Here is a 57,671-nt window from a genome sequence, read left to right as displayed (position 1 = left end):
GCCAGAACCCGTTCCACCACCCCGGGTCACGAGCGCCGAAAGGGGGCGGTGCTCAGGCGTCGCTCTGACCATCGCCCTCCGGGGAATACGACGGAGCACCGCGGGTCTCGAAGCCGTTTCCCTTCGCCACCGGCGCACGCCCCGGACCAACCAACCGCCAACGGCCAGGACTCCAGCAGCGGCGAGCGACCCGATCGTCTCGCTCAGCACATTCTGACTGATGGCCTCCCAGGGCATAGCGAATGCCCACACAGCAACCTCCATCTGAACGTCAACAGGTGCTCAATCAAGGTGCGTTGACGCAGAACGACACGGACGCGGGCGGACGACAGACAGTATCGTCGGACAACATCAGACAGAATCGGACGGGGAAGGGGGAGGCTGTGCCGGGGTTGAAACGACCGCAGCTGAGCGAAGGCCCGAAGAAGGATCTGAACAGTGCGCTCCATGATTTGCACCTGAGGGCGGGCCATCCATCCGTGCGTGACCTTGAGTATCGGATCGGCGCCGGCATCGCCGGTAAAAGCCGGATTCACGACGCCTTCTCGAACCACCGCCTACCCAAGTGGGATCTGCTTTCCGTGCTGGTACCAGCCCTGGCGCAGACCGTTCCAGGAGCTGACTCGGCGGTGGAGGAGGCCCGCGTATACCGCCTGTGGCTGGCCGCATCAGGGTCCGAGGTGACCGAAGGGCCCATGAATGCTTTGCCGTCCGAGAATCCGACGCCATCACGGACCGCCGAGGTGTCGACGACGCCCGTTGACCGGAAGCCTCCAGGGTCGACGAATCAGCTGACGAATCGCCGCCCGGTCCTCGCCATGCGTATCGAGTGGTTCAATCCTTCGGGTATCGATATCAGCACTCGACGCAGCCTGCGTGCCTGGGTGGACAGTGCCCTCGATGACATCGGCTGGCCCAGTTACGGTGACCATCGGAGAAACCACAGCGCCGGTGTGACCATCGTCCTGGACGATCCCGATGAGAGCCCGAACCTGACGATCGGGACCTTCCTGTCATCGCTCGACGCTGAAGCTGAAACCCTCAACAAAAGAGTCTCGTACCACTCCACTACCCCGCTCAGCCTCGGGTTTCTAGCCTCTTCAACGGCGAGCGTGTCCGGGCCCGAAGAGGCCGTGAAGGACTTGAGCACCATGTGGTCAGGCGACCTGACGCATCTCTGGCAGCGGTCGGGTGGAGACATATCGGCAGTGGTCTACGGTATCGACCTCCAAGACGGCCGGCTCCCGGGCTCCTGGGCGGGGGACTACATGCGCCCCGGCGCTGAGTGGGCTGGTCTGACGATGCCGTGCCACGTCCGGATTGCGCCAGACGACCCGTGGGCATCCGTTCCGTTCTGACGTACGACCACGCCTGGCACGAATCTCGGGAGCCGGCCCAGCCCCCGGGGAGCCTACGGCCGGTGGCACCCACCTGCACACGACAAGGCCCACTCAGCAAGCACGCTGACGGCGGGGTCTTTAGACGTCGTTTCCTATACTTCAGGTGTCAGCTGAGTGGCCTGGGGAAAACCCAGTTGGTCGAGTAGCGCACTGAAGAGGTCTTCTGTGAAGGTCTCGTGTGAGCGAAGCAGGGCCTCAATCCTGGGCATCTCCGGCGTGACGGGGATGCCAGCGGCTGCGGCCCAGGCAACGGCGCCCTCGGCGTCGAGGGCGGCGCGCTCGTGTCTGACGGCTTCGAGGAACTCTGGCGTGTCCAGTCACAGGAGTTGATCTTCGAGGTCTTCGGGCTCTTCGACCAGAAGCCCGTCGGCAATGTCCAGGTTGAGCCATGCCTGCTCTAGCGCTGCCCGGTGGTGTCCAGCCCGGTCACGAGAGCGAGGGAGCTGTCGGAGACGTCGGCCACGCAGGCAGGTGCACTGCTCCACTCAACCAGGGCGGGCAGGTCCGCGTCGTCCCATGTCCCGAAATCGATTTGGGGCGTCTGCCAGCCGCCCGACGGTGACTCCCATGTGTGCATGACCGCCTTGAGTTCTCCGTCGAGGCTGTCGAACACGGGAGCTTCCGACGGAGGGCGGTTGCTGCGAGCGAAGACCAGGCGACCCGAGAATCCTGCGGCAGTTCCTCGTTCGAGATGGTGAGCGCACTTTATGGGCTGCTGCTGACAACGCAGGCGTGGTCAACATCTGCGTGGTCGGCCCGGCTTATCTGCTGAGACGGCGATAGCCGATGAGGGCTGCGGCGATGGCAACGAACGTAAGAAGGTGCTCGGCGCATCGAGGATCTGTTGCGCGAGTACGAGTGAGCTCAATATACGTGCCCGAGGCCCCTGGGGTTGTCCAGGGGCCTCACTGTCATGCGTTGTGCGCGGGGCAATGGACGAAATGCCCTCAGGAGCGCGCGGTGAAAGTCGCGGGGCTTGGTCTCTTCGGCTACTTGCGGACCTTCGCCAGAGCCAGCTGCACGAGCTTCAGTGCTGTCTCAACAGAATCATCGTCGCGAAGTGGGCAGTTCACGACATACTGATGCCCCGGTCGGACATCGCGGTAGCTGACGTGCGGCTCGTTGAGATCGGTCACGTCCTCCTTCGTCAAGCGCAACGTCAGGCCACCGTTCCGGGGTTTGACGTATGCCACAGCCCCGTAGCGGCGGATGCCTGCGTCGCGCACCATCACGTAGTCAGTGAGGCCGTCCTGAGTGCGCTCGGACGCGCCTGGACCAATCTCGACATTGCCGAGGTCTACCACCCCCCGCAAGAAGTCCAGAACTCGCTTGGCGACATCTGCGCTGCGAGCTCGACCGTTGACCAGAGCGCTGATCTGGGTCCACTCCAACGCGTCGACAGGTGCGTCGGTGGCGACCTCGGCGGGAGCCCCCGAGTCGCTGTCCTCGTCCGTGCCAGTGAGCCGAAGGAACTCGGCGATCTCCTGCGGTGTGCCATCAATTAGGCGCATTGATCCCTCTCCCTTGCGAACACATCAGGTTGTGCTCGCTGACACAAGCTTACTCATACATGCTCACGCGTACACAAGCACTCGCGTGCAGCTGTGTATGCGCCGCTGGGGTGAGTCCGCATCCCGAATCGAGGCGGGCTCCGCCCGCTGCGGGCAAGGAAATGGGGCCCGACTCGGTCGAGTTGTTGCGCAGTGGGCGTGGTGAGAGCTGCTGGCAGACACGGCGAGCTTCAGGCCATCGCTGCCAGGCGCTTCGACGAGCGCATAGGCAGATGCCGATCGGCAGGGAGTGTGGTTCGTGAGGGCGGACGGCGCCTTTATCCGCGTTGGACGATGGCCTGTAGGCCCCGCTTTCGCTGGCGGTCACCTGCGACGAAGCTTCAAGATCCCGTCCACGCCTCGTCCACAGACCCCGACATACGCCCGCTGCGAGCGGCATACGGCTGCACATACGCGAAGACCCCGGCCTCAGCGTTTCCGCTGGTGACGGGGTCTTGGGCACACTTACACAGTGTGCCCCCGGCAGGATTCGAACCTGCGCACACGGCTCCGGAGGCCGGACAGTTCCTAGATGTTTTTGCAGGTCAGCGGGATGCCTGACGCTGCGTTAGCGGCGCGATCCCGCGTATGTCCCGTGAAAATGAAATGCCTCGTATGGCCCGATTTTACCTGTGTGTGATTTGCGCCCTGTCACTCACTGCGAGGCTCTTGAGCTTTCTGTTTGTAGGCGTGGTGGAGGTACGTCCTGCGCTTGGCGCCTCGGTCCCGAATGCGGGCTTGCCGGGCTCGGACCGACTCCTCGCTCGATTCCGTGGCCATCACGACGCTGTGGCCGGCGGTCACGCGTTGTTTGACCAGTGCGTGCAGCTGCTCCCTTGTGGTGCCGACGGTTCCGGCAAGGCCGTGCTTGACGAGGTCGATGAATTGGGTACTCGTAAGATGTCGTTCGACTTGGCCGTAGCCGAGAATCCGGGCCGTGCTGTTCGCTCGCTTGCCGCGAGTGCAGTCGTCTTCGAGTAGGAGCCGTACATACGAGACGGGCAGATACATGCCCGGCGCGAGATCCTGCATCGGACGCTTATCGGCATTCTTTGGCCAATAGGCAAGCTTCAGGAAGCATGGATCATTGCCGAGCCGCCATTCGCTCGGCTGCGTCGGAGTTCTGCTCAACCTGGCAGTTTCTTCGAGCCGATCAAGCTGACGTCTCAGCCGCTCGTCCACGTAGATCGAACGAGTGTCAGGATCGAGCCGTTTGTACTGGACGAAGACGAAACTCTTGGTGGGCTCGTGGAAGTAGAGCATGTCGGTGCCCAGGCGCGATTCTACGGGCGTGGCGTTGACGTTGACCACTTCGAGTCGTCTTCCCGATGCATCGTGGAGTACGTGAATGTCGCACCGGACCCCGGTGCCTTGTTGCCATTCGCTGAACATCTCGAATGCCTCACCGGCGACGCGGACGTCGTAGTCAATGAGACTGTGTTCCACGGGCTGCGGAATCAGCCCAGCGGCGTACGGAGCGTCTTCTGACGGCGGCCGTCGCCACGCAGCGAGTGCAGAGAGCGGAAAATCGGCAATGCGAAGCAGGCTTCCTGTTGCATCGCGCTGCTCCTGCCACGACTGGTCGGCCGGACTGCTCCCGAAGACAGGTGGGTCGGCTTGGGCGATCAGCCAGTCAAGCAGGGGACCGAGTCCGGGGCGTGCTGTGCGGAGCGCACTCTCCAGCGATTGCCATACGGCGTTGCTGCAAGCGCCTACGGTACCCGGCAGCGAAGCGCTGTCGAATTCCTGGCGCAGAGGTTCTGGTAAGTCGCGCAGGATACCGTCAGGGCCGTCCAGGGGAACAGCTTGCGTGCACTCTCGGAGCGGATCGACGGTGATGCTCTTGTCGACCGCCCCCACTGTGCCGTGGCGAGCAACGATGCCTATCCACGCGAGCCACCGTGATCGGTCCTGGCCGTGCTGGGGAGGTGCATCGCCGATCAAGAGCGCGATGGGCGGCCCATCAAGTGCTGCATCGATGTTCAGGCTTTTGGGGCGGGACTTGGTCAGTCTCTGCTCAATTCTGAACTTGCCCAGGTTCGCGTCGAGTTCTTGTGTGCTCAGTGTCACGATGAAGGCCACGAGTGGAGCCTATCCAGGTGCCCGTGCGCGCAGCTGCTTCCGGTTGCCCTGGCCATCCACGGACAGACCGCGCAGTCGGGGCCGCACAGGTCGACGGTCGGTGAGCCAGCCGCCCACTGCCCAACCCGCCGCCGACGCGGGTGAGCGGTCGGCAGACCGTCGTCTCGGCCGGGACGTGCTGCTGCGGCAGCACCGGATCAGGGCGCACGTCGAGTCGGCCCAGCACCTGGGGCGGCGAGTTGGCGATCTACTCTCCGATCGCCAGGAACGAAGTCGCTCCCGGCCGGCGCCGCGCACACGGTCATGACCAGGATGGCGGATCTCTCTCATGGCGCAGTAGTCACAAGCGTTCGAATCCGCTTTATGAGCTGATCGGTGTCCCTGCGAAGATCCGGCACAGAGCGGAGTCTGCGCACTGCGAAGGAGATCAGCCGCCCCTCGTCCACGCCCGTGTGTTCACTCACGATGGCAGGCTGATCGTGGATATTGCACACGTGCGCTTCCTCCAGAGCGTGCCCCAGGGCATCCTCTGTCACGCCGAGTTCCTTGGCCGCTGCCCCCATGCGTGTCTGGAGCATCTGCATGACGACGGCCTCGGGGTCGTGGTTGCCTGGCAGGTACTCCAGCCACTCTCCCTGACGACCTGGTTCAGAGCGTGTATCGCCGTCCAGTACACCGAGAAAAGCCACGGCCGGTCCGGTCGGACCGAGGACCCGTGCGATGGTGACGGCGGTGTCGGCGCCACGCACATCCTGCACACACAGATGCGGGGCCAGCTCCGGCAGGTGGCAGCGGAGCAGCTCCTCCAGCATCAGCCGCGCGAAGCGGTCTTCGACCAGCAGCACTGCCTCGACCCGCGGAGCCATGCCCAGCTTCCGGCTGACTTGAGCAGGAATGGCGCCTGTCGAGATGGTCGCCTGAGCCGCGCCGCCTACTCCGCGCTCCAGTGTGCGCAGGGAGGTGCCCGGCAAGAGGTAAGCGAACTCTGGCGAGTGCGAGGCGAGGACGACGGACAGCTCCATCTTGACCGCACGGGCGACGATGATGTCGAGCAGCCGTTCGCGCGCGCGGGGTGAGAGAAAGTTCTCGGGTTCGTCCAGCAGCACAATGCTCCCGCGCGCCACTCCGCGCAGGGCCCGCAGGATGACGCAGGCGGCGAGTTCACCCAGACTCATCTGTTCGGGACCGTAGGTGTCGCCGTGGCGCCCGAGCTCGTAATAGAACCATGTGGGTGCCTCGCCGGAGGTCGGGGAACGGCGGTCCAGCTCCTGGTGTGTGACCAGATCGTAGGGGCGCCCCATGATGCTGCCGAGGGCCTGGTCGAACCAGGCACTGCGGGGAGCCTTCTCGGCTGTAGCACGTTCGCTTTCAAGTTCGTGTGCCGGCACTCGGCTCACTTGGGCCAGTACATCGAAGCACTCCCGTGCGGTGTCGACGTACACACACGGGGCCTTGGCCTCGGCCAGTTCCACGTCGCCCGTCACCGGTTTGCTGCGATCGCTCTTCTGGTGCCTGGACTGGCCCATCAGCCGCACGGCAGTGGGGTGCGGTACGCCGTCCAGTGAAGTCTCATGCCGCAGATGGCGGGCGAGCGTTCGCAGGAACTGCGTCTTGCCCGCGCCGCTGACCCCGCACAGGAGTGTGATACCCGGCGCCATCTCGGCAACCAGCGAGCCGAGGTGCGCATGTCCGTCGATCTCAACCCTGCGCAGCGGTGAACGCACTTGGCCACTGGCCAGTTTGCGGTAGTGATTCTTGATCTGGGCCCGGCGGAGGACCTCCTCATCCTCTGCGTCCCGGCTCAACGCCACTCCCCCCAGGACTTCAAGGCCCCGTCTTCCCACAGCACTTGGTCGATCCTGTCCTCAGTGAACGGCGCGTCTCCCGCGCTGGTCAGTGCCGCGTACATGCGCAGCACGTCAGGCACGGGGGAGACCCGGCGCGACGGGGCGCCGCCTGTCGCCACAAGGAAGAGCCAGCCAATGGCGTCCCGCAGCACCGTCGCCTCGGGTGTGTTCGCGCCCACAGCGGCTACCTCGTTGAACCGCTCAAGCAACGCAGCATAGGGCAGCTCACGGAACGCGGACCTGAGTGGAGGAGCTGCTCCCGGCCCGAGCTCGGCAGCCAGCTTCCGGCGCTCGGGCTCCAGCCATTCGAGGAGATACCCAAGATGGTGCTCGGCGCCGGCCCCGAAGGCACGCCGGGCATGGACCATGACCAGCGTCCAGGTCAGCAGAGTCGGTTTGGTGAACCGGACTGCCGGCATGTCGAGTGCGGGCAAGGAGAGCAATCCCTTGAGAGCGTCAGCCACCTCGTCTCGCGTGTGGTCGGCCACCGCATCAGCAGAGCGCAGCCGGTTGTTCAGCTGCTCGCTGCCGACCGCAGCAGCCTGGACGCTGCCTGCTTCCACGGCGACCAATACCCTGCTGATCACGTCCTCGTAGGCCAGGCCGACGTTCCCGAAGCCAATGCGCTCCTCGCCCATACCCCAGTCGGCCGCGGCGGCCACGAGGACCCGGACCTGCTCGCCGAACGAGCCCGACTCGACGAGCATGCGTCCCGCTTCGGTCAGTCCGCCATGAGGATTGAGGCGCAGCACCGCCGTACGCAGCTCGGCGGGGGGCAGCTCGTTGAGCTCCAGAAGCACGAGCGGATAGTCGTCGATCGTGGTACGCAGCCCCTGCGGCAGAGCGTGATATGTCTTGCCGTCGGATTCTCGCAGCTCACGGACCGGGGGCGTGAGTTTGCCGTCGAGCAGCAGGTCGCCGCGTACGAACTCCTCGAGTGCCGCCAGGCGTCGCTGTCCGTCCAGCAAGACTCTGGATCCATCCGCCTCACGGGCGACGAGCAGTGTGCCGATTGGCCAGCCGCGCAGGACGGAGTCGAGAAGCACATGCTTGTGGTGATCCGACCACTCTGCGCTGATGGACGGCTCTGACGCTTGGCGCAGCTTTCCGTCGTGGAGCTGGGCGAGCGCCTCGCGCACGGTCACGACGGTGGGCCGTGTCGCCGACGCGCGCAGGTCGTGAGCCGGGGTCATGACGCTCGCCCCCTCTCGAGCCTGGGATGGGTGGTGGCCTGGTAGGCGCGGTTGAAGCCCATGCCTGATGGCACGATAAGGCCGGGCACTGACATCCGGTGGGTCATGGTCCGAGGTCCGCCTCAGTAGTACTGCCGGATGTAGTCGTACGCCTTCTGGAACAGTTCTTCGTCCCGCTGTAGCTGGTAGCGGACAAGCGTGCGGCGCAGCGCCTTCTTCACCTCGCGCTCGCCGCCCGCGGTGTGCTGCCACCCTGGGAACCGCACCGCCTCGACGATGCTGTCGATCTCCTCGACGAGCTTGGCGACCGCCACGGGGGTGCCCTCAGGGCGGGACGACTCGAACAGCCGGGTGAGAGCGTACTTGCCCTGCTCCCTGGGGTCCTGCTGCTTCTCGTCAGACTCTGCCCGCGCGGTCTGCTCCGCGAGGTCCAGCAACTGGTAGAGATACTCCCGGCTCACCAGCTGACCAGCCTCGTATTGCTGACGCAGCCGCTCCAGCTTCTGCGCCAGAGAGTCGAAGCGCGGCTCACCACGGCGCTTGCCGAGCCGGTCCTGAAGCCGGGGCTGAAGCTGCCGGATACCCCGCTCGGGGACGCTCTGCAGATATTCGGCCATCCTGGCATCGATGACGAGCGTCTCCAGTGGTTCGGGCGGCACGTCGGTGTGGATGTGGGCGTTGACCAGCTCGCGCGTCTTGGGGCCGAGTACCCGCCACAGCAGAGGGCTCGTGGCATGGCTGGGACGCACGGACTGATGAACCTTCGCAAGCCAGCGGTAGTCGTCAACGTGCCGGCTCAGCCGCGGGTCCGGGGCGAGTGCCTCCCACAACCGGGCCAGCCGGGCGAACGCCTCCGCGAACGCCTGTCGGGTCCCGGCATCGGGCAGCTTGTCCTGCGCCGCGAACAGCGCCTCGTAGCCATCCTCGGCACGGTCCACCCCCGAGAAGAACTCCAGGCACGCGCGCAGAGCCCCGGGGAACTCGTCCCACAGGCCCTCGATGCTGGTCACCGCACGCTCGACGGCCCGCTCGTCGAAGCGCATCGCCTGTCCGAGGCGGGCGAAAACACCGAGGTAATCCACGATCAGACCGTGCGACTTGGCCTGTTCGCTGCCCGGCCGCCGGTAGGGGCGGTTCACCCGGCAGACGGCCTGGAGGAGCGTGTGGTCGCGCATGACCTTGTCCAGGTACATCGTCTGGGCGATCGGGGCGTCGAAGCCGGTGAGCAGCTTGGCCGTCACGACAAGGATCTTCAGCGGGTCGTCCGGGTCGCGGAAGCGATCCAGCAGTGCCGCCTCTTCGTCCTTGTCCCTTCCGAAACGCTCCTGGATTTCCTTCGGCTGCCCCTGGGTGGACATCACGACCTCGCTGGTCTCCGGTCCCAGCAGTGCGTCCAGGTGCTTCTTGTACAGGACACATGCCTCCTGATCGAAGACAACGACCTGTGCCTTGAAACCCTCGGGCTCCACCTTCTCCCGGAAGTGCCGCGCAATGTCCTCACACACCATGCGAATGCGCTTGCGGGCCTTGATCAACGCCCCCATGCGCGCGGCACGGTTGGCCATGGCGGCCTTCTCACGAGGGGAGAGCCGCTCTGCGAGTTTCTCGAACTCGGCATCGAGGACTTCGCCGTCGATCCGGAAACGCGCATCCCGCGGCTCGAAGTGCAGCGGCAGTGTGGTTCCGTCACGAAGGGAGTCGGCCTGGGTATACCGCGAGAGGTAGCGGCCTTCGTCTTCCTCGCAACCGAACGTCTTGAAGGTGTTGACGTCGCTTCGGTTGACAGGGGTTCCGGTGAGACCGAAGAAAACCGCACCGGGCAGAGCCTCGCGCATCCTCTGCCCCAGATCCCGGTCCTGCGTGCGGTGCGCCTCATCGACCAGGCAGACGATGTCACGGCGTGCGGACAGAACCCGGTCCAGATTCTTGAACTTGTGCACGGTGGTGACGATGATCTTCCGCTGGCCCGTCGCGAGCATCTCCCCGAGATTGTCGCCGGAGCCCGCCGTGACCACGTTCGGGATGTCCGAGGCGCCGAAGGTGGAGGTGATCTGAGTATCGAGATCCAGCCGGTCCACGACTATCAGCACTGTGGGAGTGCCGGTGCGCGGGTCGGTACGCAGCGCCTGAGCCGTGAACACCATCAGCAGGGATTTGCCGGAGCCCTGGAAGTGCCACACCAGACCCTTCCGCGGAGCGTCCGCGTTATGCACTGCGGCAGCTGCCCGGTCGGCCATCCGCCTGCCGGCCTCGTACTGCTGATAGCGGCAGATGTTCTTGATCTTCCGGTGACGGTCATCAGTGCTGTAGACCGTGAAGTTCCGGATGATGTCGAGAACTGTCGACGGATTCAGCAGGCCGTCGACGGCCTGACGGAGGTACCCGGGGCCGGCCTCGGGATGCTCCTCGCGCAGCCCCGGCGACCACCACGGGCTCCACAGGTGAAGGGGCAGCCGGAGACTTCCGTAGCGCAGGTCACGCCCGTCGGTGGCGAAACACAAGGCATTGGGGACGAAGAACTCCGGTACGTCGTTCTGGTAGCCATCGACCTGGAGTGCCCCGTCGGCCCAGGTGATACCCGGGCGCGTAGCGGATTTCGCCTCACCCACCACCACAGGAATCCCGTTGACCCACAGCACGTGGTCGAAACGGCGCCGGGTCGTACCACGGCAGAAGCTGACCTCCGTGCTGAGGTGGTAGCGGTTGCGGGCGGGGTTATCGAAGTCGACCAGACGGACAGTGACATGCTCGTGGTCCTGCCCGAAGGGCATCGTGCGCTCTCCGAGCAGCCAGGAACGAAAGTCCTCGTTGGCCTTGACTACGCCTTCGCCACGTGCCGAACGAATCAGCCCGGTGAGCCGGTAGAGCACCTCGTCGGCGAGCTCGGGGTCAGCGGCGATGGCCGGGTTGAGACGGACCAACGCGTCGCGCACCTCGGACTCGACGAGGACATCCTGCTCGGTCCGGTCCAGCTGCGTCCCCCGACGGGCCCACGCGAGATCCGGAAGGGCGGTGAGCCGGTCGGTTACGAACGCCTGGACCGTGTCCTTCTCCCTGAACATCCCCCGCCCCTCACTCACCGTCAGCTGTCCCTCGCCCCATGTCCCACCTACTGCCGTGTCGGCCTATGCCGCCGTCGCCGCGTCCGCTGAGGCGCCCGGGCCCTGCAACAACACGTTCAAGGTGCGTTGCATCAGGTTACGGGTACGGGCGAGGTCCTCGCTGAGGGTGGTGCGCAGTTCGCGAGCGGCTTCGAGCCGCTCGACGACACGTCGCTGGACGGAGAGCGGTGGGACGGGGATTGGCTGTGCTGAGAGGAGGCCAGCCGGGAGGTGGGCGATGTTGGTGCCGGCGGACACCCGGGCGAAGGCCCCGAAGTGCTGGCAGCGGCGGAACCAGCCAAGCGCAAACTCTGGCAGAACCTCACCGCCGGCGCGGAAGCGCAGCAACGTCATTTGGAAACAGCAATCTTCGATCTCTCCGCGATACATTGCTGCCCGTCCGACCTGGTTACGGCTGCTGTTGCCTTCAACCAGCAGGACGTCCTTCGGTCGCAGTGCATATTTAGCAAAAGCGTCAGAATCGAAGTTCATCCCCAGTACGTCATCCAGCGACAGCTGGTCGTCGCCGACGTTTGCGACGCGGAGATAGGGACGCAGATCCGTACCCTCGTGCACCTTCGGCTCACGCTTCATACCCAGCTGCACTTCCCCCGCTTCGTCCACCCGCCGCACCGGCCACTCCGGCTCGTCGTACAGCTCGGCCAGTGCTGCAAGTTCTGCCTGCCGGGCGGCCTTCAACGCGGTCGCCTTCACCCGCGCGGCGCGCTCGAACGACCACAAGAGGTCAGCGATCCGCCGCTGTTCGGACAGTGGCGGAAGAGGGAACTCGTATTTCGCGATATCAGGCCAGTTCACATAGGGGTTCACCGATCCTCGCGACCACGACTCGGAGTGTCGGTGGAAAGGATCCGCCGTCATCACAAAGGGTAGAAAGTCGGGGAGGAGCTCACCCGGCTCTGCGCTTTCCGCCACGAATGTCGTGTTCGCGCATACACCGTCGAATTCCGCATAGGATACTTTGCGCAGATATGTCCGCCGGGACCCGTAGAGTACCTGACCGGGACGGAACCTGCGGTGGAACGCAGGTCCGAGGGAGCTCCCCTTCACTTCTCCCCAACGGCTGATGTGTAGCTGCCGGGAGTCCATGTGCTCACCGGCTACAAATCGCTCCAACCCATCTGCCATCGGATCTGTCGATTCCTTCACCTGCCGGACCAGCGATCCAAATCGCACCGTGCGCCAAGCCTCTTGCTGCATGTTCATTCCCCTCCCTTCAGCTTTGTGATCAGCTGGGTCACGCGACGAGTCTTGTCGCCGGTGCGTACGTCCCACTCCTCAAGCGCCTGCCGCAGGGGCACCTCGCCGGGACTCGCACCCCTTGATGACGGAGCACCGACGATGCGGCTTATTGCGAGGTCGGCTCCTCTGCTAAGTAGCGTGTCCCGGTCCATGTCCCGCGAAAGGCCGTCGATGGTCTGGCACTCGCGGTACGCGGCCAGAATCTCCGCGATGTGCTCCTCGCTCAGGAACGACTGGCCTCGCACCCGCTCGAACAGGTGTGCCGCATTGATGAAGAGGACCTTCCCCTCCCGGCCCGGCCGCTTCTGGGTGCGCAGCACCACCACGCACGCCTCCATCGGAGAGTTGTAGAAGAGCCCGGGCCCGAGTCCCATCACGCACTCCAGGAGATCGGATTCGATCAGCTTCTCCCGCAAGGCCCGCTCGTCTTCCCGGAAGAGCACCCCATGGGGGAAGAGGATGGCGCACCGGCCCGTCCCGGGGGCGAGTGAGGCGGCGATGTGCTGGAAGAACGCGTAGTCCGCTCTGCCCTGGGGAGGCACGCCCCACATGTTGCGCTGGTAGGGATCCTTGGCGAAGAGCGGCCGGTTCCACTGCTTGATCGAATACGGGGGATTGGCGAGCACCACGTCGAAGCGCCGCAGCTGGTCGCCTTCGAAGAACAGTGGTTCGGCGAGTGTGTCCCCGCGCTCGATGCGGAAGTTTTCGATTCCGTGCAGGTAGAGGTTCATGCGGGCGATCGAGGAGGTCATCACGTTGAACTCCTGCCCGTACAGGTGGAGCCGCCGGTGATCCTTCCCCTGCCGTTTCAGTTCGGCTGCTGCAGTGACCAGCATGCCGCCCGTGCCGCAGGTGGGGTCGTAAACCGTCTCTCCGGGCTCGGGTTCCAGCATCCGGGTCATGAGCTGGACCAGTGTCCGGTTGGTGTAGAACTCCTGGGCCGTGTGACCGGAGTCGTCCGCGAACTTCTTGATCAAGTACTCGTAGCCTCGGCCGAGTTCGTCCTCCGGGACCCGGGCCAAGGACAGGACCTGGGTGGAAAAGTGTTCCAGAAGGTCACGAAGCGTGGCATCAGAGATCCGCTCAGTGTTCGTCCACTGCGCGTCACCGAAGACCCCCGAGAGCTGGTCCGGGTTGGCCTTCTCGATCGCCTTCATGGCCTGGGCAAGCGCCGAGCCGAGTCCGGAGCGGGCCTCCCGAACATCTGCCCAGTGGTGACCGTCGGGGATCTGGAACTGGTAGTTCTCCTCCTTCGCCGCAAGCTGCGTGTCCCCGTCGTACGTGGCCAGGGCCTGCTCGCGCTCCTCGTCGTGCACGTCACAGATCCGCTTGAAGAAGAGCAGCGGGAAAATGAACTGCTTGTAGTCGCCCGCGTCGATGAGCCCCCGCAGCCGAACAGCCGCTCCCCATAGGTAGTTCTCCAGCTCCCGCTGGCCCAACTGCCCCGCTGCCACATCTGTACCGGGCAGCACATCCGCCGCGCTCCTGGCGCCGCTCATCCGAGGAGTCTCCATTCCTTGAGTAGACCGCGTAGTTCGTTCTCGGCCACCGCTGCGTCCGTCAGGGCGCTTTCCAGGGCCGCGACGGCCTCGCTCAGAGGTGGCAACTCGGCCGCGCGGTCCTTCCCGACGTACAGCGGGATGTTGAGGCTGCCGCCGTTCCTCTCGATCTCCGGGAGGCCCACTACGCGGCTGCGCCCCTTGATGTCCGCGAAGGAGCGGTACCAGCCGTGGATGCGGGAGGTGTGCTCGGCCTCCAGCACGTTCTGATTGCGACCCTTGCGTAGCTGGTCGGAAGCGTCGATGAAGAGGATCTTCCGTCGTCGGTCCTTCGGTTTCTGCGCGCGCAGCACGAGGACACAAGCGGCCAGTTGGGCGCCGTAGAAGAGGCGTTCCCCCAGCCCGATGACGGCCTCGATCGCGTCCGATTTGATGATCTTTTCGCGGATTCTGGCTTCGGTGCCGTCCCTGAAGAGAATGCCCTTCGGTAGGACGACAACCGCTCTGCCGGTGCCGGGCCGCATCGAGGTGAGCATGTGCTGGACCCATGCCCAGTCAGCCGTGCTGCGCGGAGGTACCCCGGTCTCACCACGTCCATAGGGGTCCCTGGCCCATTCCTTTTCGCCCCATGCGGCCAGCGAGAATGGCGGATTCGCGATCACGCAGTCAAAGGTCCGCAGACCTCCGTCCGCGAAGAACCGTGGGTCGCGCAAGGTGTCTCCACGCGCCACCTGGAAGTCCTCGATCCCGTGCAGGATGAGGTTCATGCGGGCGATGCCCGAGGTCGTGAGGTTCTTCTCCTGGCCGAAGACCCTGCCCCACAGCAGTTGGGGAGCCACTCCCTTCCGGGCGAAGTGGTGGGTGACCTCGATCAGCATGCCACCGGTGCCACACGCCGGGTCGTACACCGTCTCGCCCGGCTCCGGGGCGAGGATGTTCACCAGCAGCTCGACCACGGCGCGCGGCGTGTAAAACTCGCCGGCCTTCTTGTTGGACAGGTCCGCGAACTTCTTGATCAGGTACTCGTACGCCTGACCGAGTAGATCGGCGTCAGCATGCGCATCGCCGAGGAAGCGTGCGGAGAAGTGGTCAAGGAGTGCCCGCAGCACGTGGGGCGGGATGCGGTCACGGTTGGTCCACGGCGTGTCACCGAAGATGCCGTCGAGGGTGTCCGGATTGGCCTTCTCGATCGCGCGGAGCGCGTCCGTGAGGGCACGGCCGAGCTTCTCATCGGGCGCCGCTACGACATCGTCCCAGCGATGGCCGTCCGGGATGACGAAACGATGCTGATCAGCCTTGGCCGCGAAGTCGCGGTCCCCATCGGAATGGGCGAGAGCGTCGTCGAACTCCTCGCTGTAGACATCGCACAGGCGCTTGTAGAAGAGCAGCGGGAAGATGTAGCTCTTGAAGTCCGCTTGGTCTACCAGTCCCCGCAGGAGATGGGCGGCACCGAGTAGATGCGACTCCAGCTCACTGAGTGTGAGCGCCCTTGTCGCGTCTGGCAGCAGAGACAGCTGCTCGGTCGCTTCCCGCTCGGCCACAGCCGGACTCCACTTCCGTATATGGGGTGACACAGGGCCCTAAGAGTAGTGGCTGGCGAACGGCTCTCCGCTCCGTCGTCGGCGCCTCCCGGGAGGTCGGAGAAGGGAGTGTGGCGAGACGGTGTGCCGGGCGGCAAGCACGTCGGTGACCCTGATGGCCATCCCGGAGCAGGGTAGGTGCGGCGTGCAGCAAGATCGACTCTCGGTCTTCCCGGCCGGCTGTATGTCTGTGCGAGGGTCGGCGATCAGGCTGCTGGTGGCGTGCGGTTGGGTGGCGAAGGCGCGGAGGCTTACGGTCAGACCTTGATGACGGTGAAGCGTCCGCCGCCCAGCGCGGCGAGGTCCCCTGGATCCGAGGTGAGCACCGTGACGGGGCCGGGGGCGGCGAGGGCGGTGGCGCTGAGCATGGCGTCGATGGCGTACTTGTGGCCGTGCAGGCCGGCGTCGGCGAGGAGGACGGCGGCCCGGCGGGCGAGGGGCTCGGTGACCGGCTCGACGACGATGCGGGAGAGGGTCCATTCCAACGCTGGGCGATTGATGCGGGGGTGGACGACTTCTACGAGGGTGGCGGCGGAGGTGATGACCCGCATGTCGTCGGTGCGGGCCAGGGCGAGCCAGCCGGTGACCGTCCGGTCGCGCAGGACGGCCTTGGCCAGTCCCTCGCTGTCGAGGACCAGGGTGCCGCCGGGCACGGCGGGTGAGCGGGTCACGCGGCGTCGGCTCCATCATGAGGCTGTTCCCGGCGGGCTTGCTGGAGCTGGTCGCGCAGCGCCTGGATCTCCTCATCGGTGACGGGACCGTGTTCGGCCTCGGCGACGGCGATGAGTTCGTTGAGGTTGTCGCGCTCGATCTGCCGGGCTACGGCGGCGGCGACGTAGGCGGATAGGCCAGAGGGCCCGCTGCGGGCGCGGGCGGCTTCCGCGATGTCGCGCGGCATGGTGATCGAGTACTTGCCAGTAGGCTCACTCATGCTACCCATCCTACCTTTCATCCTCCCGTCGTGGTCCAGGGCTAATTGCGTCGGACGTCATGCCCGGGCGGGTTTGAGGCGTTCACCTGCACAGAAAGGTGGTGGACGCCATGAGAAGTCCGTTCGTACGGGGGTACGGCGTTCCCAGGCGGTAACGCGCAGGAAGCGTGGGCGTTGTCATGTCGCGTGGTGATCACCATGCCGTGGCTGGCGCGACGGCGCTGGCTGAGGAGTTCGGCGCCGCGTTCGTCCGGGCCGCCCGGGAAGCAGCTGTTGTGGAGCAGGACCGCGCTGGCATGGGCCATTGTGAGATTGGTGGCCACCGCGGTGGTCTGAGCTGGTACGCCTTCGCGTTGCAGTACATGGAGATGCGCTGGCCGCTGATCGCGGCGAAGGCCAGGGACGAGACCAATGGCGCGCTGTGCGCGATCACGCTGTCGATGCTCCGGGATGTTCGGAGTCGGCCGAGTGATCAGTTGTTGCGGCGCGCTGCGGGGCTGGGCGTTCGTCGTGCCCCGCCCGGAGCCGCCCGGGATGCCGGCCGATATTCGGCTGGCGCTGCGCTGGTGGCGGGGCGCCTCGCGGCCCCTGTCCGACGTGCTGGACCCGGCGGTGATGCGAGCTGTGCTCCAGTCTCTCCGGCTCGGGCAGGACGGCCTGGTGGGGGCGGCCGAGACCCAGCGGCACAAGCACAAGGTCCTGGTCAACGCGCTGCGTTACGCCGTCGAGCAGCGCATGCTCCCCGCTGATCCACTCGCCTCCATCAACTGGCGTGTGGCGGAGACCGTTCAGCAGGTAGACCCGAGGGTGGTGGCCAACCCCGTCCAGGCCCGCTCGTTGATATGTGCCGCCTCCTACGTCGGGAGTTACCGGCGGGCGCGTGGGCGGCGGCTGGTCGGTGTGTTCGCCGGCATGTACTACGCCGGGCTGCGGCCTGCGGAAGCGGGTCGCGGTGGCCCTGCCGGACTGCGTCCTGCCCCCGGAGGGCTGGGGCCGGGTCACCTTGCACCGCACGCTGCCGCAGGCAGGCACGAAGTGGACGGACACCGGACGAGCCCATGACGAGCGGGGCCTGAAGAACCGCCCGCCAGACGACACACGGGTGGTGCCGCTGCCACCGGAACTGGTGGCCTTGTGGCGGGAGAGCGTCGACACCTTTGGCACCGCGGACGACGGGCGGTTGTTCTTCAACGAACGCGGCGGCATTGTTGCCTCTGGCACCTATGGCCGGGTCTGGCATGAAGCGCGCGAGCTGGCTCTCCCGCCCGAGCTGGTGGACTCGCCGCTCGCGGGCCGCCCGTACGACCTGCGCCACTCTGCTCTGTCGACCTGGCTGAACGCCGGCGTCGACCCCACCGAGGTCGCTGAATGCGCCGGCAACAGCGTCGAAGTGCTTCTGACCCGCTACGCCAAGTGCCTGTATGGACGGCAGGCGATCGCCAACCAGCACATCGAGGCCCTGCTGGATCAGTACGAATAGCGACGTTACGCGATGCATGGCCGAGCGCTGCCGTGCAAAGGGGGTTCTCATGCTGTCGTGAGTGCCGCCGGTACGGGCCTCGCGCTTGGATTACTGTCGGCCGCATGACCGCGACAGGAACTGGAACGTTGTCCGTTGTGCTCGGCCGTTGCATCGAGCCCGGGACACCGCTGGGTCCGTTTACGGGTACGCCCCTCAGGGGATTCACCACGGCTTCCGAGACCGGGCTCATCCATGCGGTCGAAGACTGCCCCCGCCTACGCAAGGCATCCTCGGTGCACGCCGTCGACTTCACCCTTGACGTCTCCTCGCTGGCCCGACTCTGCACGAACTGGAGCTGCCGCTGGCCGGTGCCCGACCACGGCCTCTGGCCGGTCTTTCTCGACGCTCTGAACTCCTTTTCCGGGCTACGGATCGACGACGAGGACGTACAGGAGCAGCTTCCGGACGAGGCCGAGGTCGACGAGGCGGTACGGCTGCTGTCGCAGGGCGAGTACCCGGACGACGAAGACGACACTGACGCCTGGGAGCGATACCGGCAGGCAAGGGAATGCCGCGACGAGTTGCTGGCCGACTGGCAGGGCACGCAGGACCGGCTGATCACAGCCGGCGAGGCCCTGACTGCATGTCCCTGGTTGCATCCCTGGGCCGAAGCGCGGGTGATAGCGCACGCCAAGCTCGTCGAGCAGAAGCGGCAGATGGTGATCCGTTTCTACTCTCCCCGGGCGCTCGCCGAGGCCGCAGCCGTCGCCTCCCTGGCCGACCTCGAGGGGACCGCCGGCATCGGCTTCGGGATCTTCGGGCGCGATGCCCCCGTCGTATTGCGGAGGGTCTGGCAGGCGTGGCGTGCCCATGCTCGCTGGGGCGCCACGTCAGTCACCATGGCTGCGCTGTCGGCTGGCCAAGAGCTGCACGAGAACCTGGGGCGCCGCCGGAAGGGGCGGGAGGAGGCCGAAGAGGCACTGGGCCAGCTGACCTCCGACTGGGCCGACCAAGCCCGTCTCGCAGCTGCCGAGCAGTCGGCGGGGCGCCCCTGGCGCCTGATAGGCGTACAGATACCGTCCCCGCACCGCTCTCCACACGGTGGGAGTACGTACAACTCGCTGACCGTATGGGAGTTGGCGGTCGTCGCGGTCTACCAGGTTGCCGTGGACTGGTATCGGGGAACCGCTGCACTGTGGGTGCCCCATGGGATCGGTGAGCAACTCCTCGCACCGGAGGGCTCAATGGAGTCCGTCGATCTGCTGGAGGGCCCCGAGGACTGGGCAGCACCGGCTTCCGCGCTCCTGGCGGCCTGGGAGCCGAGGAGGGGCGAGAGCCCGGAATGAGGCCCGTTCCCCGTCTCTAGGGCGGCCCGCCTGCATCGCGCGAAAGTCAATCGGTCCCACGCGCCGTCCCCTCGCACGCCCGGTCGCTCCGGAAAGCCGCAGATCAGAGAGGTTCGTGCCGCGCGCTGGTCACCGTCGGCCGGTTGGCGCGGGTTTGCGTCCCGCGTATGTCCCGCGTAGGCGTCCGCTGCCCCGGCTGCGGGACGGAGAGCGGTGCCCCTTCCGCCCTCGTCTCTGTAAAGGGGCTGGTCAGCGGCGTGATGGCAGTCAATTGCTCACGGTCGGATAGCGTGTGCGTTTTGGCATGCACAAGAAAGGCCCTGACCGGCGTTTCCGCTGGTCAGGGCCTAAATTTCCGGTGCCCCCGGCAGGATTCGAACCTGCGCACACGGCTCCGGAGGCCGTTGCTCTATCCCCTGAGCTACGGGGGCGTGTCCGTCGCGGTCGGTGTTGCTCGCGGCGACGGGTAGAACACTACCAGCTCGCCCGGGGTGGTCATGAACGGGTTTTGGCGGGCCGTGACGGTGTCCGTGCGAGGTGTTGTCCCCCGCGGGGGGTGGAAGTGGGGAAAACCCGGACGCGGTGGCCGGGGGCGACCTACTCTCGAGTTGTGCCTAGGGCGTCCGGCCGGATTCTTGTTGTGGACGACAACAAGGTCATCCGGCAGCTGATCAGGGTCAACCTCGAGCTGGAGGGCTTCGAGGTCGTGACCGCGGGCGATGGTGTCGAGTGTCTGGAAGTCGTCCATCAGGTGCGGCCCGACGCCGTGACACTGGACGTGGTCATGCCTCGGCTGGACGGGCTCAGGACCGCTGCCCGGCTGCGTGCCGATCCTCGTACCCGGGACCTGCCGATCGCGATCGTCAGTGCCTGTACGCAGTACGAGGTCGACGCCGGGTTCGCCGCGGGGGCCGACGCCTTTCTGTCCAAGCCCTTCGAGCCCGCCGAGCTGGTCGGTCTCGTACGGCAGTTGGCCGAGCGGAAGGTCAGTGGGTCCGTCGTCAACCGGGTGTCCGGGCCGGGCTCCGGGGCCGGGGCCTCCGTGCCGCGGGTGCGCGGGCTCGCCAGGGGAGAGTGAGGCGTCCGCTCCGGTGTGAGCGGAAGGGCGGGTGCAGCCGGGCCGCCCCCGGCCCGCGTCCATATCCCGGGACTGCGGCAAATCGGTTCGCCTCCCCACCCCCCTCCTCCCCTACGCTTGTCCCGTGACCCCCGTCGAACTCTCCCGCACCGTGCTGCACGCGGTGCGGCGCGCCGTCGACGCGGGGGAGCTGAGCGTGGCCGTGCCGACGCGTGCCGTGGTCACGCCGCCGGGGCCCGGAGGGTGCGGGGACTATGCCACCGGCATCGCCCTCCAGCTGGCCCGGCCGGCCGGGCAGCCGCCCCTGAAGGTCGCCGAGGTGCTGCGGCCCCACCTCCTCGGGGCCGACGGGATCACCGACGTCGTCCTCACCGGGCCGGGGTTCCTCAACATCAGTCTCGACGGTGCCGCTTCCGCCGTCGGAGTCGTCGGCGAGGTCCTGCGCCGCGGGGAGCGGTACGGGTACGCCGACCACGCCGACGGGCGTGTCGTGCAGCTGCACTGTCCGCACGACCTGCGTGCCGTCGTCGTGGCCGAAGCCTCCGCGCGGCTGCTGCGCTCGCAGGGGGCGCTGGTGCGGGTGACCGCCGAGGGGTTCGAGGACGCCTGGACCTCCGCCCTCGGGGTCCGAGTCGACGCCGTCGGCCACGCCCCCGCCGAGCTGCCCGTCACCGTCCGACCCGTCCCCGCCCCCGAGTCCGCCGACCCGATGTCCCTCGGCCGTGACGCCGGACGCTGGGCCCTGCTCCATCCCGCGGCCCACGACCGGCCCCAGGCCGGCGACGAGCACCTCGTCCAGCGTGAGAGCAACCCCCTCTTCCGCGTGCGGTACGCCCACGCCCGCGCCCGTGCCGCCGGCCGCAACGCCGCCGATCTCGGGTTCACCGCCGCACCGGGCCCCCTCGGCGCGAGCACCGAGCAGGATCTCCTCGCCGCTCTCGCCGACCACCCCCGTGTCCTCGCCGCCGCCGCGGACCACCGCGCCCCCGACCGGCTCGCCCGGCATCTCGTCACCGTCGCCGACGCCGCGCTGCCGTTCCTGCCCACCGTGCTGCCGCGCGGCGGGGAGAAACCCTCGGCCGCCCACCGTGCCCGGCTGGCGCTCGCCGAAGCCGTCGGGGCGGTGCTGGCCGGCGGCCTGGCCCTCCTCGGCATCGACGCACCCGACCACCTCTGAGAGAGCACCGAAGACGCCATGAGCCGTTCCGCACACCCCGCCGGGCCCCGTCACGCCGATGTCCTGCCCGAGGGGCATTACACCGCCCCGGCGGAGGACCTGAACGCCCTCGATCCCAAGGTCTGGGCCCACACCGTGGGGCGGGACGCGGACGGTGTCGTCACCGTCGGCGGACTGCCCGTCACCCAGCTCGCCGAGGAGTACGGCACGCCCGCCTACATCCTCGACGAGGCCGACTTCCGGGACCGGGCGCGGGCCTGGCGCACCGCCTTCGGGGCCGACGCCGACGTCTTCTACGCGGGGAAGGCGTTCCTGTCGCGTGCCGTCGTGCGGTGGCTGCACGAAGAAGGGCTCAACCTCGACGTGTGTTCCGGGGGCGAGCTGGCCACCGCGCTCGCCGCGGGGATGCCCGCCGAGCGGATCGCCTTCCACGGCAACAACAAGTCGCCGGAGGAGATCGAGCGCGCCGTCCGCGCCGGGGTCGGGCGGATCGTGCTCGACTCCTTCCAGGAGATCGTGCGGGTCGCGCACATCGCCCAGTCACTCGGCAAGCGGCAGCGGGTGCAGATCCGCATCACCGTCGGGGTCGAGGCGCACACGCACGAGTTCATCGCCACCGCCCACGAGGACCAGAAGTTCGGGATTCCGCTGGCCGGCGGGCAGGCCGCCGAAGCCGTGCGGCGGGCCCTGACGCTCGACGGGCTCGAGGTGATCGGGATCCACTCGCACATCGGGTCGCAGATCTTCGACATGTCGGGGTTCGAGGTCGCCGCGCACCGGGTCGTGGGGCTGCTCAAGGACATCCGGGACGAGCACGGGGTCGAACTGCCCGAGATCGACCTCGGGGGCGGGCTCGGGATCGCGTACACCAGTGACGACGACCCCCGCGAGCCGCACGAGATCGCCAAGGCGCTCACCGAGATCGTGACGAGGGAGTGTGAGTCCGCCCGGCTCGCCACCCCCCGCATCTCCGTCGAGCCCGGCCGGGCCATCGTCGGGCCCACCGCCTTCACGCTGTACGAGGTCGGCACCGTCAAGCCGCTCGACGGGCTGCGGACCTACGTCTCCGTGGACGGCGGGATGTCGGACAACATCCGCACCGCGCTCTACGACGCCGAGTACAGCGTCGCCCTCGTCTCCCGCACCTCGGACGCCGAGCCGATGCTCGTGCGCGTCGTGGGCAAGCACTGCGAGAGCGGGGACATCGTGGTCAAGGACGCCTTCCTGCCGGGGGACCTGGCCCCCGGTGACCTGGTCGCCGTACCGGCGACGGGGGCGTACTGCCGCTCCATGGCCAGCAACTACAACCACGCGCTGCGTCCGCCGGTCGTCTCCGTGCGGGACGGTGCGGCGCGGGTCATCGTGCGGCGGGAGACCGAGGAGGATCTGCTGCGGCTCGACGTCGGGTGACGCCCCGCGGCGGAGGAGCCCCCGCCGGAGGAGGGAGCGGGCGAAGATCTTCCGGCCCGCGACCCCTCCGAAAATGAAATAAACGTCTCACGATCCGGACGAAAGGCAGAAAATCCCGTCCGGTGCGTGAGACTGGTCCCACCGTAGACGGTAAGAGGAAACGAGGTCGGATGATGCGTACGCGTCCGCTGAAGGTGGCGCTGCTGGGCTGTGGAGTGGTCGGCTCAGAGGTGGCGCGCATCATGACGACGCACGCCGCCGACCTCGCCGCCCGGATCGGGGCCCCGGTAGAGCTCGCGGGTGTCGCCGTACGGCGGCCCGACAAGGTGCGCGAGGGCATCGACCCGGCCCTCGTGACCACCGACGCCACCGCCCTCGTCAAGCGGGGGGACATCGACGTCGTCGTCGAGGTCATCGGCGGGATCGAGCCCGCGCGGACGCTCATCACCACCGCCTTCGCGCACGGTGCTTCCGTGGTCTCCGCCAACAAGGCGCTCATCGCCCAGGACGGCGCAGCCCTGCACGCCGCCGCCGACGAGCACGGCAGGGACCTGTACTACGAGGCCGCCGTCGCCGGTGCCATCCCGCTGATCCGGCCGCTGCGCGAGTCCCTCGCCGGCGACAAGGTCAACCGGGTGCTGGGCATCGTGAACGGGACGACCAACTTCATCCTCGACGCCATGGACACCACCGGGGCGGGTTATCAGGAGGCCCTCGACGAGGCCACCGCCCTCGGATACGCGGAGGCCGACCCGACCGCCGACGTCGAGGGCTTCGACGCCGCCGCCAAGGCCGCCATCCTCGCCGGGATCGCCTTCCACACGCGCGTGCGCCTCGACGACGTCTACCGCGAGGGCATGACCGAGGTCACCGCGGCCGACTTCGCCTCCGCCAGGGAGATGGGCTGCACCATCAAGCTGCTCGCCATCTGCGAGCGGGCGGCGGACGGAGGATCGGTCACCGCGCGCGTGCATCCCGCGATGATCCCGCTCAGCCACCCGCTGGCCAACGTGCGCGAGGCGTACAACGCCGTGTTCGTGGAGTCCGAGGCCGCCGGACAGCTCATGTTCTACGGGCCCGGCGCCGGCGGCTCGCCGACCGCATCCGCCGTGCTGGGCGACCTCGTCGCCGTGTGCCGCAACCGGATCGGCGGCGCCACCGGACCCGGCGAGTCCGCGTACGCGGCGCTGCCCGTCTCCCCGATGGGCGACGTCGTCACGCGCTACCACATCAGCCTCGACGTGGCCGACAAACCGGGCGTGCTCGCCCAGGTCGCGACCGTGTTCGCGGAGCACGGTGTCTCCATCGACACCGTGCGGCAGTCCGGCAAGGACGGCGAGGCATCCCTCGTCGTCGTCACCCATCGCGCGTCCGACGCCGCCCTCGGCGGTACGGTCGAGGCGCTGCGCAAGCTCGACACCGTGCGGGGTGTCGCCAGCATCATGCGGGTTGAAGGAGAGTAACCAGCAATGACCCACCAGTGGCGCGGAATCATCGAGGAGTACCGGGACCGGCTGCCCGTCTCCGACAGCACGCCCGTCGTGACGCTCCGTGAGGGCGGCACCCCGCTCGTGCCCGCGCAGGTGCTCTCCGAGCGCACGGGCTGCGAGGTCCACCTCAAGGTCGAGGGGGCGAACCCGACCGGGTCCTTCAAGGACCGCGGCATGACCATGGCCATCAGCAAGGCGAAGGAGGAGGGCGCGCAGGCCGTCATCTGCGCCTCCACCGGCAACACCTCCGCCTCCGCCGCCGCCTACGGCGTGCGCGCGGGCATGGTCTCCGCCGTGCTCGTGCCGCAGGGCAAGATCGCGCTCGGCAAGATGGGCCAGGCCCTCGTGCACGGCGCGAAGATCCTCCAGGTCGACGGCAACTTCGACGACTGCCTCACGCTGGCCCGCGCGCTCAGCGACAACTATCCGGTGGCACTGGTCAATTCGGTCAACCCGGTGCGCATCGAGGGGCAGAAGACGGCCGCCTTCGAGATCGTGGACATGCTCGGCGACGCGCCCGACATCCACGTCCTGCCGGTGGGCAACGCGGGCAACATCACCGCGTACTGGAAGGGGTACCAGGAGTACGCCGCCGACAAGGTCAGCACGAAGCGGCCCCGCATGTGGGGGTTCCAGGCCTCCGGCAGCGCCCCGATCGTGCGCGGCGAGGTCGTCAAGGACCCGTCGACCATCGCCACCGCCATCCGGATCGGCAACCCCGCCTCGTGGGACTTCGCGCTCGCCGCGCGGGACGAGTCGGGCGGCGCCATCGACGAGGTGACGGACCGTGAGATCCTGCGTGCCTACCGGCTGTTGGCCTCCCAGGAGGGCGTCTTCGTGGAGCCCGCGTCCGCCGCGTCGGTGGCCGGTCTGCTCAAGGCCGCCGAGCAGGGCAAGGTCGACCCGGGGCAGCGCATCGTGTGCACCGTCACCGGCAACGGGCTGAAGGACCCGGACTGGGCCGTCGCCGGTGCCCCGCAGCCGGTCACCGTCCCGGTCGACGCGGCGACCGCGGCCGAGCGGCTCGGCCTGGTCTGAGCGGTTCGGCCCGGTCCGAGCGCCGTACCTGTGCGACGCGACCGGCGTAAGAGGGCGTAAGCGACGCCCGGCCGGGAATGCCACCGACAGGGGGTGCACAGGGGGCTTACGACACGCATCGTGCGCCTCCTGTGCGCCCTATGTCGCCACAGAACCTTCCTTCGATAGGCTGTACCTAACCCGCCTGCCGCATATGCCGCGGTGCCGCGCCGTCCCCGCGTCGCGCCCAGGGTTCGGTACGTCGTCGTCATCGAATGTCACTCGACACTCACGCCAGTTCTCGACAGTCACGCAGCTCAAGGAGAGTCATCGAGCGATGGCCGGTCCAGCCTTCCGCGCCGCCGCCGTCAGGGTGCGCGTCCCCGCCACCAGCGCCAATCTCGGTCCGGGCTTCGACGCCCTCGGCCTCGCGCTGGGTCTCTACGACGACGTGGTCGTCCGGGTGGCCGACTCCGGGCTGCACGTCGACATCGCCGGTGAGGGCAGCGAGACCCTCCCGCGCGACGAGAAGCACCTCCTCGTCCGCTCCCTGCGTACCGCCTTCGACCTGCTCGGCGGACAGCCGCGCGGCCTGGAGATCGTCTGCGCCAACCGCATCCCGCACGGCCGCGGTCTCGGTTCCTCCTCCGCCGCCATCTGCGCCGGCATCGTCGCCGCCCGCGCGGTGACCATAGGCGGCGAGGCCCGCCTCGACGACGCCGCGCTGCTCGACCTCGCCACCGAGATCGAGGGCCACCCCGACAACGTGGCGGCCTGTCTGCTGGGCGGTTTCACCCTGTCCTGGATGGAGTCCGGCGCCGCCCGGGCCATCAGGATGGAGCCCGCCGATTCCATCGTTCCGGTGGTTTTCGTGCCCGGGAAGCCGGTCCTGACCCAGACCGCGCGCGGACTGCTCCCGCGCAGCGTCCCGCACGTCGACGCCGCCGCCAACGCCGGCCGTGCCGCGCTGCTCGTCGAGGCCCTCACCCGGCGCCCCGAGCTGCTGCTGCCGGCCACCGAGGACCGCCTGCACCAGGAGTACCGCGCGCCGGCCATGCCGGAGAGCGCGGCGCTGGTGGAACGGCTGCGTGGTGACGGCATCCCCGCGGTGATCTCGGGTGCCGGACCCACGGTGATGGCACTGGCCGACGCCGACACGGCCGACAAGGTCGAGGCGCTGGCCGGAACGGACTGGGCGGCCAACCGGCTCGGCCTGGACCAGCAGGGCGCGATCGTCCTGCCCCTGGCGACCGCCAGTGACACCTGACGCGGACGGTTGCCGGATTTCGAGAGGGGGAATGTTTGTTGGATCCGGTAGTGTTAACCTCAAGTCTGCACCCGACCCCACCATGGCGAGGTGCCTCGTGTCCCCGTCCGGGACAGACATTCTTCCGGGAGCCCCCCAAGCCGCATTGTGCAGTGGATGTCGTACGTGATCAGTACGGCCATCACGGGCATTGAGCGGCCCGTCAGAGGGGGTTACCCCCTCTGGGGGAGTTTCGGAACCGGTGCGACCACGCCGCCTGACACAGACACCGGGTGCCACGGCTAGGGGAAGCGCCATCACCAGATATCTCTTCCGCCGTTCAGGCGGACCACCGCCCCGGCACGGTTCGCACAGCAAGGACCGAAGTCGGACAGCACAACCGGTCGCCGAGCCAGACAGGCCGACGTCCGCTCCAGGGAAGGACCCTTCGTGAGCGACACCACCGATCTGATGGGCGCACGTGTCGAGGAGACCGCTGCCGCGCCCGCCACGGACGCCTCCGCGCCTGCCACCGGTGCCGGCTCCCGGCGGCGCCGCGGTACCGGCCTCGACGGCATGGTGCTGGCCGAGCTGCAGCAGGTCGCATCCGGCCTCGGCATCAGGGGCACCGCGCGTATGCGCAAGAGCCAGCTGATCGAGGTCATCAAGGAGGCGCAGGCCGCGGGGGGAGCCCCCGCCAAGGCCGCGCCCGCCGCGGACACCGCGGGCGAGACCAAGCCGAAGCGCCGCAGCACCTCCCGGACCCGTACGGGCGACGAGGCACCCGCCGAGAAGGCGGAGAAGGCCGGCAAGGCCGACAAGAAGGCGGACAAGGCGGCCGCCGACAAGGCCGCCCAGCAGCAGATCGACATCCCCGGTCAGCCGTCCCCCAAGGTCAACGCCTCGGCCGAGCAGGCCGCCCCCGCCGACGAGGCCCCCTCCGAGCGCCGTCGTCGCCGGGCCACCGCCGACGCGGGCAGCCCGTCCGGCGGCACCGACACGGTGGCCGTCGAGACCCGCGCCGAGCCGAAGGCCGACGCCTCGGCCGCGCAGCAGCAGACGCAGGGCCACCAGGGCCAGGGCGACGCCCGTTCCGACGGCGAGGGCGGCGAGGGCCGTCGTCGCGACCGCCGTGACCGAGGCGACCGCGGTGACCGTGGCGACCGCAGTGACCGTGGCGACCGCGGCGGCCGCGACCGGCGCAGCAAGGGCGACGACCAGCAGAACCAGGGCGGCGGCCGCCAGGACCGTCAGCAGCAGGGCGGCGGCGGACGCCAGGACCGCCAGCAGCAGCACGACGACGGCTACGACGACGACGGCAGCGGCCGTCGCGGCCGTCGCGGCCGCTACCGGGACCGCCGGGGCCGTCGCGGGCGCGACGAGATCCAGGAGCCGCAGATCAACGAGGACGACGTCCTCATCCCGGTCGCCGGCATCCTCGACATCCTCGACAACTACGCGTTCATCCGGACCTCCGGCTACCTGCCCGGCCCCAACGACGTGTACGTCTCCCTCGCCCAGGTCCGCAAGAACGGCCTGCGCAAGGGCGACCACATCACCGGTGCCGTGCGCCAGCCCAAGGACGGCGAGCGCCGCGAGAAGTTCAACGCGCTGGTCCGCCTGGACTCGCAGAACGGCATGGCGCCCGAATCCGGGCGCGGGCGCCCGGAGTTCAACAAGCTGACGCCGCTGTACCCGCAGGACCGCCTCCGTCTGGAGACGGACCCGGGCGTCCTCACCACCCGCATCATCGACCTGGTCGCACCGATCGGTAAGGGCCAGCGCGGTCTGATCGTGGCCCCGCCGAAGACCGGCAAGACCATGATCATGCAGGCGATCGCCAACGCGATCACGCACAACAACCCCGAGTGCCACCTGATGGTCGTCCTGGTCGACGAGCGTCCGGAAGAGGTCACCGACATGCAGCGGTCGGTGAAGGGCGAGGTCATCTCCTCGACCTTCGACCGCCCGGCCGAGGACCACACCACGGTCGCCGAGCTGGCCATCGAGCGCGCCAAGCGCCTGGTGGAGCTGGGTCACGACGTCGTCGTGCTGCTCGACTCGATCACGCGTCTGGGCCGTGCGTACAACCTCGCCGCCCCGGCCTCCGGCCGCATCCTGTCCGGTGGTGTCGACTCGACCGCCCTGTACCCGCCGAAGCGCTTCTTCGGTGCGGCCCGCAACATCGAGGACGGCGGTTCGCTGACCATCCTCGCCACCGCCCTGGTGGACACCGGGTCCCGCATGGACGAGGTCATCTTCGAGGAGTTCAAGGGCACCGGCAACGCCGAGCTCAAGCTCGACCGGAAGCTCGCCGACAAGCGCATCTTCCCCGCGGTGGACGTGGACGCGTCCGGTACCCGTAAGGAAGAGATCCTGCTCGGCAGCGACGAGCTCGCCATCACCTGGAAGCTGCGCCGGGTGCTGCACGCCCTGGACCAGCAGCAGGCGATCGAGCTGCTCCTCGACAAGATGAAGCAGACGAAGTCGAACGCCGAGTTCCTGATGCAGATCCAGAAGACGACTCCGACGCCCGGCAACGGCGACTGAGTCACCGGCCCGACAGCCGTACGGAAGTCCCGCTTCGTCACACCGGTGACGGGGCGGGACTTCCGGCTTGCCGGGCTTGTAGGATCAGCGCACCGCAGTGGGGGGGAACGTATTTTCGGATACGCCCACAGGGTGATCAGTGCTGCCTTCACGGGCCCGCACCCAGGGGCTGTTCTCTCCTGCCTGCGTCTACCGCGACAGGAGACCTGAGTGACATCTACCCCTCGAAGAGCCCGCCTGGCTCTTCCCGCGGCCACCGCCGCACTCGCCCTGTCGGGCGCGGTCCTCGCGGCCGTCCCCGCCCAGGCGTCCGGCGGGACCCCCGTCCCGCCCCGGCCGGCCGTCACCGAACGACCCGCCGCCGCGTCCCACGCCGAGCTGACGCAGCGCGCCCAGGACTCCGGGGCCGCCCTCAGGAACGGCACCGCGACCGCTCCCGGCGCGCAGCCGGAGGCCGGTCCGAGCGCCGGGGCCCCGTCCGGCCGGGTCGACCCGAAGATCATCGGCGGCAAGGACGCGTCGATCTCCGAGGCGCCGTGGATGGTGCAGCTGCACTACTACGACGACAAGGGCAACGACGACCCCGCCGACGACGAGGGCTACTTCTGCGGCGGCACCCTGGTGGCCCCGGCGAAGGTCCTGACCGCCGCGCACTGCGTGTACGGCCTGGACTGGACGGAACACGGAACCATCGTCGCCGGCACCGCCCAACTGCCCGACGACACGGGCCTGCACGGCGGCCGGCCCGCCGGGGTATGGCGCCAGTGGGTCAATCCCACGTACCGGCCGAGCAGCACCTCGGGCGGTGACCTGGCGGTGCTCACGCTGACCGAGGCGCTGCCGTACAAGACCCTGCGGCCCACGACGAGCGGCGACACCGCCTCCTACGCCAACGGGACCCCGGCGACGGTGTACGGCTGGGGGCGCACCAGCTCCACCAGCCAGGAGATCTCGCCGACGCTGAGGAAGGCGACCGTGCCGATGCGCTCGGACGCCTCCTGCACCTCGTACTGGGGCTCCGACTTCGCGCCCGGCCAGATGGCCTGCGCCGGTGACCCGGCCGCCGGCCAGGACGCCGGTACGGTCTCCCCGTGCAACGGCGACTCCGGCGGCCCGCTCGTGGTCAACGGCCGGATCGCCGGTGTGGTGTCCTGGGGCGTCGAGGACTGCGTCGCCTCGGGCGCCTACGCCGTCTACGCCAAGGTCAGCTCCTACGTCGGCGAGGTCAACTCCCGCGTCGACGACTCCGACCTCGACTTCGACGGCCTGGCGGACCTGTTCGCACGCACCCCCGGCGGGGAGGCGTACGAGTACTACTCCGTCGGCGACGGAGCGCCCTACCTGGCCAACCGCCTCTCGCTCGGCGACTGGGGCGGGGTGAACCTGGTGCGCCAGGGAGACCTGGACCGCGACTTCTACCAGGACTACGTGTACCGCGCCTCGGACGGCGTGCTGTACACCCTCGCCTTCGACGGGGTCGACAGCTACGAGTCGATCCGGGTCGGCGGCGGCTGGAACGCGATGAAGGACCTCCGCGTCCCGGGCGACCTCTCCGGCGACGCGCTGCCCGACCTGGTCGCCAAGGACAAGGACGGCGTCCTGTGGCTCTACCCCGGCAAGGGCGACGGCACCTTCGGCAGCCGCGTCCGGATCGGCGGCGGCTGGGGCGCGTACACGATCACCGGCAAGGGCGACTACAACCGCGACGGCAGGCCCGACCTGCTGGCGCGGGACGGCTCGGGCGTCCTGTGGCTGTACCCGGGCACCGGGAAGGCCGCGCCGGCGCTCGGCAGCCGGGTCAGGGTCGGCGGCGGCTGGAACGCCTACGGCGCCCTCGCCACCGCCGGTGACATCACCGGGGACGGCAGGCCCGACCTGCTGGCCCGCGACAGCTCCGGTGTGATGTGGCTGTACAAGGGCACCGGCAAGTCGGGCACGGCCACGTTCAAGGCCCGGGTCCGGGTCGGCGGCGGCTGGAACGCGTTCAACCTCTTCGGCTGAGCGAACGATCCCCGCGGGGCCGCCTCCACTCCGGGGGGCGGCCCCCTCGCCGTTCACCGGGCCCCGGGCTGCGAGCTTCACCACACGCCGCGGCCCGGCCGGTGCCCCGGCGGGGCCGGACCGGTGGACGCGGATTCCCAGGTCAGCGCAGCGAGCCCCGGCGCGCCGAACACGCTCCGTCACCGTTTCCCCACCGGGTCGCCACAGACCGTTGTGCAACCCTGTCCCGAGTTCCGCCGTCTGAGCTACGGAGGGACCATGGTGAGGTACCGGCGCCGAATCCGCGGAGCCGACCGACCCGACCCTGAGCGCAGGGGGTAACCGACCGGACGAACACCGAGGAGCCCATGTCCGCCGAGAGCACGCCGGATCCCGCGATACCCGGCCCCGGCCAGTCCCCCGCCCCCGGCCACGGCCGCCGGGGCAAGGGCCGCCGCCGCAAGCCCACGGCCAAGCGGCGCAAGGCCCTGCTCGTCGCGGCCTGGAGCGCCGCGGGCATCGTGGTCCTGGGCGGCACCGGAGCCGGAGTCCTGTACTTCAAGCTCAACGGCAACCTCACGAGCGTCGACATCGACCAGGCGCTCGGCGCCGACCGGCCCGAGAAGGCCGACAACGGCTCGGAGAACATCCTGGTCCTGGGCTCCGACACCCGCTCCGGCGGCAACAAGAAGCTCGGCGGCGGCACCGACGACGGCACCGCCCGCTCGGACACGGCGATGATCGTGCACGTCTACAAGGGCCACAAGAAGGCCAGCGTGGTCTCCATCCCGCGCGACACCCTCATCGACCGGCCCGACTGCACCGACACCGACGGCGCCGAGCACCCCGCCGCCGACGGCGTGATGTTCAACTCCGCCTACTCCACCGGCGGCGCCGCCTGCGCCGTCAAGACCGTCGAGTCGATGAGCGGCCTGCGCATGGACCACTACCTGGAGGTCGACTTCAGCGGCTTCCAGAACCTCATCGACGACCTCGGCGGCGTCCAGGTCACCACCACCGCGGACATCAAGGACCCCGACAGCCACCTCGACCTCACGGCCGGCACCCACCGGCTCGACGGCGAGCAGGCCCTCGGCCTGGTCCGCACCCGGCACGGCGTCGGCGACGGCTCGGACCTCGGCCGCATCCAGCTCCAGCAGGCCTTCGTCAAGGCCCTCGTCCACCAGGTCAAGGACATCGGCCTGCTCGGCAACCCCAAGAAGCTGTACGACATCGCCGACACCGCCACCAAGACCGTCACCACCGACTCCGACCTGGGCTCGGTGAACTCCCTGATGTCCTTCGCGAGCGGTCTGAAGGGCATCGGCCCGGACAAGATGCACATGGCCACCATGCCGGTGATCTACGACCCCGCCGACGCCAACCGCGTCCTGGTCGAGAAGGACAAGGCCCAGCAGGTCTGGACGGCCCTGCGGAACGACCGCCCGATCCCGGAGTCGGCCACGGAGGGCACGGCCACCGGCGAGGCCAAGGGCGTCGTCAACACCGGGGAATAGTTCACGCCGCCCCCCGGTTTTGGGGGATGACGCCAGTCCTGGCAGACTGGTACGTCGGCTCCGGTTCACGCTTCCGCATCCCGCGGCTGCGACCCGGCGCCCTCCCGGAACAGTAGGAGACACCTTGAAGCGCGACATCCACCCCGAGTACGTCGAGACGCAGGTCAGCTGCACCTGTGGCGCGTCGTTCACCACCCGTAGCACCATCGAGTCCGGCACCATCCGGGCCGAGGTCTGCTCCGAGTGCCACCCGTTCTACACGGGCAAGCAGAAGATCCTCGACACCGGTGGCCGCGTGGCCCGCTTCGAGGCCCGCTTCGGCAAGGCTGCCGGCTCCAAGAAGTAGCGAGCCTCCAACCGCCGGTCCACGGCCGCATCCCCTCCCCGGGGAGCGCCGGGACCGGCGTTTTTGGTCGCCCGCCTTCCCCTTCCCAAGCAGTAAGCAGGAGCCCAAGATGTTCGAGGCCGTCGAGGAACTCGTCGCCGAGCACGCCGACCTGGAGAAGAAGCTCGCCGACCCGTCGGTCCACTCCGACCAGGCCAACGCGCGCAAGCTGAACAAGCGGTACGCCGAGCTGACCCCGATCGTCGCCACGTTCCGCTCCTGGAAGCAGACCGGCGACGACATCGAGACCGCGCGCGAGTTCGCCGCCGACGACCCCGACTTCGCCGCCGAGGTCAAGGAGCTGGACAAGCAGCGCGACGAGCTCACCGAGAAGCTGCGCCTGCTGCTGGTCCCGCGCGACCCCAGCGACGACAAGGACGTCATCCTCGAGATCAAGGCCGGCGCCGGCGGCGACGAGTCGGCGCTCTTCGCCGGCGACCTGCTGCGCATGTACCTGCGGTACGCCGAGCGGGTCGGCTGGAAGACCGAGATCATCGACTCCACCGAGTCCGAGCTGGGCGGCTACAAGGACGTCCAGGTCGCCGTGAAGACCAAGGGCGGCCAGGGCGCCACCGAGCCCGGCCAGGGCGTCTGGGCGCGGCTGAAGTACGAGGGCGGCGTGCACCGCGTGCAGCGGGTGCCGGCCACCGAGTCCCAGGGCCGCATCCACACCTCCGCCGCGGGTGTCCTGGTGACCCCCGAGGCCGAGGAGATCGACGTCGAGATCAACCCCAACGACCTCCGCATCGACGTCTACCGGTCGTCGGGACCCGGCGGCCAGTCCGTCAACACCACCGACTCCGCCGTGCGCATCACGCACATCCCGACCGGAGTCGTCGCCTCCTGCCAGAACGAGAAGAGCCAGCTGCAGAACAAGGAGCAGGCGATGCGTATCCTGCGCTCCAGGCTGCTCGCGGCGGCGCAGGAGGAGGCGGAGAAGGAGGCCGCGGACGCCCGGCGCAGCCAGGTCCGCACCGTCGACCGCTCCGAGAAGATCCGCACGTACAACTTCCCGGAGAACCGCATCTCGGACCACCGCGTCGGCTTCAAGGCGTACAACCTGGACCAGGTCCTGGACGGCGACCTCGACCCGGTGATCCAGGCCTGCGTCGACGCGGACTCGGCGGCCAAGCTCGCCGCCGCCTGAGCACCGCCGCACCACCCGCACCGGACCACAGCTCAGCCCCGGAGGACCAGCGTGAACCTGCTGCTCATGGAGGTGGCCCAGGCCACCCAGCGGCTGGCCGACGCCGGCGTGCCCTCGCCGCGCACCGACGCGGAGGAACTCGCCGCGTATCTGCACGGCGTCAAGCGGGGCGAGCTGCACACCGTGCCGGACGCGGAGTTCGACGCCCGGTACTGGGAGGTCGTCGCCCGGCGTGAGGCGCGCGAGCCGCTCCAGCACATCACCGGCCGCGCCTACTTCCGCTACCTGGAGCTCCAGGTCGGCCCCGGCGTCTTCGTGCCCCGCCCCGAGACCGAGTCGGTCGTCGGCTGGGCCATAGACGCGGTGCGCGCCATGGACGTCGTCGAACCGTGCATCGTCGACCTGTGCACCGGCTCCGGCGCCATCGCGCTCGCGCTCGCCCAGGAGGTGCCGCGCTCCCGCGTGCACGCCGTGGAGCTGTCCGAGGACGCCCTCAGATGGACGCGCAAGAACATGGAGGGGTCCAGGGTCGACCTGCGCCAGGGAGACGCCCTCACCGCCTTCCCGGACCTCGACGGCCAGGTCGACCTGGTCGTCTCCAACCCGCCGTACATCCCGCTCACCGAGTGGGAGTACGTCGCCCCCGAGGCCCGCGACCACGATCCCGAGCTGGCCCTGTTCTCCGGCGAGGACGGCCTCGACCTGATCCGCGGCCTGGAACGCACCGCGCACCGGCTGCTGCGCCCCGGCGGCGTGGTCGTCGTCGAGCACGCCGACACCCAGGGCGGCCAGGTGCCGTGGATCTTCACCGAGGAGCGGGGCTGGGCCGACGCGGCCGACCACCCCGACCTCAACAACCGGCCCAGGTTCGCGACCGCCCGCAAGGCACTGCCGTGAGCGACCGCACCCCGCTGACTTCGATCCCGCAGTACGTGTACGAGGAGGCCCGCTAAATGGCACGGCGATACGACACCAACGACTCGACCGACCGAGTGACCGGTCTGCGCGAGGCAGCGTCCGCCGTCCGCCGTGGCGAGCTCGTGGTGCTGCCGACGGACACCGTGTACGGCATCGGCGCGGACGCCTTCACCGCGGAGGCCGTCGGCGACCTGCTGGAGGCCAAGGGGCGCGGCCGCAACATGCCCTCCCCGGTCCTCATCGGCTCGCCGAACACCCTGCACGGCCTGGTCACGGACTTCTCCGAGATGGCCTGGGAGCTGGTCGACGCGTTCTGGCCGGGCGCGCTGACCCTGGTCGCCAAGCACCAGCCGTCGCTGCAGTGGGACCTCGGCGAGACCCGCGGCACGGTCGCCGTGCGGATGCCGCTGCACCCCGTCGCCATCGAGCTGCTCACCGAGGTCGGCCCGATGGCCGTCTCCTCCGCCAACCTGACCGGCCACCCGGCCCCCGAGGACTGCGACGCCGCCCAGCAGATGCTCGGCGACTCCGTCTCCGTCTACCTCGACGGCGGGCCCACGCCCGGCATCGTCCCGTCGTCCATCGTCGACGTCACCCGCGAGGTGCCCGTCCTGCTGCGCGCGGGCGCGCTGTCCGCGGAGGAGCTGCGCAAGGTGGTACCCGACCTCGAGGTGGCGAATTGACGGCCCCTGAGACGGGGCGTGGCATAGGCAACGGGGAACGCGCCGCGGAGATCACGACCACGTTCGTCGGACTCCCGCGCGACAGCTTCCGCATCCTCCACGTCAGCACCGGAAACGTCTGCCGCTCGCCCATCACCGAGCGGCTGACCCGGCACGCGGTGCAGGAGCGGCTCGGCGTGCTGGGCGGCGGCCTGATCGTGGAGAGCGCCGGCACCTGGGGCCACGAAGGCGCCCCCATGGAGGCGAACGCCGAGACGGTCCTCACGGACTTCGGCGCCGACCCCGCCGGCTTCACCGGCCGCGAGCTGCTCGACGAACACGTGGTCCGCGCCGACCTGGTGCTCACCGCGACCCGCGACCACCGGGCGCAGGTCATCTCCATGGGCCACTCGGCGGGCCTGCGCACCTTCACCCTGAAGGAGTTCACCCGCCTGGTGAACGCCATCGACCCGGCGACGCTGCCTCCCCTGGAGGACGGCGTGGTCACCCGCGCCCGTGCCCTGGTCCGCGCGGCCGCCGCGCTGCGCGGGTGGCTCCTGGCCCCCACGGTGGAGGCGGACGAGGTGTACGACCCGTACGGCGCCCCGCTGACCTTCTTCCGGTCGATCGGCGAGGAGATACACCAGGCACTCGACCCCGTGGTGACGGCGCTGACGGGGGTTCGGGCGCGGGCGTGAGGCGGGGCGGTCTCCGGGCCCGTGAGTCGGTGGACGGAGTCCGCCGCAGCGTCGCGAAGCCCGGGAGGCCCGCCGGGGCCGAGCGGTGCGAGGGGCGCGTCAGGGACCGGGGCCCCCGTGGTGACGGCGCTGACGGGGGTTCGGGCGCGGGCGTGAGGCGCGTCAGGGACAGGGTTCGGGTCATGAGGCGCTGACGGGGGCTCCGGTGCGGGCGTGAGGCGGGGTGGGGCTTGCGGGCCTACATTGGTCGTACGTCACCGTCGACGCATGCCCGGAGCGCACCATGTCGGTCACCCACGACATCATCGAGGCCGATGACAGCTCGCTCGGCGTCCTGCTGCGCCAGGACCCCGAGCTGGCCGAGATCCTCTTCGCCGAAGGCCGCCGGCAGTCGACGACCCTCCAGCTGATCGCCGCCGAGAACTTCACGTCCCCCGCCGTGCTGGCCGCCCTCGGCTCGCCGCTGGCCAACAAGTACGCCGAGGGCTACCCGGGCGCCCGCCACCACGGCGGCTGCGAGATCGTCGACGTCGCCGAGCGGCTCGCCGCGGAGCGGGCCCAGGCACTGTTCGGCGCCGAGCACGCCAACGTGCAGCCGCACTCCGGCTCCTCCGCCGTGCTGGCCGCCTACGCCGCGCTGCTGCGCCCCGGCGACACCGTCCTCGCCCTGGGCCTGCCGTACGGCGGCCACCTCACCCACGGCTCGCCGGGGAACTTCTCCGGCCGCTGGTTCGACTTCGTCGGCTACGGCGTGGACGCGGAGACCGGGCTGATCGACTACGACCAGGTGCGCACCCTGGCCCGCAGCCACCGCCCCAAGGCGATCGTGTGCGGCTCCATCGCCTACCCCCGCCACCTCGACCACGCCGCCTTCCGCGCCATCGCCGACGAGGTGGGCGCCTACCTCATCGCGGACGCCGCGCACCCGATCGGCCTGGTCGCCGGGGGAGCGGCGCCCAGCCCGGTGCCGTACGCCGACATCGTGTGCGCCACCACGCACAAGGTGCTGCGCGGACCCCGCGGCGGCATGATCCTGTGCGGAAGCGAACTGTCCGAGCGGGTCGACCGGGCCGTCTTCCCCTTCACCCAGGGCGGCGCCCAGATGCACACCATCGCCGCCAAGGCCGTCGCCTTCGGGGAGGCCGCCACCCCCGCCTTCGCCGCGTACGCCCACCAGGTGGTCGCCAACGCGCGGACGCTCGCGGCCCACTTGGCCGCCGAGGGACTGGTCGTCACCACCGGCGGTACGGACACCCACCTGCTCACCGTCGACCCCGCCCCGCTCGGTGTCGACGGGAAGGCCGCACGGGGACGGCTGGCGGCCGCCGGGATCGTCCTGGACTGCTGCGCGCTGCCGCACGGCGACGCCCGCGGGCTGCGCCTGGGCACGGCGGCGGTGACCACGCAGGGCATGGGGGAGCGGGAGATGCGGGCGGTGGCCACGCTGCTCGCGGGGGTGCTCAGGGGCGACACCGACGCCGCCGCGGCGCGGGACGACGTACGGGATCTGGTCACGGAGTTTCCCCCGTATCCGGAATGAGGCAGGGTAGGCGCACACGCGTGCACAGCCACACGTGCAACCATCGTCGCTACCCGGAAGTCCTCATCCATATGCCTGCATCGCTAGGCTGTGAGGCCGGGAATGGCCAGCGAGACCTGTGGGGAAGCCCGTGCGTGAATACCTGCTGACGCTCTGCGTCACGGCCGCGGTGACGTATCTGCTGACAGGGCCGGTACGGAAGTTCGCGATCGTGGCGGGAGCGATGCCGGAGATCCGGGCACGTGACGTGCACCGGGAACCCACTCCGCGGCTCGGCGGGATCGCCATGTTCTTCGGGCTGTGCGCGGGCCTGCTGGTCGCCGACCACCTGACCAATCTCCACCAGGTCTTCGAGAAGTCCAACGAACCGCGGGCGCTGCTCTCCGGCGCCGCCCTGATCTGGCTGATCGGTGTCCTGGACGACAAGTTCGAGATCGACGCCCTGATCAAGCTGGGCAGTCAGATGATCGCCGCCGGTGTGATGGTGGTGCAGGGTCTGACGATCCTGTGGCTGCCCATCCCGACCGTGGGCACGGTCGCGCTGACCCAGTGGCAGGGCACGCTCCTCACGGTGGCGCTGGTCGTCGTGACCATCAACGCGGTCAACTTCGTGGACGGCCTCGACGGTCTCGCGGCCGGCGTGGTGTGCATCGCGGCGGCCGCGTTCTTCATGTACGCCTACCGGATCTGGTACTCGTACGGCATCGAGGCCGCGGCGCCCGCCTCGCTGTTCGCGGCCATCCTGATGGGCATGTGCCTGGGCTTCCTGCCGCACAACATCCATCCCGCGCGCATCTTCATGGGCGACTCGGGCTCGATGCTGATCGGCCTGGTGCTGGCGGCGAGCGCGATCTCCATCACGGGCCAGGTGGACCCGGACAGCCTCTTCGGCGGTTCCGAGCGCAACACCGTGCACCAGATGGTGCCGGTCTACATCCCGCTGCTGATGCCGCTGACCATCATCGCCATCCCGGCTGCCGACCTGATCCTGGCGATCGTGCGGCGCACCTGGCGCGGCCAGTCGCCGTTCGCCGCGGACCGGGGTCACCTGCACCACCGCCTGCTGGAGATCGGCCACTCGCACAGCCGCGCGGTGCTGATCATGTACTTCTTCTCGGCGCTGATCGCGTTCGGCGCGCTCGCCTACTCGGTGAACGCGGCGTCGATGTGGATCGTGCTGGGCGTCGTCTTCCTCAGCGCGATCGGTCTGGTCCTGCTCCTGCTGCCGCGCTTCACCCCGCGCGCCCCCCGCTGGGCCGAGGGCTTCGTGCCGCCGCGCTACCGGCGCCGCCGGGCGGCCGCCGCCACCCGGACCGAGGGCGAGGCCGCGGCGGCCGCGGACGCCGACGACGACGCGGAGCGGGAGCGCGTCACCGTCGGCGTCGCGGGCGTCAACGGCGCGACCGCCGTCGGACCTCGTACGCGGGGCCGGTAGGAAAGGTGAGGGGGGCGAAACCCGCCCATTACCAGACAAGTGGGCGCAGTAATTGCACAAACGCGCACTGTCACTCTCACGTGTGACAGCAAGCACACCCACAGGTAAAGACCTCATCAAATAGTTTGTGATACGGTTCACGAGTATTCCCGGGGTAGAGCCCAAGGACCGTAGTGCGACGGTCTCTTGAACGTGCGGACACCGTCCGCCCCGGGGCTACGCTCGTCCATGACGACACCTGCCCCCTGTGTGTTGAAAGCGGAGTTGCCGCCATGCCGTCCAATGACGTCCGGATCCTGCTTCAGGCTGCCGTGCCCACGGCTGCCGTCGGCGCTGTAGCCGCCGTCGTCAGCGCCGTGGTCGCCGGCGGCAAGGGCGCGGTCGGAGCCGTCGTCGCGACCGTGGTGGCGATGCTCTTCATGGGGATCGGCCTCTACGTCCTGCAGCGCACCGCCAAATCGCTTCCGCACCTTTTCCAGGCGATGGGCCTGATGCTCTACGCGGCACAGATCCTGCTGCTGTTCGTCTTCCTCGCCGCGTTCAAGAACACGACGCTGTTCAACCCCCGGTCCTTCGCGATCACTCTGGTCGCCGTCACGCTCGCGTGGATCGCCGCGCAGACGCGGGCGCACATGAAGGCCAAGATCCTCTACGTCGAGCCCGAACCGAAGGGCGAAAAGCCCGAAAAGACGGGCCACTCGTCGTGAGGGGTAGGGCCGGGATAAAGAGGCATGTGAAGTCCTGCTATCGTCCGGTGCCAACTGCGGCATCGCGGGCGCGGGCATCTCGGCTGACGCCTGCTGAATCGCGAGGCGAGATGCCCCACAGCCGCCCCCACATCCGTTACACCAGTCCCGTGCCGAACAGCGGCCCTGCGCCGCGCCGACACAACGAGGTTGCCGTATCCATGCGCCACGCTGAAGGAGCCCGCGGTGAGTGCTGACCCGACGCAGGTGCTCGCCTTCGAGACCGACTGCCACATCTTCGACGGCTGTGGCTTCCCGGCTCCCGGCCTGCACTCGTTCCTGTTCGAACCCCTCTGGGGTGACGCGGACAGCAGCGTCTACTTCAACAAGACGATGCTGCTGGCGCTGCTCGGCTCGATCGTCATCGTCGCGTTCTTCTGGGCGGCCTTCCGCAAGCCGAAGGTTGTCCCGGGCAAGCTCCAGATGGTCGCCGAGGCCGGCTACGACTTCATCCGACGTGGTGTCGTGTACGAGACCATCGGCAAGAAGGAGGGTGAGAAGTACGTCCCGCTGGTCGTCGCGCTCTTCTTCTTCGTCTGGATGATGAATCTCTGGTCGATCATCCCGGTCGCCCAGTTCCCGGTCACCGGCATCATTTCGTATCCGCTGGTGCTGGCCCTGATCGTCTACATCCTGTGGGTCTCGCTCACCTTCAAGCGTCACGGATTCGTCGGCTTCTTCAAGAACGTGACGGGCTACGACAAGTCGCTCGGCGCCGTGCTGCCGCTCTCCATGACCATCGAGTTCTTCTCGAACCTGCTGGTCCGTCCGTTCACGCACGCCGTGCGGCTGTTCGCCAACATGTTCGCCGGCCACACGCTGCTGCTGCTCTTCACGATCGCCAGCTGGTACCTGCTGAACGGCATCGGCTTCGCCTACGCCGGTGTCTCGTTCATCATGACGATCGTGATGACGGCCTTCGAGCTCTTCATCCAGGCACTGCAGGCCTACGTCTTCGTTCTCCTGACCTGCACCTACATCCAGGGCGCCCTCGCCGAGCACCACTGAGCGTCCCGCACCCCCAACACCTGGTCGTCCGGTGGCCAACCCCCACCGGTCCGTAAAGAAAAGGAAGAACTGGCATGTCCCAGACCCTTGCCGCTGTCACCGGTGACCTGAAGGCCCTCGGCTCCATCGGTTACGGCCTCGCTGCCATCGGCCCCGGCGTCGGCGTCGGCATCATCTTCGGTAACGGCACCCAGGCCCTCGCCCGTCAGCCCGAGGCGGCCGGCCTGATCCGCGCCAACCAGATCCTCGGCTTCGCCTTCTGTGAGGCGCTCGCCCTGATCGGTCTGGTCATGCCGTTCGTTTACGGCTCCTGATCTCAGGCAGACCACAAGCCACTTAGACGAAAGGCACTGATGTGAACCCCATGGTTCAGCTCGCGGCGGAGACGGAGAACCCTCTCGTTCCGCCGATCCCCGAGCTCATCATCGGTCTGATCGCCTTCGTCATCGTCTTCGGCTTCCTCGCCTGGAAGCTCCTCCCGAACATCAACAAGGTTCTGGAAGAGCGCCGCGAGGCCATCGAGGGCGGTATCGAGAAGGCCGAGGCCGCGCAGACCGAGGCCCAGAGCGTCCTCGAGCAGTACAAGGCACAGCTCGCCGAGGCCCGGCACGAGGCCGCGCGACTGCGTCAGGAGGCGCAGGAGCAGGGCGCCACGCTCATCGCCGAGATGCGCGCGGAAGGCCAGCGGCAGCGTGAGGAGATCATCGCCGCCGGTCATGCCCAGATCCAGGCCGACCGCAAGGCCGCCGCTTCCGCGCTGCGCCAGGACGTCGGCAAGCTGGCCACCGAGCTGGCCGGCAAGCTGGTCGGCGAGTCCCTCGAGGACCACGCCCGCCAGAGCCGGGTGATCGACCGCTTCCTGGACGAGCTGGACGACAAGGCGACGACGGCAGAGGCAGCCCGATGAGTGGGATGCACGGAGCGAGCCGCGAGGCCCTGGCCGCCGCACGCGAGCGTCTCGACGCGCTGACGGACTCCACGTCCGTGGACGCCGGCTCGCTCGCCGACGAGCTGGCCTCCGTCACCGCGCTGCTCCACCGCGAGGTGTCGCTGCGTCGGGTCCTCACCGACCCGGCGCAGGCCGGCGAGGCCAAGGCCGAACTCGCCCAGCGTCTCCTCGGCACCCAGGTCAGCGGCCCGGCCGTCGACCTGGTGGCCGGCATGGTGCGCTCCCGCTGGTCGCAGTCCCGCGACCTGGTGGACGCGCTGGAGGAGCTGGCGAACACCGCCGACCTCACCGACGCCCAGAAGCGGGGCCGCCTCGACAACGTCGAGGACGAGCTGTTCCGGTTCGGGCGGATCGTCTCCTCCAGCACCGAGCTGCGCGCCGCGCTCACCAACCGGTCGGCCACCACCGCGGCCAAGGGCGAGCTGCTGAGCGACCTGCTCGGCGGCCGGGCGGAGCGGACCACCGAGCGTCTGGTGACGCGCCTTGTCACCGTGCCGCGGGGACGTAGCCTGGAGTCGGGACTCGAGTCCCTGTCCAAGCTCGCCGCCGACCGGCGGGACCGGATGGTCGCCGTGGTCACCTCGGCGGTGCCGCTGAGCGACACGCAGAAGCAGCGCCTCGGCGCCGCCCTCGCGAAGGTCTACGGCCGTCCGATGCACCTCAACCTCGACGTGGACCCCGAGGTCCTCGGCGGCATCCGGGTGCAGGTCGGTGACGAGGTCATCAACGGCTCCATCGCGGACCGCCTGGAGGACGCCGGCCGCCGGCTGGCGAGCTGACGCTCCCGCGCGACAACAGCACAGCAAGCAAGAGCAGTAACAGAGCAGTAGCAGTACGTACTTACGACGGCCCTGGTTGGGCCGTGCAGAGGATTCACCTCTCATTGGGGGGAGTCCCGACTCGTGGAATACCCCCCAAGTGAAACTTCGGGCCCAACAAGGAGAGCAGGGAACTCAGATGGCGGAGCTCACGATCCGGCCGGAGGAGATCCGGGACGCACTGGAGAACTTCGTCCAGTCGTACAAGCCGGACGCGGCCTCGCGCGAGGAGGTCGGTACGGTCACCCTTGCCGGCGACGGCATCGCGAAGGTCGAGGGCCTGCCCTCGGCCATGGCCAACGAACTGCTGAAGTTCGAGGACGGCACCCTCGGCCTCGCCCTCAACCTCGAGGAGCGCGAGATCGGTTGCGTCGTCCTCGGTGAGTTCAGCGGCATCGAGGAGGGGCAGCCGGTCTCGCGTACCGGTGAGGTCCTCTCCGTGGCCGTCGGCGAGGGCTACCTCGGCCGCGTCGTCGACCCCCTCGGCAACCCGATCGACGGCCTCGGCGAGATCGAGACCAGCGGTCGCCGCGCCCTCGAACTGCAGGCCCCCACGGTCATGCAGCGCAAGTCGGTGCACGAGCCGATGGAGACGGGCTACAAGGCCGTCGACGCCATGACCCCGATCGGCCGCGGCCAGCGCCAGCTGATCATCGGCGACCGCCAGACCGGCAAGACCGCCCTGGCCGTCGACACGATCATCAACCAGCGCGACAACTGGCGTACCGGCGACCCGAACAAGCAGGTCCGCTGCATCTACGTCGCCATCGGCCAGAAGGGCTCCACCATCGCGTCCGTGCGCGGCGCGCTGGAGGAGAACGGCGCGCTGGAGTACACGACCATCGTGGCCGCCCCGGCGTCCGACCCGGCCGGCTTCAAGTACCTGGCGCCGTACACCGGCTCGGCCATCGGCCAGCAGTGGATGTACGAGGGCAAGCACGTCCTGATCATCTTCGACGACCTGTCGAAGCAGGCCGACGCCTACCGCGCCGTGTCGCTGCTGCTGCGCCGCCCGCCGGGCCGCGAGGCCTACCCGGGTGACGTCTTCTACCTGCACTCCCGTCTGCTGGAGCGCTGCGCGAAGCTCTCCGACGCCGAGGGCGCCGGCTCGATGACCGGTCTGCCGATCGTCGAGACCAAGGCCAACGACGTGTCGGCGTTCATCCCGACCAACGTCATCTCCATCACCGACGGCCAGTGCTTCCTGGAGTCCGACCTGTTCAACGCCGGTCAGCGTCCGGCCCTGAACGTCGGTATCTCGGTCTCCCGCGTCGGTGGCTCCGCCCAGCACAAGGCCATGAAGCAGGTCTCCGGCCGCCTCCGCGTCGACCTGGCCCAGTTCCGTGAGCTGGAGGCGTTCGCCGCCTTCGGTTCCGACCTGGACGCCGCGTCGAAGTCGCAGCTGGAGCGCGGTCAGCGCATGGTCGAGCTGCTGAAGCAGAACCAGTACCAGCCGATGTCCACCGAGGACCAGGTCGTCTCCGTCTGGGCCGGTACCACCGGAAAGATGGACGAGGTGCCTGTCGCCGACATCCGCCGCTTCGAGAAGGAGCTGCTCGAGTACCTGCACCGCCAGGAGCAGGGCCTCATGACCTCCATCCGCGAGGGCGGCAAGATGTCCGACGACACCTTGCAGGCCGTCGCCGACGCGATCGCGGCGTTCAAGAAGCAGTTCGAGACCTCGGACGGCAAGCTGCTCGGCGAGGACGCCCCGTCCGTCGCCAAGTGACGTAAGGAAGGGACCTGACTCATGGGAGCCCAGCTCCGGGTCTACAAGCGTCGCATCCGATCCGTCACCGCGACCAAGAAGATCACCAAGGCGATGGAGATGATCGCCGCCTCGCGCGTCGTCAAGGCGCAGCGCAAGGTGGCGGCCTCCACGCCGTACGCGCGGGAGCTCACCCGCGCGGTCACGGCGGTCGGTACCGGGTCGAACACGAAGCACCCGCTCACCACGGAGGCGGACAGCCCGAGCCGTGCCGCGGTCCTGCTCCTCACGAGCGACCGCGGTCTGGCCGGCGCCTTCAACTCCAACGCCATCAAGGCGGCGGAGCGGCTGACCGAGCGCCTCGAACGTGAGGGCCGCCAGGTCGACACGTACATCGTCGGCCGCCGTGGTCTGGCCCACTACAACTTCCGCGAGCGCAAGGTCGTGGAGTCGTTCACGGGCTTCACCGACGAGCCGACGTACACGGACGCCAAGAAGGTCGCGGCGCCGCTCATCGAGGCCATCGAGAAGGACACGGCCGAGGGCGGCGTGGACGAGCTCCACATCGTCTACACCGAGTTCGTCTCGATGATGACGCAGACGGCGGTCGACTCCCGGCTGCTGCCGCTGAGCCTCGACGAGGTGGCCGCCGAGTCGGGCGCGAAGGACGAGATCCTTCCGCTGTACGACTTCGAGCCGTCGGCGGAGGACGTCCTCGACGCCCTGCTGCCTCGCTACGTCGAAAGCCGCATCTACAACGCGCTGCTGCAGTCGGCCGCTTCCAAGCACGCCGCCACCCGGCGCGCGATGAAGTCGGCCACCGACAACGCGGGCGAGCTGATCAACACGCTCTCCCGTCTTGCCAACGCGGCCCGCCAGGCCGAAATCACCCAGGAAATCAGCGAGATCGTCGGTGGCGCCAGTGCCCTGGCCGACGCGAACGCGGGGAGTGACAACTAATGACCACCACTGTTGAGACCGCGACGGCCACGGGCCGCGTCGCCCGGGTCATCGGCCCGGTCGTCGACGTGGAGTTCCCCGTCGACGCGATGCCGGAGATCTACAACGCGCTGCACGTCGAGGTGGCCGACCCGGCCCAGGAGGGTCAGCTCAAGACGCTGACCCTGGAGGTCGCCCAGCACCTCGGTGACGGCCTGGTCCGCACCATCTCCATGCAGCCCACCGACGGTCTGGTCCGCCAGGCCCCGGTGACCGACACGGGCGCGGCCATCTCCGTCCCCGTCGGCGACTTCACCAAGGGCAAGGTGTTCAACACCCTCGGCGAGGTGCTGAACGTCGACGAGCAGTACACCGGTGAGCGCTGGCCGATCCACCGCAAGGCCCCGAACTTCGACGAGCTCGAGTCGAAGACCGAGATGTTCGAGACCGGCGTCAAGGTCATCGACCTGCTGACCCCGTACGTCAAGGGCGGCAAGATCGGTCTGTTCGGTGGTGCCGGCGTCGGCAAGACGGTGCTCATCCAGGAGATGATCTACCGCGTCGCCAACAACCACGACGGTGTCTCCGTGTTCGCCGGTGTCGGCGAGCGCACCCGTGAGGGCAACGACCTCATCGACGAGATGAGCGAGTCCGGCGTCATCGACAAGACCGCGCTCGTCTTCGGTCAGATGGACGAGCCGCCGGGCACCCGTCTGCGCGTCGCGCTGGCCGGCCTGACCATGGCCGAGTACTTCCGTGACGTCCAGAAGCAGGACGTGCTGTTCTTCATCGACAACATCTTCCGCTTCACCCAGGCGGGTTCCGAGGTGTCGACCCTGCTCGGCCGCATGCCCTCCGCGGTGGGCTACCAGCCGAACCTGGCCGACGAGATGGGTCTCCTCCAGGAGCGCATCACCTCGACCCGTGGTCACTCGATCACCTCGATGCAGGCGATCTACGTCCCCGCGGACGACCTGACCGACCCGGCCCCGGCCACCACCTTCGCCCACCTCGACGCGACGACGGTGCTCTCCCGTCCGATCTCCGAGAAGGGCATCTACCCGGCCGTGGACCCGCTGGACTCGACGTCCCGCATCCTCGACCCGCGGTACATCGCGGCGGACCACTACCAGGCCGCGATGCGCGTGAAGAACATCCTGCAGAAGTACAAGGACCTGCAGGACATCATCGCGATCCTCGGTATCGACGAGCTGGGCGAAGAGGACAAGCTCGTCGTCCACCGCGCCCGTCGCGTGGAGCGCTTCCTGTCCCAGAACACCCACGTCGCCAAGCAGTTCACCGGCGTCGACGGGTCGGACGTCCCGCTGGACGAGTCGATCGCGGCCTTCAACGCGATCTGCGACGGCGAGTACGACCACTTCCCGGAGCAGGCGTTCTTCATGTGCGGTGGCATCGAGGACCTGAAGAACAACGCCAAGGAGCTGGGCGTCTCCTGAGCCCCGGCTCGCGGTGAGCCGCACGGTTCACCACCCGGAGGGGGCGGGCGCGTCCCGTCCCCTCCGGCACGCCCCTTAGACTTGTAACCAACACCCGGCTCTCCCGCCGGGTGGTGACCCGAGGAGCCACCTTGGCTGCTGAGCTGCACGTCGCGCTGGTCGCGGCCGACCGAGAGGTCTGGTCCGGCGAGGCCACCCTGGTCGTCGCGCGCACCACGTCCGGCGACATCGGCGTCATGCCCGGTCACCAGCCGCTGCTCGGTGTGCTGGAGTCGGGCCCGGTGACCATTCGTACGAGTGACGGCGGGACGGTCGTCGCCGCGGTGCACGGCGGTTTCATCTCGTTCGCCGACAACAAGCTGTCGCTGCTGGCCGAGATCGCCGAGCTGTCGGACGAGATCGACGTCCACCGCGCCGAGCGGAAGCTCGAACGGGCGAAGGCGGAGGGCGACGCCCACGCCGAGCGTCGCGCGGACGTCCGACTGCGCGCGGCGGCGGGACGCTGATCCACAGCACAGTGCGATAGCGTCGTGCCATGACGTCACTCAGCCGCGGCTGGGACCGGAGCCATCCGGACCCGGCCGCGGCTGAGGCAGATCCGGGTGTTTTTTCCGTTCCGTTACCTAGGAGACGAGGAGGTCGGTGTCGATGGCCCTCGCTCTGACTGTGTGCGGAATCGTGGTGGCCGTGGTGGTGATCGGCCTCTTCGTCTTCGGCCTGCGCCGCCGGCTGATCCAGCGCTCGGGCGGCACCTTCGACTGCTCCCTGCGCTGGGACGCCCCCAAGGAGGGCGACCCCGCCGACGGCAAGGGCTGGGCCTACGGGGTGGCCCGCTACAACGGCGACCGGGTCGAGTGGTACCGCGTCTTCTCGTACTCCCCCCGCCCGCGCCGCGTGCTGGAGCGCTCCGCGATCGAGGTGGCCGGCCGCCGGGTTCCGGACGGGGAGGAGGAGCTGGCGCTGCTCTCCGACGCCGTGGTCCTGGCCTGTCTGCACCGGGGCACACGGCTTGAACTGGCGATGAGCGATGACGCGCTGACCGGATTCCTCGCGTGGCTGGAAGCAGCCCCGCCCGGTCAGCGCGTCAACGTCGCCTAGCGGTTCTCGCAGCTGTTCTTACTTGAGTCCGCTGTCGATGGCGCTCACCAGCTCGCCGTTCGTGGTGTCGCCGCTGAACTCCCAGAAGAAGGCGCCGCCGAGGCCCTGCTGCTCGGCCCAGTCCATCTTCGACTTGATGGTGGCCGGGGTGTCGTAGGACCACCAGTTGGAGCCGCAGTGGGCGTACGCGGTGCCCGCGACGGTGCCGGTGGCCGGGCAGCTGTTCTTGAGGACCTTGTAGTCCTCGATGCCCGCCTCGTACGTGCCGGTCGCCGGTCCGGTGGCGGTGCCGCCGGGCGCGGACTGCGTGACGCCGGTCCAGCCGCGGCCGTAGAAGCCGATGCCGATCAGCAGCTTGTCGGCCGGGACGCCCTTGGACTTGAACTTCGCCATCGCGTCGGCGGTGTTGAAGCCCTGCTGCGGGATGCCGTCGTACGCGGTCAGCGGCGAGTGCGGAGCGGTCGGGCCGTTCTTCGCCCAGGCGCCGAAGAAGTCGTACGTCATCACGTTGTACCAGTCGATGTACTTCGAGGCCTCGCCGTAGTCGGCGGCGTCGATCTTGCCGCCGTCCGAGCCGTCGGCGGTGACGGCCGCGGTGATCAGGTAGTCCTGACCGAACTCGGCGCGCATGGCCTTCATCATGCTGCTGAAGGCGTTCGGGGCGCTGGTCTCGTCACAGCTGAGACCGCAGGCGTTCGGGTACTCCCAGTCCAGGTCGATGCCGTCGAAGACGTCGGCCCAGCGCGGGTCCTCGACCAGGTCGTGACAGGACTTGGCGAACGCGGCCGGGTTCTTCACGGCGTCGGGGAAGCCGCCGGACCAGGTCCAGCCGCCGAAGGAGTAGAGGATCTTGATGTTCGGGTACTTGGCCTTCAGCTTGCGCAGCTGGTTGAAGTTGCCGCGCAGCGGCTGGTCCCAGGTGTCGGCGACGCCGTCGACGGACTGGTCGGCGGTGTACGCCTTGTCGTAGTCGGCGTAGGAGTCGCCGATGGTGCACTTGCCGCCCTGGACGTTGCCGAAGGCGTAGTTGATGTGCGTGATCTTGTCGGCGGAGCCGGAGGTGACCAGGTTCTTCACGTGGTAGTTGCGCCCGTAGACGCCCCAGTTGGTGAAGTAGCCCATCTTGACCTCGTCACCGGTGCCGGGGTTGCCGCCGTCCCCGCCGGTGGTGGTGACCTTCACGGAGCCGCTGGCCGGACCGGTCTGGTCGGCGGTGTCGCGGGCCTTGACGCTGTACGAGTAGGCGGTGCCCTTGGTGAGGCCGTTGTCCGTGTAGGTGGTGCCGGTGACGGTGGCGACCTTCGCGCCGTCCCGCAGGACGTCGTAGTTCTTGACGCCCTTGTCGTCGGTGGCCGCCGACCAGGACAGCTTCACCGAGGTGTCGGTGACGTTCGAGGCGGTGGGCGTGCCGGGGGCGGAGGGGGCCGCGTCGCCGGGGACGGAGGTGCCGTCGCAGCTGCCGCCGTTGAGCTTGCAGTTGGACGGGGAGCCGGGGCCGCTGCCGTTGAAGCCGAAGGAGACCGAGGCGCCGGGGGCGAGCGTCCCGTTCCAGCCGACGTTCTTGGCGGTCCAGTGGTCGCCGGAGTTGGTGACGGTGGCGTCCCAGGCGGAGGTGACCTTGGTGCCGGTGGGGAAGTCCCACTCGACGGTCCAGGAGCTGAGGGAGGTGGTGCCGGTGTTCTTCACCGTCCAGCTGCCGCCGAAGCCCGTGCCCCAGTCCGAGGTCTTGGCGAAGGTGGCCGTCGCGCTGGTGGCCGCCTGGGCCGGGCTCGCGAGGCCGACCAGGCCGGCGAGGGGAAGCGCCAGGGTCGCTGCGAGTGCCGCGGCTTTGTGTCTGAAGCGCATGTGCGCCTCCTTATATGGGGTTGTTGTTGTGGGCATGACTGAGCCTCATGCCCGCAGTGCCGCGAGAATAGAAAGGTCTGGACCATAGGTCAATAGGTCTGGACCAATGTGGCGGCCGGTGGTTGAGCCCGTGGTGGAGAGGGAAAACTAGATCCCCAACTCCTGTGCCAGCACCGCCGCTTGCACCCGGCTGCGCAGCCCCAGCTTCCCCAGCAGCCGGCTGACGTGCGTCTTCACCGTGGCCTCCGCCATCTCGAGACGCTCGGCGACCGCCGCGTTGGACAGCCCCTCGCCGAGACAGGACAGCACCTCGCGCTCACGCCGGGTCAGGTCCCGCAGCACCGCGGGGTCCGCGGCCGGCTCCCGCACCGGCCTCGCGGCGAACTCGGCGATCAGCCGCCGGGTGACGGCCGGGGCCACGATGCCCTCGCCGCCCGCCACCGTGCGCACGGCCGCGATCAGGTCCTTGGCCTCGGCGTTCTTCAGCAGGAACCCGGCGGCTCCCGCCCGCAGCGCCCCGAAGACGTACTCGTCCAGGTCGAAGGTGGTCAGCACCAGCACGTCGGCGAGACCTTCCCCGACCACGATCCGGGTCGCCGAAACGCCGTCCAGGCGCGGCATCTGCACGTCCATCAGCACCAGGTCGGGACGCAGCTCGCGGGCCAGCGCCACCGCCTGCTCGCCGTCCGCGGCCTCGCCGGCCACCTCGATGTCCGGTGCGCTGCCCAGGATCAGCACCAGTCCCGCGCGGACGGCGGACTGGTCCTCGGCGATGAGGACGCGGATCATGCCAGGTCTCCTTCGGTCAGGGGCAGGGTGGCGCGCACGGCCCAGATCTTGCCGCCCGCCGAGCCGGGGTCCGCCACCGCTCCGGCCTCGAACGCCCCGTGCAGCAGCGCGGTCCGCTCCCGCATCCCGACCAGACCGGCACCGGAACCGGGGACGCGCGGGGTGTCCCGGTCGCCGTACGGGCTGGTCACCTCGACCCGCAGGGCGTCGTCGTGCCGGGCGAGCCGGACCCGGACGGTGCCCCGCGAGGCGTGCTTGAGCGCGTTGGTGAGCGACTCCTGCACGATCCGGTACGCGGCCAGCTCGACCGGCGCGGGCAGGTGGTCGCCGGGTGCCGCCTCCAGGGCGACGTCGAGGCCGTTGGCGCGGGCGCCGTCGACCAGCGCGCCGAGCCCGCCGAGGGTGGGGGCGGGGGCCGGTTCGGTGTCCCCGCCGCTGTCCCGCAGGATGCCGATGAGGCGGCGCATCTCGGCCAGTCCCGCCACGCTGTTCTCGCGGATCACACCGAGCGCCTGCCGGGTGGTCGCCGCGTCGTCCAGGGAGAGCGCGGCCGTGGAGTGGATGGCGATCGCGGAGAGGTGGTTGGCGACCATGTCGTGCAGCTCGCGGGCCATCCGGGAACGTTCCGCCGTCACCGCCTGGACCCGGTCCATCTCGGCGAGCAGCGCGGTCTGCTCGGCCCGCAGCAGGGCGGCGTCGGCGGCCTCGCGGTGGTTGCGGACGATGAGCCCGGTGGAGGCGGGCGCGAAGGACACGATGCCGACGGCGACGCCGATGAGCAGGGTCTCGGGCACCCGCCACACGGCGAACGGCACCAGCGTCGAGGCGACGGTGAGCAGCCCGGTGATCCACGGGATGCGGCGGGCCGAGGCGGGCGTGCCGTACAGCACGGCGGCGTACATCAGGTCGGTGTACATGATCACCGTGACCAGGCTGCCCTGGGTGAGCGTGTCCGCGATCAGCGCGGCGGTGCCGACCAGCAGGCCGGTGCGCGGCGCGGACCGGCGCAGCAGCTCGCAGCCGGCCATGACGGTGAGCGGGACCAGCAGCGGCCAGCGGCCGTCGAACAGCACGATCGGCTCGTCGGCCGGCCGCACGCCCAGACCGATGCCCCACAGCAGCAGCCCGCCGAGCAGACCGGCCGACGCGGCGTACACGTCGAAGCGGCGCGGGCGGGGGAGTCGTGCGGCCATGTCACCATCCAACACGGCTCGCGCCCCGCCCGCCTGATCCCCGGGGAGGGTCCCGCACTGCATCCTTCGATGTACCGGAGGTTCGTCACCGGCGACGACGAACGCGGCGGATTCCCACGGGAGCCTGGAAGGGTGAACGAAGGGAGTATGCCGTGGTCGTCGCTTTGATCATCGCCTGCGAGGTCGGCTTCTGGGTGCTGCTGGTCTTGGGGCTCGGCGCCCGCTACCTGCTGAAGTGGCGGCGCACCAGCGTGTTCCTGCTGCTGTGCGAGCCGGTGCTGGAACTGGTGCTGTTCGCCGTGACGGCGTGGGACCTGAAGAACGGCGCCGAGCCCGGCTGGGAGCACGGCCTGGCCGCGCTGTACATCGGCTACACCGTCGCCTACGGCCGGTACACGATCCGCTGGCTCGACGGCCACGCCGCCCACCGCCTGGCCGGCGGCCCGCCCCCGGCCAAGCCCCCGCGCTACGGCATGCCCCGGGCGCGCCACGAGGGCCGGCTGTGGCTGCGCACCCTGCTGGGTGTGGCCGTGGCCTGCGCACTGCTCCAGGGCGCGGTCTGGTACGTCGGCGACGAGGGCGACATCTCGTCCCTGCGCGCCTTCCAGTGGACGGCGATCCGGGTCCTGGGCATCCACGGCCTGGTGGCGCTCGCCTACCTGATCTGGCCGAAGAAGGCCCCGGCGGAGACGGCCGGGCTCGCCGTGGAGGCGCGGACGGGTAAAGCGGGGGCGCGCCGATGAGGTACCTGTCCGAGCGGCACCTGTGGGAGGGCGCGGCGACCTTCGTGGCCGGTCTCGCCCTGTGGCTCTTCGCCGGGGACGTGGAGGTCCCCGTCGTCGACCTGGCGAAGGCCGGCGTCGTGATGATGTGCGTCGGCGGCGCGCAGACCGGGTGGGGCGTCGTCCGGTCGGCGCGCCGGCTGAACGTCTAGCGCTCCCCGCCCGGCACCCACAGCACGTCGCCGACCTCCTTGTTGGCCACCCGGGCCAGGATGAACAGGAGGTCGGAGAGCCGGTTCAGGTAGGTCGCGGTGAGCGGGTTCATCGTCTCGCCGTGGGCCTCCAGCGCCGCCCACGTGGAGCGCTCGGCCCGGCGGACCACCGTGCACGCCTGGTGCAGCAGGGCCGCGCCCGGGGTGCCGCCGGGGAGGATGAAGGAGCGGAGCTTCTCCACCTCGGCCAGGTAGCGGTCGCAGTCCGCCTCCAGCTTGTCGACGTAGAACTGTTCGACCCGCAGCGGCGGGTACTCCGGGTTCTCCACCACCGGCGTCGACAGGTCCGCGCCCACGTCGAACAGGTCGTTCTGGACGCGGACGAGGACCTTGACGACCTCCTCGGGCAGGCCGCCCAGGGCGATGGCGGTGCCGATCACCGCGTTCGCCTCGTTGGCGTCGGCGTACGCGGAGATCCTGAGGTCGGTCTTGGGGACCCGGCTCATGTCACCGAGGGCGGTGGTGCCCTGGTCGCCGGTCCGGGTGTAGATGCGCGTCAGGTTGACCATGGGGCCAGCGTAGTTACGCCCCGGCGGTCCGGAAGACGCGGCTGCCCACGGTCACGGCCAGTGCGGTGAAGGCCAGGGCGACCAGGACGCCGTACAGCATGTGTGCCGTCGCGTAGGAACCGGTGTACGCGTCGCGCACCGCGTCCACCAGGTAGCGGAACGGCATCAGGTGCGAGAGCACGTCCAGCCACGCCGGGCCCAGGGTCATCGGCAGCATCAGGCCGGACAGCAGCATCGACGGCATGGTGAGGGCGTTGATCGTGGGCCCGAACTCCTGCGGCGTCCGCACCTTCATCGCCAGCGCGTACGACAGCGAGGCCAGCGAGACCGTGAGCAGGGCGACGAAGGCGAAGCCGATCAGCACGCCGGGCAGCGGCGCGCGCAGGCCCATCACCACGGCCGCCAGGACCAGCAGCACCGCCTGGAAGGCGAAGACCGTCGCGTCCCGCAGCACCCGCCCCAAAAGCAGCGCCAGGCGGCTGACGGGCGTGACGCGCATCCGCTCGACCACCCCCTGGCCGTTCTCGATGATGATCGAGAACCCGGCGAAGGAGGCGCCGAACAGGCCCAGTTGCAGCAGCAGGCCGGGGACCAGCACCTGCCAGGAGCTGCCCTGCCCGCCGAGCGGCAGGTCGGTCAGCAGCGGGCCGAAGAAGAGCAGGTACAGCAGCGGCATCAGCACGCCGAACAGCAGCGCGAAGCGGGAGCGCAGCGACTGGCGCAGGTAGCGGCCGTAGACGAGGCCGGTGTCGTGGAGCAGCATCGGTGTTCCCTGGGGTGTCAGACGGCTACGGGGGTGGCGTCGGCCGGAGCGGCGCTGCGGCCGGTGACGGCCAGGAAGGTGTCCTGGAGGGAGGCGTCGGGCGCGCCGCCGAACTCGAGCTTCAGGGCGGCCGCAGTGCCCTCGGCGACCACCGCACCGCCGTCCACGACCACCAGGCGGTCGGAGAGGGCGTCGGCCTCGTCGAGGTAGTGGGTGGTCAGGAAGACCGTGGTGCCGTGCTCGTCGCGCAGGCGGCGGACCAGGTCCCACAGGTCGGCGCGGGCGCCCGGGTCAAGTCCGGTGGTCGGCTCGTCCAGGAAGAGCACCTTCGGGCGGTGCGTCAGTGCCATCGCGATGTCCAGCCGGCGCCGCTGCCCGCCGGACAGGGTGCCGCACTTGCGGTCGAGCAGCTCGGTGAGGCCCAGGTCGCCGGCCAGCTCGTCGGCGCGCTCGACGGCCCGCGCCTTGGTCAGCCGGTACAGGCGGCCCTGGGTGACCAGCTCCTCCCGCACGGTGATCTGGGTGTCCACCCCGCCCGACTGCGCCACGTACCCGCAGGCCGCGCGCACCCCGGCCGGGTCGGTCGCCAGGTCGTGGCCGGCGACGGTGGCCGCGCCGCCGGTGGGGGCGAGCAGGGTCGTGAGCATCCGCAGCGTGGTGGTCTTGCCGGCGCCGTTGGGGCCGAGGAAGCCGAGGATCTCGCCCTCGCGGACGGTGAGGTCGATGCCGCGCACCGCCTCGACGGGACCGCGCTTCGTGGTGAAGGTGCGGGCCAGCCCTGCCGCACTGATGATTGCCATGCGCTCCAGAAAAACAGAGTCACTGAAATTTTGCAATGACCCCAAGTTTTCAGCGGCCCCAGGGAGTGGCCACGGCGCGGCTAGGATTGCGGACATGGCCGAGGGACTCAGGGAACGGAAGAAGCGGCAGACCCGGCAGTACATCTCGGATGTCGCCACGGGGCTGTTCCTGGAGCGCGGCTTCGAGGCCGTGACGGTGGCGGAGGTCGCGGACGCCGCGAACGTCTCCGTCAACACCGTCTACAACTACTTCCCGGCCAAGGAGGACCTGTTCCTCGACCGTTCCAAGGGCGTGGTCGACCGGCTGTCGCGCTGGGTGCGCGGGCGGCGTGACGGGGAGTCGGCCGCGCAGGCCGTGCTGCGGGAACTGCGCGAGGAGGTCGAGTCGGTTTCGCCCCGGATCGGCCTCATGGAGGGATACGCGGGCTTCATGGGAGTCATCCACTCCTCGCCCGCGCTGCGTTCCCGGCTCTGGGCGATCGGCCAGGAGGTGCAGGACAACCTCGAGCGCACCCTGCGCGAGGAGACCGGCGCCCCGGACGACGACCCCGTCCCCTCGCTGATGGCGGGTCAGGTCAACTGGCTGCACGGCACGGTGATGGCGGCCATCGGCCGCCGCATGATGGCCGGCGGGAAACCCGCCGAAGTGTCCCGGGACATCCTCGTGCTGCTGGACGAGATGGAGGACCTGTTGAGTGACAGAGTGCTCAACTACGCCGTACGGGGCGCCGAGTGACGCCCGGACGGCACCCCTCGGTGTGACGTCCGTCATTTGAGACGTGACGCGCGTTACTAACCGGTCACACAGCGCCTCACGCCCGCTAATCTCCGGCCGAGAGACGAGAATCAGCGCGTATCAGGGGAGTCGCACAGTGGCACGGAAGCTCGCCGTCATCGGAGCCGGTCTCATGGGGTCCGGCATCGCCCAGGTCTCCGCGCAGGCGGGCTGGGACGTCGTCCTGCGAGACGTCACCGACGAGGCGCTGCGGCGCGGCACCGACGGCATCAGGGCCTCCTACGACAAGTTCGTCGCCAAGGGGAAGCTCACCGCCGACGACGCCGAGGCCGCCCTCGGGCGCATCACCGCGACCACCGACCTGGACGCCGCCGCCGACGCGGACGTCGTCGTCGAGGCCGTCTTCGAGAAACTGGAAGTCAAGCACGAGATCTTCCGTACCCTGGACAAGCTGGTGAAGGACGGGGCGATCCTCGCGTCCAACACCTCCGCCATCCCGATCACCAAGATCGCGGCCGTGACGGAGCGCCCCGAGCGGGTCGTCGGCACGCACTTCTTCTCGCCGGTCCCGATGATGCAGCTGTGCGAGCTGGTGCGGGGCTACAAGACCAGTGACGAAACGCTCGCCACCGCACGCGAGTTCGCCGAGTCCACCGGCAAGACCTGCATCGTCGTCAACCGCGACGTCGCCGGCTTCGTGACCACCCGGCTCATCTCCGCCCTCGTCGTCGAGGCCGCGAAGCTGTACGAGTCGGGCGTCGCCACCGCGGAGGACATCGACCTCGCCTGCAAGCTGGGCTTCGGCCACGCCATGGGACCGCTGGCCACCGCCGACCTGACGGGCGTCGACATCCTGCTGCACGCCACGGGCAACATCTACACCGAGTCCCAGGACGAGAAGTTCGCCCCGCCGGAGCTGATGCGCCGGATGGTGGACGCCGGTGACATCGGCCGCAAGAGCGGGCAGGGCTTCTACAAGCACTGAGGTCGCATCAGCCGCGGCAGACGTCACACGCCGGGGTGAATTCGGTATCGGTTCGCTTACAGGCGGCAACCTCCGGTCGTTTCGGCCAGTCAGAGGGTGCAACGCCTGATATCGCCGAGAGACCACACGCACGGAACGCAACGCCAAGACGAAGAAGACGACGAAGAAGACGCACGCCGGGGAGCGCATATGCACATCAGGGGCGACCACGTCGAGCTGGTCGTCGGGGGCCGCCTCGACGTCCGCAGCGCGGCGGACGCCCGTACGGTCCTGCACTCGGCCGTCGACGACGGAGTCGGCGACCTGGTGCTGGACCTGTCCGAACTGGACTCCTGGGACGCCACCGGGCTCGGCGTCATCATGGGAGCCCACCGGCGGGCCGGGCGCTGCGGGCGGCGACTGGTGCTGCGCGACGTACCGCCGCAGATGCAGCGCCTGCTGGTGGCCACCCGGCTGCACCGGATCCTGGCCATCGAGGGCGGCATCGGTGTGGAGACCCTGCCCCGTGTGTAAGTGAAGGTTCACACCTCCGACACACGCAATCCTCACGAGACCGTGACCTCTCGGGCCGTCCGGCACCCCGGACTGTCGGCGATACTGGGCGAAGGTTTAGGGTCTGGCTGCCCGCTGCCTTAGCAAACCCGCCGGCGGGCCCGGACCAGAAGCGACAGCGCGGTGTGCGGCAAGGCCGGGAGGGTGGTCCCGACCGGGGCCCTGCACACGACGCTTTTGGGGGGCTTGAACCAATGGACCCGACCAACCGGGGCCCTGAGGAGTACGGCCAGGACGGCGACCACCAGGCGCCGCGCCCGCGCCCGCACAGGGACCCCCTC

General features: G+C 69.0%; 52 protein-coding genes and 1 tRNA gene (1 of these 53 cut by a window edge). 35 read left to right on the top strand and 18 right to left on the bottom strand.

What is annotated here, in order from left to right; all coding sequences use genetic code 11:
- Positions 1-296: 296 nt before the first annotated feature.
- Entirely contained in the window at positions 297-1,358 is a 1,062-nt protein-coding gene (locus BZZ08_RS38585) for a hypothetical protein (protein ID WP_133169187.1), read from the top strand.
- Positions 1,359-1,797: 439 nt separating this feature from the next.
- Here BZZ08_RS38585 and BZZ08_RS39460 read toward each other — a convergent pair whose 3' ends face one another.
- The 11 genes from BZZ08_RS39460 to BZZ08_RS09435 form a co-directional block, all read right to left on the bottom strand.
- Positions 1,798-2,013, bottom strand: coding sequence for a hypothetical protein (locus tag BZZ08_RS39460; protein ID WP_241965413.1), 216 nt, complete (start codon positions 2,011-2,013; stop codon positions 1,798-1,800).
- Between the two features lie 376 nt (positions 2,014-2,389).
- Complete coding sequence (locus BZZ08_RS39455) at positions 2,390-2,911, bottom strand: hypothetical protein (protein ID WP_241965412.1); 522 nt, start codon at positions 2,909-2,911, stop codon at positions 2,390-2,392.
- Positions 2,912-3,601: 690 nt separating this feature from the next.
- Positions 3,602-5,032, bottom strand: a complete 1,431-nt coding sequence (locus BZZ08_RS09480) for a hypothetical protein (protein WP_104631713.1) — start codon at positions 5,030-5,032, stop codon at positions 3,602-3,604.
- Between the two features lie 326 nt (positions 5,033-5,358).
- Positions 5,359-6,837, bottom strand: coding sequence for an AAA family ATPase (locus tag BZZ08_RS09475; protein WP_133169186.1), 1,479 nt, complete (start codon positions 6,835-6,837; stop codon positions 5,359-5,361).
- A complete protein-coding gene (locus tag BZZ08_RS38580) occupies positions 6,834-8,018 on the bottom strand; it encodes a DUF262 domain-containing protein (RefSeq protein ID WP_133169185.1) in 1,185 nt (394 codons plus the stop codon). The genes BZZ08_RS09475 and BZZ08_RS38580 overlap by 4 nt, the downstream gene beginning before the upstream one ends.
- A 176-nt stretch (positions 8,019-8,194) precedes the next feature.
- Positions 8,195-11,134, bottom strand: coding sequence for a type I restriction endonuclease subunit R (locus BZZ08_RS09460; RefSeq protein WP_104631709.1), 2,940 nt, complete (start codon positions 11,132-11,134; stop codon positions 8,195-8,197).
- Between the two features lie 63 nt (positions 11,135-11,197).
- Positions 11,198-12,397 (bottom strand): restriction endonuclease subunit S, encoded by a 1,200-nt coding sequence (locus tag BZZ08_RS09455; RefSeq protein WP_104631708.1) that lies wholly within the window; start codon positions 12,395-12,397, stop codon positions 11,198-11,200.
- Positions 12,394-13,932: a type I restriction-modification system subunit M gene (locus BZZ08_RS09450; RefSeq protein ID WP_104631707.1), complete on the bottom strand. Its 1,539-nt coding sequence runs from the start codon at positions 13,930-13,932 to the stop codon at positions 12,394-12,396. The genes BZZ08_RS09455 and BZZ08_RS09450 overlap by 4 nt, the downstream gene beginning before the upstream one ends.
- The gene (locus tag BZZ08_RS09445) at positions 13,929-15,473 is read right to left on the bottom strand and encodes a type I restriction-modification system subunit M (protein ID WP_198601375.1); all 1,545 of its coding nucleotides are present in this window, start codon (positions 15,471-15,473) and stop codon (positions 13,929-13,931) included. Before BZZ08_RS09445 ends, BZZ08_RS09450 begins: the two co-directional genes overlap by 4 nt.
- A gap of 296 nt (positions 15,474-15,769) precedes the next feature.
- The gene (locus tag BZZ08_RS09440; RefSeq protein WP_104631706.1) at positions 15,770-16,183 is read right to left on the bottom strand and encodes a type II toxin-antitoxin system VapC family toxin; all 414 of its coding nucleotides are present in this window, start codon (positions 16,181-16,183) and stop codon (positions 15,770-15,772) included.
- Positions 16,180-16,443 (bottom strand): CopG family transcriptional regulator, encoded by a 264-nt coding sequence (locus tag BZZ08_RS09435; protein WP_104631756.1) that lies wholly within the window; start codon positions 16,441-16,443, stop codon positions 16,180-16,182. The genes BZZ08_RS09440 and BZZ08_RS09435 overlap by 4 nt, the downstream gene beginning before the upstream one ends.
- Positions 16,444-17,395: 952 nt before the next feature.
- On the opposite strand from BZZ08_RS09435, the gene BZZ08_RS39450 reads away from it, so the two are divergent.
- Both BZZ08_RS39450 and BZZ08_RS09425 read left to right on the top strand, forming a co-directional pair.
- Positions 17,396-17,923: a hypothetical protein gene (locus tag BZZ08_RS39450; protein WP_241965411.1), complete on the top strand. Its 528-nt coding sequence runs from the start codon at positions 17,396-17,398 to the stop codon at positions 17,921-17,923.
- A 104-nt stretch (positions 17,924-18,027) separates the two neighbouring features.
- On the top strand, positions 18,028-19,251 hold the full coding sequence (locus BZZ08_RS09425) for a hypothetical protein (protein ID WP_133169184.1): 1,224 nt from the start codon (positions 18,028-18,030) through the stop codon (positions 19,249-19,251).
- Positions 19,252-19,610: 359 nt separating this feature from the next.
- On the opposite strand, the gene BZZ08_RS09420 is transcribed toward BZZ08_RS09425, so the two are convergent.
- A tRNA-Arg gene (locus tag BZZ08_RS09420) sits at positions 19,611-19,682 on the bottom strand.
- Between the two features lie 131 nt (positions 19,683-19,813).
- On the opposite strand from BZZ08_RS09420, the gene BZZ08_RS09415 reads away from it, so the two are divergent.
- From BZZ08_RS09415 to BZZ08_RS09290, 26 genes are all read left to right on the top strand, one after another.
- Entirely contained in the window at positions 19,814-20,329 is a 516-nt protein-coding gene (locus BZZ08_RS09415; protein WP_198601374.1) for a response regulator, read from the top strand.
- A gap of 124 nt (positions 20,330-20,453) precedes the next feature.
- Positions 20,454-21,506 (top strand): ArgS-related anticodon-binding protein NrtL, encoded by a 1,053-nt coding sequence (gene nrtL, locus BZZ08_RS09410; protein ID WP_104631703.1) that lies wholly within the window; start codon positions 20,454-20,456, stop codon positions 21,504-21,506.
- Positions 21,507-21,524: 18 nt separating this feature from the next.
- Complete coding sequence (lysA, locus tag BZZ08_RS09405; RefSeq protein WP_104631702.1) at positions 21,525-22,916, top strand: diaminopimelate decarboxylase; 1,392 nt, start codon at positions 21,525-21,527, stop codon at positions 22,914-22,916.
- A 170-nt stretch (positions 22,917-23,086) separates the two neighbouring features.
- Positions 23,087-24,379: a homoserine dehydrogenase gene (locus BZZ08_RS09400; RefSeq protein WP_198601373.1), complete on the top strand. Its 1,293-nt coding sequence runs from the start codon at positions 23,087-23,089 to the stop codon at positions 24,377-24,379.
- A gap of 6 nt (positions 24,380-24,385) precedes the next feature.
- Complete coding sequence (thrC, locus tag BZZ08_RS09395; RefSeq protein ID WP_059301448.1) at positions 24,386-25,444, top strand: threonine synthase; 1,059 nt, start codon at positions 24,386-24,388, stop codon at positions 25,442-25,444.
- Between the two features lie 316 nt (positions 25,445-25,760).
- Positions 25,761-26,690, top strand: a complete 930-nt coding sequence (gene thrB / locus BZZ08_RS09390; RefSeq protein WP_104631701.1) for a homoserine kinase — start codon at positions 25,761-25,763, stop codon at positions 26,688-26,690.
- A gap of 429 nt (positions 26,691-27,119) precedes the next feature.
- A complete protein-coding gene (rho, locus tag BZZ08_RS09385; RefSeq protein WP_104631700.1) occupies positions 27,120-29,219 on the top strand; it encodes a transcription termination factor Rho in 2,100 nt (699 codons plus the stop codon).
- Positions 29,220-29,429: 210 nt separating this feature from the next.
- Positions 29,430-31,220 carry a trypsin-like serine protease gene (locus BZZ08_RS09380; RefSeq protein WP_104631699.1) on the top strand — a complete coding sequence of 597 codons (1,791 nt, stop codon included), beginning with the start codon at positions 29,430-29,432 and terminating at the stop codon, positions 31,218-31,220.
- A 347-nt stretch (positions 31,221-31,567) separates the two neighbouring features.
- Positions 31,568-32,716, top strand: coding sequence for an LCP family protein (locus BZZ08_RS09375; RefSeq protein ID WP_104631698.1), 1,149 nt, complete (start codon positions 31,568-31,570; stop codon positions 32,714-32,716).
- A gap of 124 nt (positions 32,717-32,840) precedes the next feature.
- Positions 32,841-33,062: a 50S ribosomal protein L31 gene (gene rpmE, locus BZZ08_RS09370; RefSeq protein ID WP_015657814.1), complete on the top strand. Its 222-nt coding sequence runs from the start codon at positions 32,841-32,843 to the stop codon at positions 33,060-33,062.
- Positions 33,063-33,171: 109 nt separating this feature from the next.
- A complete protein-coding gene (gene prfA / locus BZZ08_RS09365; RefSeq protein ID WP_104631697.1) occupies positions 33,172-34,248 on the top strand; it encodes a peptide chain release factor 1 in 1,077 nt (358 codons plus the stop codon).
- 51 nt (positions 34,249-34,299) lie between these two features.
- Positions 34,300-35,145, top strand: coding sequence for a peptide chain release factor N(5)-glutamine methyltransferase (gene prmC, locus BZZ08_RS09360; protein ID WP_104631696.1), 846 nt, complete (start codon positions 34,300-34,302; stop codon positions 35,143-35,145).
- Positions 35,146-35,201: 56 nt separating this feature from the next.
- The gene (locus BZZ08_RS09355; RefSeq protein ID WP_104631695.1) at positions 35,202-35,849 is read left to right on the top strand and encodes an L-threonylcarbamoyladenylate synthase; all 648 of its coding nucleotides are present in this window, start codon (positions 35,202-35,204) and stop codon (positions 35,847-35,849) included.
- Positions 35,846-36,526: an arsenate reductase/protein-tyrosine-phosphatase family protein gene (locus BZZ08_RS09350; RefSeq protein ID WP_104631694.1), complete on the top strand. Its 681-nt coding sequence runs from the start codon at positions 35,846-35,848 to the stop codon at positions 36,524-36,526. Before BZZ08_RS09355 ends, BZZ08_RS09350 begins: the two co-directional genes overlap by 4 nt.
- 283 nt (positions 36,527-36,809) lie before the next feature.
- Positions 36,810-38,066 (top strand): serine hydroxymethyltransferase, encoded by a 1,257-nt coding sequence (locus BZZ08_RS09345; RefSeq protein WP_104631693.1) that lies wholly within the window; start codon positions 36,810-36,812, stop codon positions 38,064-38,066.
- Between the two features lie 130 nt (positions 38,067-38,196).
- Positions 38,197-39,501 carry an MraY family glycosyltransferase gene (locus BZZ08_RS09340; RefSeq protein ID WP_104631754.1) on the top strand — a complete coding sequence of 435 codons (1,305 nt, stop codon included), beginning with the start codon at positions 38,197-38,199 and terminating at the stop codon, positions 39,499-39,501.
- Positions 39,502-39,773: 272 nt separating this feature from the next.
- Positions 39,774-40,208 carry a hypothetical protein gene (locus tag BZZ08_RS09335; RefSeq protein ID WP_030187255.1) on the top strand — a complete coding sequence of 145 codons (435 nt, stop codon included), beginning with the start codon at positions 39,774-39,776 and terminating at the stop codon, positions 40,206-40,208.
- A 225-nt stretch (positions 40,209-40,433) separates the two neighbouring features.
- Positions 40,434-41,255 (top strand): F0F1 ATP synthase subunit A, encoded by an 822-nt coding sequence (atpB, locus tag BZZ08_RS09330; RefSeq protein ID WP_104631692.1) that lies wholly within the window; start codon positions 40,434-40,436, stop codon positions 41,253-41,255.
- Between the two features lie 74 nt (positions 41,256-41,329).
- Positions 41,330-41,569 carry an ATP synthase subunit C gene (locus tag BZZ08_RS09325; protein ID WP_005311859.1) on the top strand — a complete coding sequence of 80 codons (240 nt, stop codon included), beginning with the start codon at positions 41,330-41,332 and terminating at the stop codon, positions 41,567-41,569.
- A 50-nt stretch (positions 41,570-41,619) separates the two neighbouring features.
- Positions 41,620-42,162, top strand: coding sequence for a F0F1 ATP synthase subunit B (locus tag BZZ08_RS09320; RefSeq protein ID WP_398912932.1), 543 nt, complete (start codon positions 41,620-41,622; stop codon positions 42,160-42,162).
- Between the two features lie 5 nt (positions 42,163-42,167).
- The gene (locus tag BZZ08_RS09315; RefSeq protein ID WP_198601380.1) at positions 42,168-42,983 is read left to right on the top strand and encodes a F0F1 ATP synthase subunit delta; all 816 of its coding nucleotides are present in this window, start codon (positions 42,168-42,170) and stop codon (positions 42,981-42,983) included.
- A 178-nt stretch (positions 42,984-43,161) separates the two neighbouring features.
- On the top strand, positions 43,162-44,751 hold the full coding sequence (atpA, locus tag BZZ08_RS09310) for a F0F1 ATP synthase subunit alpha (RefSeq protein WP_104631689.1): 1,590 nt from the start codon (positions 43,162-43,164) through the stop codon (positions 44,749-44,751).
- Between the two features lie 21 nt (positions 44,752-44,772).
- On the top strand, positions 44,773-45,690 hold the full coding sequence (locus tag BZZ08_RS09305; RefSeq protein WP_104631688.1) for a F0F1 ATP synthase subunit gamma: 918 nt from the start codon (positions 44,773-44,775) through the stop codon (positions 45,688-45,690).
- Entirely contained in the window at positions 45,690-47,126 is a 1,437-nt protein-coding gene (gene atpD, locus BZZ08_RS09300; protein ID WP_104631687.1) for a F0F1 ATP synthase subunit beta, read from the top strand. Before BZZ08_RS09305 ends, atpD begins: the two co-directional genes overlap by 1 nt.
- Before the next feature lie 131 nt (positions 47,127-47,257).
- Complete coding sequence (locus BZZ08_RS09295) at positions 47,258-47,632, top strand: F0F1 ATP synthase subunit epsilon (RefSeq protein ID WP_104631686.1); 375 nt, start codon at positions 47,258-47,260, stop codon at positions 47,630-47,632.
- Between the two features lie 142 nt (positions 47,633-47,774).
- Complete coding sequence (locus BZZ08_RS09290; protein ID WP_104631685.1) at positions 47,775-48,224, top strand: DUF2550 domain-containing protein; 450 nt, start codon at positions 47,775-47,777, stop codon at positions 48,222-48,224.
- Positions 48,225-48,242: 18 nt separating this feature from the next.
- On the opposite strand, the gene BZZ08_RS09285 is transcribed toward BZZ08_RS09290, so the two are convergent.
- The 3 genes from BZZ08_RS09285 to BZZ08_RS09275 form a co-directional block, all read right to left on the bottom strand.
- Complete coding sequence (locus tag BZZ08_RS09285; protein WP_104631684.1) at positions 48,243-50,069, bottom strand: glycoside hydrolase family 18 chitinase; 1,827 nt, start codon at positions 50,067-50,069, stop codon at positions 48,243-48,245.
- Between the two features lie 147 nt (positions 50,070-50,216).
- Positions 50,217-50,858 (bottom strand): response regulator, encoded by a 642-nt coding sequence (locus BZZ08_RS09280; protein WP_104631683.1) that lies wholly within the window; start codon positions 50,856-50,858, stop codon positions 50,217-50,219.
- The gene (locus BZZ08_RS09275; protein WP_104631682.1) at positions 50,855-52,051 is read right to left on the bottom strand and encodes a sensor histidine kinase; all 1,197 of its coding nucleotides are present in this window, start codon (positions 52,049-52,051) and stop codon (positions 50,855-50,857) included. Before BZZ08_RS09275 ends, BZZ08_RS09280 begins: the two co-directional genes overlap by 4 nt.
- 152 nt (positions 52,052-52,203) lie before the next feature.
- On the opposite strand from BZZ08_RS09275, the gene BZZ08_RS09270 reads away from it, so the two are divergent.
- Together BZZ08_RS09270 and BZZ08_RS09265 are read left to right on the top strand one after the other, a co-directional pair.
- Positions 52,204-52,794, top strand: coding sequence for a hypothetical protein (locus BZZ08_RS09270; RefSeq protein WP_104631681.1), 591 nt, complete (start codon positions 52,204-52,206; stop codon positions 52,792-52,794).
- Positions 52,791-52,985, top strand: coding sequence for a DUF5708 family protein (locus BZZ08_RS09265; protein WP_104631680.1), 195 nt, complete (start codon positions 52,791-52,793; stop codon positions 52,983-52,985). The genes BZZ08_RS09270 and BZZ08_RS09265 overlap by 4 nt, the downstream gene beginning before the upstream one ends.
- Here BZZ08_RS09265 and BZZ08_RS09260 read toward each other — a convergent pair.
- From BZZ08_RS09260 to BZZ08_RS09250, 3 genes are read right to left on the bottom strand one after another with little or no spacing between them, the layout of a single operon-like run.
- Positions 52,982-53,554, bottom strand: coding sequence for a cob(I)yrinic acid a,c-diamide adenosyltransferase (locus BZZ08_RS09260; RefSeq protein ID WP_104631679.1), 573 nt, complete (start codon positions 53,552-53,554; stop codon positions 52,982-52,984). The genes BZZ08_RS09265 and BZZ08_RS09260 overlap by 4 nt on opposite strands.
- Before the next feature lie 13 nt (positions 53,555-53,567).
- Positions 53,568-54,317: an ABC transporter permease gene (locus tag BZZ08_RS09255; RefSeq protein ID WP_104631678.1), complete on the bottom strand. Its 750-nt coding sequence runs from the start codon at positions 54,315-54,317 to the stop codon at positions 53,568-53,570.
- 17 nt (positions 54,318-54,334) lie between these two features.
- Positions 54,335-55,117: an ABC transporter ATP-binding protein gene (locus BZZ08_RS09250; protein ID WP_104631677.1), complete on the bottom strand. Its 783-nt coding sequence runs from the start codon at positions 55,115-55,117 to the stop codon at positions 54,335-54,337.
- A 94-nt stretch (positions 55,118-55,211) separates the two neighbouring features.
- Between BZZ08_RS09250 and BZZ08_RS09245 the strand changes: the two genes are divergently transcribed.
- The 4 genes from BZZ08_RS09245 to BZZ08_RS09230 form a co-directional block, all read left to right on the top strand.
- A complete protein-coding gene (locus tag BZZ08_RS09245) occupies positions 55,212-55,853 on the top strand; it encodes a TetR/AcrR family transcriptional regulator (RefSeq protein WP_104631676.1) in 642 nt (213 codons plus the stop codon).
- A 136-nt stretch (positions 55,854-55,989) separates the two neighbouring features.
- Positions 55,990-56,838, top strand: a complete 849-nt coding sequence (locus BZZ08_RS09240; protein ID WP_052840654.1) for a 3-hydroxyacyl-CoA dehydrogenase family protein — start codon at positions 55,990-55,992, stop codon at positions 56,836-56,838.
- Positions 56,839-57,027: 189 nt separating this feature from the next.
- Complete coding sequence (locus BZZ08_RS09235) at positions 57,028-57,351, top strand: STAS domain-containing protein (RefSeq protein ID WP_030187305.1); 324 nt, start codon at positions 57,028-57,030, stop codon at positions 57,349-57,351.
- A gap of 233 nt (positions 57,352-57,584) precedes the next feature.
- Positions 57,585-57,671, top strand: partial view of an ATP-binding protein gene (locus BZZ08_RS09230; RefSeq protein ID WP_104631675.1) — the beginning only. The gene runs 2,538 nt beyond the window's last position; 87 of the gene's 2,625 nt are visible here — the first part of the coding sequence; it begins with the start codon at positions 57,585-57,587; the stop codon falls past the right edge of the window.

Origin of the sequence: Streptomyces sp. MH60 (assembly GCF_002939385.1) — a bacterium.
In the GTDB taxonomy this organism is placed as follows: domain Bacteria; phylum Actinomycetota; class Actinomycetes; order Streptomycetales; family Streptomycetaceae; genus Streptomyces.
This window is presented reverse-complemented; position numbering and strand designations above follow the sequence as displayed.

What these genes read in the sequence shown, in the direction of transcription:
- prfA (WP_104631697.1), top strand. Translation starts at nt 33,172, where the DNA reads ATGTTCGAGGCCGTCGAGGAACTCGTCGCCGAGCACGCCGACCTGGAG.
- BZZ08_RS09255 (WP_104631678.1), bottom strand. Translation starts at nt 54,317, where the DNA reads ATGCTGCTCCACGACACCGGCCTCGTCTACGGCCGCTACCTGCGCCAG.
- atpA (WP_104631689.1), top strand. Translation starts at nt 43,162, where the DNA reads ATGGCGGAGCTCACGATCCGGCCGGAGGAGATCCGGGACGCACTGGAG.
- BZZ08_RS39455 (WP_241965412.1), bottom strand. Translation starts at nt 2,911, where the DNA reads ATGCGCCTAATTGATGGCACACCGCAGGAGATCGCCGAGTTCCTTCGG.
- BZZ08_RS09235 (WP_030187305.1), top strand. Translation starts at nt 57,028, where the DNA reads ATGCACATCAGGGGCGACCACGTCGAGCTGGTCGTCGGGGGCCGCCTC.
- BZZ08_RS09450 (WP_104631707.1), bottom strand. Translation starts at nt 13,932, where the DNA reads ATGAGCGGCGCCAGGAGCGCGGCGGATGTGCTGCCCGGTACAGATGTG.
- lysA (WP_104631702.1), top strand. Translation starts at nt 21,525, where the DNA reads ATGAGCCGTTCCGCACACCCCGCCGGGCCCCGTCACGCCGATGTCCTG.
- BZZ08_RS09435 (WP_104631756.1), bottom strand. Translation starts at nt 16,443, where the DNA reads ATGAGTGAGCCTACTGGCAAGTACTCGATCACCATGCCGCGCGACATC.
- BZZ08_RS09260 (WP_104631679.1), bottom strand. Translation starts at nt 53,554, where the DNA reads ATGGTCAACCTGACGCGCATCTACACCCGGACCGGCGACCAGGGCACC.
- BZZ08_RS09265 (WP_104631680.1), top strand. Translation starts at nt 52,791, where the DNA reads ATGAGGTACCTGTCCGAGCGGCACCTGTGGGAGGGCGCGGCGACCTTC.
- BZZ08_RS09285 (WP_104631684.1), bottom strand. Translation starts at nt 50,069, where the DNA reads ATGCGCTTCAGACACAAAGCCGCGGCACTCGCAGCGACCCTGGCGCTT.
- thrC (WP_059301448.1), top strand. Translation starts at nt 24,386, where the DNA reads ATGACCCACCAGTGGCGCGGAATCATCGAGGAGTACCGGGACCGGCTG.
- BZZ08_RS09250 (WP_104631677.1), bottom strand. Translation starts at nt 55,117, where the DNA reads ATGGCAATCATCAGTGCGGCAGGGCTGGCCCGCACCTTCACCACGAAG.
- BZZ08_RS09400 (WP_198601373.1), top strand. Translation starts at nt 23,087, where the DNA reads ATGATGCGTACGCGTCCGCTGAAGGTGGCGCTGCTGGGCTGTGGAGTG.
- BZZ08_RS09355 (WP_104631695.1), top strand. Translation starts at nt 35,202, where the DNA reads ATGGCACGGCGATACGACACCAACGACTCGACCGACCGAGTGACCGGT.
- BZZ08_RS09345 (WP_104631693.1), top strand. Translation starts at nt 36,810, where the DNA reads ATGTCGGTCACCCACGACATCATCGAGGCCGATGACAGCTCGCTCGGC.
- atpD (WP_104631687.1), top strand. Translation starts at nt 45,690, where the DNA reads ATGACCACCACTGTTGAGACCGCGACGGCCACGGGCCGCGTCGCCCGG.
- BZZ08_RS09275 (WP_104631682.1), bottom strand. Translation starts at nt 52,051, where the DNA reads ATGGCCGCACGACTCCCCCGCCCGCGCCGCTTCGACGTGTACGCCGCG.
- BZZ08_RS09280 (WP_104631683.1), bottom strand. Translation starts at nt 50,858, where the DNA reads ATGATCCGCGTCCTCATCGCCGAGGACCAGTCCGCCGTCCGCGCGGGA.
- BZZ08_RS09455 (WP_104631708.1), bottom strand. Translation starts at nt 12,397, where the DNA reads ATGAACATGCAGCAAGAGGCTTGGCGCACGGTGCGATTTGGATCGCTG.
- BZZ08_RS09315 (WP_198601380.1), top strand. Translation starts at nt 42,168, where the DNA reads ATGCACGGAGCGAGCCGCGAGGCCCTGGCCGCCGCACGCGAGCGTCTC.
- BZZ08_RS09245 (WP_104631676.1), top strand. Translation starts at nt 55,212, where the DNA reads ATGGCCGAGGGACTCAGGGAACGGAAGAAGCGGCAGACCCGGCAGTAC.
- BZZ08_RS09375 (WP_104631698.1), top strand. Translation starts at nt 31,568, where the DNA reads ATGTCCGCCGAGAGCACGCCGGATCCCGCGATACCCGGCCCCGGCCAG.
- thrB (WP_104631701.1), top strand. Translation starts at nt 25,761, where the DNA reads ATGGCCGGTCCAGCCTTCCGCGCCGCCGCCGTCAGGGTGCGCGTCCCC.
- BZZ08_RS09425 (WP_133169184.1), top strand. Translation starts at nt 18,028, where the DNA reads ATGACCGCGACAGGAACTGGAACGTTGTCCGTTGTGCTCGGCCGTTGC.
- BZZ08_RS09305 (WP_104631688.1), top strand. Translation starts at nt 44,773, where the DNA reads ATGGGAGCCCAGCTCCGGGTCTACAAGCGTCGCATCCGATCCGTCACC.
- BZZ08_RS09320 (WP_398912932.1), top strand. Translation starts at nt 41,620, where the DNA reads ATGGTTCAGCTCGCGGCGGAGACGGAGAACCCTCTCGTTCCGCCGATC.
- BZZ08_RS09460 (WP_104631709.1), bottom strand. Translation starts at nt 11,134, where the DNA reads ATGTTCAGGGAGAAGGACACGGTCCAGGCGTTCGTAACCGACCGGCTC.
- BZZ08_RS09325 (WP_005311859.1), top strand. Translation starts at nt 41,330, where the DNA reads ATGTCCCAGACCCTTGCCGCTGTCACCGGTGACCTGAAGGCCCTCGGC.
- BZZ08_RS09335 (WP_030187255.1), top strand. Translation starts at nt 39,774, where the DNA reads ATGCCGTCCAATGACGTCCGGATCCTGCTTCAGGCTGCCGTGCCCACG.
- BZZ08_RS09290 (WP_104631685.1), top strand. Translation starts at nt 47,775, where the DNA reads ATGGCCCTCGCTCTGACTGTGTGCGGAATCGTGGTGGCCGTGGTGGTG.